This window comes from Stenotrophomonas rhizophila, from assembly GCF_000661955.1.
Taxonomy (GTDB): domain Bacteria; phylum Pseudomonadota; class Gammaproteobacteria; order Xanthomonadales; family Xanthomonadaceae; genus Stenotrophomonas; species Stenotrophomonas rhizophila.
This window is the reverse complement of sequence record NZ_CP007597.1, coordinates 4576601-4633597: the sequence shown is the minus strand read 5'-3', so window position 1 is coordinate 4633597 and position 56997 is coordinate 4576601. Positions and strand designations below refer to the sequence as shown.

The 56997-nt window shown below is 69.3% G+C and carries 48 protein-coding genes and 1 pseudogene (2 of these 49 only partly in view); 24 read left to right on the top strand and 25 right to left on the bottom strand.

Features of this window, described 5'->3' with window-relative positions:
- The 3 genes from DX03_RS20255 to egtB all read right to left on the bottom strand — a co-directional run.
- Positions 1-415, bottom strand: the 5' end (the start) of a protein-coding gene (locus DX03_RS20255; RefSeq protein ID WP_038691629.1) for a lytic murein transglycosylase. It extends 1763 nt beyond the left edge of the window; the window shows 415 of its 2178 coding nt (coding positions 1-415); its start codon is at positions 413-415; the stop codon falls past the left edge of the window.
- Positions 416-490: 75 nt separating this feature from the next.
- Positions 491-1465 (bottom strand): L-histidine N(alpha)-methyltransferase, encoded by a 975-nt coding sequence (gene egtD, locus DX03_RS20250; protein ID WP_038691627.1) that lies wholly within the window; start codon positions 1463-1465, stop codon positions 491-493.
- Positions 1462-2751, bottom strand: coding sequence for an ergothioneine biosynthesis protein EgtB (gene egtB, locus DX03_RS20245; RefSeq protein WP_038691626.1), 1290 nt, complete (start codon positions 2749-2751; stop codon positions 1462-1464). Before egtB ends, egtD begins: the two co-directional genes overlap by 4 nt.
- A gap of 169 nt (positions 2752-2920) precedes the next feature.
- On the opposite strand from egtB, the gene DX03_RS20240 reads away from it, so the two are divergent.
- Positions 2921-4228: a GGDEF domain-containing protein gene (locus tag DX03_RS20240; protein WP_051599026.1), complete on the top strand. Its 1308-nt coding sequence runs from the start codon at positions 2921-2923 to the stop codon at positions 4226-4228.
- On the opposite strand, the gene DX03_RS20235 is transcribed toward DX03_RS20240, so the two are convergent.
- On the bottom strand, positions 4207-4596 hold the full coding sequence (locus DX03_RS20235) for a YchJ family metal-binding protein (protein ID WP_038691624.1): 390 nt from the start codon (positions 4594-4596) through the stop codon (positions 4207-4209). The genes DX03_RS20240 and DX03_RS20235 overlap by 22 nt on opposite strands.
- Positions 4597-4827: 231 nt before the next feature.
- Here DX03_RS20235 and DX03_RS20230 point away from each other — a divergent pair, with 231 nt between their 5' ends.
- On the top strand, positions 4828-5604 hold the full coding sequence (locus DX03_RS20230) for a sulfite exporter TauE/SafE family protein (protein ID WP_038691622.1): 777 nt from the start codon (positions 4828-4830) through the stop codon (positions 5602-5604).
- A gap of 142 nt (positions 5605-5746) precedes the next feature.
- Here the strand turns inward: DX03_RS20230 and DX03_RS20225 are convergent, their stop codons facing one another.
- From DX03_RS20225 to folE, 4 genes are all read right to left on the bottom strand, one after another.
- Positions 5747-9106 carry an ATP-binding protein gene (locus DX03_RS20225; protein ID WP_038691620.1) on the bottom strand — a complete coding sequence of 1120 codons (3360 nt, stop codon included), beginning with the start codon at positions 9104-9106 and terminating at the stop codon, positions 5747-5749.
- A gap of 18 nt (positions 9107-9124) precedes the next feature.
- The gene (locus DX03_RS20220) at positions 9125-9826 is read right to left on the bottom strand and encodes a DUF4194 domain-containing protein (protein ID WP_038691618.1); all 702 of its coding nucleotides are present in this window, start codon (positions 9824-9826) and stop codon (positions 9125-9127) included.
- Positions 9813-11282, bottom strand: coding sequence for a DUF3375 domain-containing protein (locus DX03_RS20215; protein WP_038691616.1), 1470 nt, complete (start codon positions 11280-11282; stop codon positions 9813-9815). Before DX03_RS20215 ends, DX03_RS20220 begins: the two co-directional genes overlap by 14 nt.
- 94 nt (positions 11283-11376) lie before the next feature.
- Positions 11377-11979 (bottom strand): GTP cyclohydrolase I FolE, encoded by a 603-nt coding sequence (folE, locus tag DX03_RS20210; protein ID WP_038691614.1) that lies wholly within the window; start codon positions 11977-11979, stop codon positions 11377-11379.
- Positions 11980-12140: 161 nt separating this feature from the next.
- Here folE and DX03_RS20205 point away from each other — a divergent pair, with 161 nt between their 5' ends.
- The 6 genes from DX03_RS20205 to DX03_RS20180 all read left to right on the top strand — a co-directional run bounded on the left by DX03_RS20205 (position 12141) and on the right by DX03_RS20180 (position 17797).
- Positions 12141-12596 carry a MarR family winged helix-turn-helix transcriptional regulator gene (locus DX03_RS20205; RefSeq protein WP_038691612.1) on the top strand — a complete coding sequence of 152 codons (456 nt, stop codon included), beginning with the start codon at positions 12141-12143 and terminating at the stop codon, positions 12594-12596.
- A 99-nt stretch (positions 12597-12695) separates the two neighbouring features.
- Positions 12696-12905, top strand: coding sequence for a DUF1656 domain-containing protein (locus tag DX03_RS20200; RefSeq protein ID WP_017354740.1), 210 nt, complete (start codon positions 12696-12698; stop codon positions 12903-12905).
- Positions 12902-13810 (top strand): efflux RND transporter periplasmic adaptor subunit, encoded by a 909-nt coding sequence (locus DX03_RS20195; protein WP_038691609.1) that lies wholly within the window; start codon positions 12902-12904, stop codon positions 13808-13810. Before DX03_RS20200 ends, DX03_RS20195 begins: the two co-directional genes overlap by 4 nt.
- Complete coding sequence (locus tag DX03_RS20190) at positions 13807-15264, top strand: efflux transporter outer membrane subunit (RefSeq protein WP_038691607.1); 1458 nt, start codon at positions 13807-13809, stop codon at positions 15262-15264. The genes DX03_RS20195 and DX03_RS20190 overlap by 4 nt, the downstream gene beginning before the upstream one ends.
- 4 nt (positions 15265-15268) lie before the next feature.
- A complete protein-coding gene (locus DX03_RS20185; protein ID WP_038691606.1) occupies positions 15269-17317 on the top strand; it encodes an FUSC family protein in 2049 nt (682 codons plus the stop codon).
- Positions 17318-17401: 84 nt separating this feature from the next.
- The gene (locus DX03_RS20180) at positions 17402-17797 is read left to right on the top strand and encodes a hypothetical protein (RefSeq protein WP_038691604.1); all 396 of its coding nucleotides are present in this window, start codon (positions 17402-17404) and stop codon (positions 17795-17797) included.
- Positions 17798-17810: 13 nt separating this feature from the next.
- Here the strand turns inward: DX03_RS20180 and recD are convergent, their stop codons facing one another.
- The 3 genes from recD to recC are packed head-to-tail and all read right to left on the bottom strand — an operon-like array spanning position 17811 to position 26718.
- The gene (gene recD / locus DX03_RS20175; protein WP_038691602.1) at positions 17811-19724 is read right to left on the bottom strand and encodes an exodeoxyribonuclease V subunit alpha; all 1914 of its coding nucleotides are present in this window, start codon (positions 19722-19724) and stop codon (positions 17811-17813) included.
- A complete protein-coding gene (gene recB / locus DX03_RS20170) occupies positions 19721-23374 on the bottom strand; it encodes an exodeoxyribonuclease V subunit beta (protein ID WP_038691600.1) in 3654 nt (1217 codons plus the stop codon). Before recB ends, recD begins: the two co-directional genes overlap by 4 nt.
- The gene (recC, locus tag DX03_RS20165; protein ID WP_038691598.1) at positions 23371-26718 is read right to left on the bottom strand and encodes an exodeoxyribonuclease V subunit gamma; all 3348 of its coding nucleotides are present in this window, start codon (positions 26716-26718) and stop codon (positions 23371-23373) included. Before recC ends, recB begins: the two co-directional genes overlap by 4 nt.
- 213 nt (positions 26719-26931) lie before the next feature.
- Between recC and DX03_RS20160 the strand changes: the two genes are divergently transcribed.
- The 6 genes from DX03_RS20160 to DX03_RS20135 all read left to right on the top strand — a co-directional run bounded on the left by DX03_RS20160 (position 26932) and on the right by DX03_RS20135 (position 31027).
- Positions 26932-27720 carry an ABC transporter ATP-binding protein gene (locus DX03_RS20160; protein WP_038691596.1) on the top strand — a complete coding sequence of 263 codons (789 nt, stop codon included), beginning with the start codon at positions 26932-26934 and terminating at the stop codon, positions 27718-27720.
- Positions 27720-28469, top strand: coding sequence for an MlaE family lipid ABC transporter permease subunit (locus DX03_RS20155; RefSeq protein ID WP_038691595.1), 750 nt, complete (start codon positions 27720-27722; stop codon positions 28467-28469). Before DX03_RS20160 ends, DX03_RS20155 begins: the two co-directional genes overlap by 1 nt.
- A gap of 64 nt (positions 28470-28533) precedes the next feature.
- Positions 28534-29061 (top strand): outer membrane lipid asymmetry maintenance protein MlaD, encoded by a 528-nt coding sequence (gene mlaD, locus DX03_RS20150; protein ID WP_038691593.1) that lies wholly within the window; start codon positions 28534-28536, stop codon positions 29059-29061.
- Positions 29058-29720, top strand: a complete 663-nt coding sequence (locus tag DX03_RS20145) for an MlaC/ttg2D family ABC transporter substrate-binding protein (protein ID WP_038691592.1) — start codon at positions 29058-29060, stop codon at positions 29718-29720. Before mlaD ends, DX03_RS20145 begins: the two co-directional genes overlap by 4 nt.
- Positions 29710-30021 carry an STAS domain-containing protein gene (locus DX03_RS20140; protein WP_038691590.1) on the top strand — a complete coding sequence of 104 codons (312 nt, stop codon included), beginning with the start codon at positions 29710-29712 and terminating at the stop codon, positions 30019-30021. Before DX03_RS20145 ends, DX03_RS20140 begins: the two co-directional genes overlap by 11 nt.
- Position 30022: 1 nt before the next feature.
- Complete coding sequence (locus DX03_RS20135) at positions 30023-31027, top strand: MlaA family lipoprotein (protein WP_038691588.1); 1005 nt, start codon at positions 30023-30025, stop codon at positions 31025-31027.
- Between the two features lie 60 nt (positions 31028-31087).
- Here the strand turns inward: DX03_RS20135 and DX03_RS20130 are convergent, their stop codons facing one another.
- From DX03_RS20130 to DX03_RS20120, 3 genes are all read right to left on the bottom strand, one after another.
- A complete protein-coding gene (locus tag DX03_RS20130) occupies positions 31088-31648 on the bottom strand; it encodes a glutathione peroxidase (protein ID WP_038691586.1) in 561 nt (186 codons plus the stop codon).
- Between the two features lie 56 nt (positions 31649-31704).
- Positions 31705-32082: a hypothetical protein gene (locus DX03_RS20125; RefSeq protein WP_038691585.1), complete on the bottom strand. Its 378-nt coding sequence runs from the start codon at positions 32080-32082 to the stop codon at positions 31705-31707.
- Positions 32083-32156: 74 nt separating this feature from the next.
- Positions 32157-33740 carry a DNA recombination protein RmuC gene (locus DX03_RS20120; RefSeq protein ID WP_038691582.1) on the bottom strand — a complete coding sequence of 528 codons (1584 nt, stop codon included), beginning with the start codon at positions 33738-33740 and terminating at the stop codon, positions 32157-32159.
- Between the two features lie 50 nt (positions 33741-33790).
- On the opposite strand from DX03_RS20120, the gene DX03_RS20115 reads away from it, so the two are divergent.
- Entirely contained in the window at positions 33791-34417 is a 627-nt protein-coding gene (locus DX03_RS20115) for a glutathione S-transferase family protein (RefSeq protein ID WP_038691581.1), read from the top strand.
- Between the two features lie 6 nt (positions 34418-34423).
- Here the strand turns inward: DX03_RS20115 and nfsB are convergent, their stop codons facing one another.
- Complete coding sequence (gene nfsB / locus DX03_RS20110) at positions 34424-35077, bottom strand: oxygen-insensitive NAD(P)H nitroreductase (protein ID WP_038691579.1); 654 nt, start codon at positions 35075-35077, stop codon at positions 34424-34426.
- 48 nt (positions 35078-35125) lie between these two features.
- A complete protein-coding gene (locus DX03_RS20105) occupies positions 35126-36133 on the bottom strand; it encodes a zinc-binding alcohol dehydrogenase family protein (protein WP_038691577.1) in 1008 nt (335 codons plus the stop codon).
- Between the two features lie 90 nt (positions 36134-36223).
- On the opposite strand from DX03_RS20105, the pseudogene DX03_RS20100 reads away from it, so the two are divergent.
- From DX03_RS20100 to DX03_RS20090, 3 genes and pseudogenes are all read left to right on the top strand, one after another.
- Positions 36224-37194 (top strand): annotated as a pseudogene (locus DX03_RS20100) (LysR family transcriptional regulator).
- Between the two features lie 13 nt (positions 37195-37207).
- Complete coding sequence (gene leuE, locus DX03_RS20095; RefSeq protein WP_038691574.1) at positions 37208-37834, top strand: leucine efflux protein LeuE; 627 nt, start codon at positions 37208-37210, stop codon at positions 37832-37834.
- 189 nt (positions 37835-38023) lie between these two features.
- Positions 38024-38392: a hypothetical protein gene (locus tag DX03_RS20090; RefSeq protein WP_244880153.1), complete on the top strand. Its 369-nt coding sequence runs from the start codon at positions 38024-38026 to the stop codon at positions 38390-38392.
- A gap of 11 nt (positions 38393-38403) precedes the next feature.
- On the opposite strand, the gene DX03_RS20085 is transcribed toward DX03_RS20090, so the two are convergent.
- A complete protein-coding gene (locus DX03_RS20085; protein WP_038691570.1) occupies positions 38404-39306 on the bottom strand; it encodes a LysR family transcriptional regulator in 903 nt (300 codons plus the stop codon).
- A 120-nt stretch (positions 39307-39426) separates the two neighbouring features.
- Between DX03_RS20085 and DX03_RS20080 the strand changes: the two genes are divergently transcribed.
- From DX03_RS20080 to DX03_RS20065, 4 genes are all read left to right on the top strand, one after another.
- Entirely contained in the window at positions 39427-40422 is a 996-nt protein-coding gene (locus DX03_RS20080; RefSeq protein WP_038691568.1) for an aldo/keto reductase, read from the top strand.
- Between the two features lie 108 nt (positions 40423-40530).
- Positions 40531-41205 (top strand): suppressor of fused domain protein, encoded by a 675-nt coding sequence (locus DX03_RS20075; protein WP_038691565.1) that lies wholly within the window; start codon positions 40531-40533, stop codon positions 41203-41205.
- A 64-nt stretch (positions 41206-41269) separates the two neighbouring features.
- Positions 41270-41677, top strand: a complete 408-nt coding sequence (locus tag DX03_RS20070; RefSeq protein ID WP_038691563.1) for a hypothetical protein — start codon at positions 41270-41272, stop codon at positions 41675-41677.
- A 145-nt stretch (positions 41678-41822) separates the two neighbouring features.
- The gene (locus DX03_RS20065; RefSeq protein ID WP_038691561.1) at positions 41823-43238 is read left to right on the top strand and encodes an amino acid permease; all 1416 of its coding nucleotides are present in this window, start codon (positions 41823-41825) and stop codon (positions 43236-43238) included.
- Between the two features lie 296 nt (positions 43239-43534).
- Here DX03_RS20065 and DX03_RS20060 read toward each other — a convergent pair whose 3' ends face one another.
- Together DX03_RS20060 and DX03_RS20055 are read right to left on the bottom strand one after the other, a co-directional pair.
- Positions 43535-44785 (bottom strand): dipeptidase, encoded by a 1251-nt coding sequence (locus tag DX03_RS20060; protein WP_038691559.1) that lies wholly within the window; start codon positions 44783-44785, stop codon positions 43535-43537.
- Positions 44786-44944: 159 nt separating this feature from the next.
- A complete protein-coding gene (locus tag DX03_RS20055) occupies positions 44945-46114 on the bottom strand; it encodes a class I SAM-dependent rRNA methyltransferase (protein WP_038691557.1) in 1170 nt (389 codons plus the stop codon).
- A gap of 414 nt (positions 46115-46528) precedes the next feature.
- Here DX03_RS20055 and DX03_RS20050 point away from each other — a divergent pair, with 414 nt between their 5' ends.
- Both DX03_RS20050 and DX03_RS20045 read left to right on the top strand, forming a co-directional pair.
- Positions 46529-47485, top strand: a complete 957-nt coding sequence (locus DX03_RS20050; RefSeq protein WP_038691555.1) for a TerC family protein — start codon at positions 46529-46531, stop codon at positions 47483-47485.
- Positions 47486-47581: 96 nt separating this feature from the next.
- Positions 47582-48367, top strand: coding sequence for a rhomboid family intramembrane serine protease (locus DX03_RS20045; protein ID WP_038691553.1), 786 nt, complete (start codon positions 47582-47584; stop codon positions 48365-48367).
- Between the two features lie 7 nt (positions 48368-48374).
- Here DX03_RS20045 and DX03_RS20040 read toward each other — a convergent pair whose 3' ends face one another.
- The 6 genes from DX03_RS20040 to yidC all read right to left on the bottom strand — a co-directional run.
- Positions 48375-49334 (bottom strand): hypothetical protein, encoded by a 960-nt coding sequence (locus tag DX03_RS20040; protein WP_038691551.1) that lies wholly within the window; start codon positions 49332-49334, stop codon positions 48375-48377.
- Positions 49335-49415: 81 nt separating this feature from the next.
- Positions 49416-50471 carry a glycerophosphodiester phosphodiesterase gene (locus DX03_RS20035; protein ID WP_051599025.1) on the bottom strand — a complete coding sequence of 352 codons (1056 nt, stop codon included), beginning with the start codon at positions 50469-50471 and terminating at the stop codon, positions 49416-49418.
- 194 nt (positions 50472-50665) lie between these two features.
- The gene (locus DX03_RS20030) at positions 50666-51052 is read right to left on the bottom strand and encodes a virulence RhuM family protein (RefSeq protein ID WP_244880152.1); all 387 of its coding nucleotides are present in this window, start codon (positions 51050-51052) and stop codon (positions 50666-50668) included.
- 116 nt (positions 51053-51168) lie between these two features.
- The gene (mnmE, locus tag DX03_RS20025; protein WP_038691548.1) at positions 51169-52518 is read right to left on the bottom strand and encodes a tRNA uridine-5-carboxymethylaminomethyl(34) synthesis GTPase MnmE; all 1350 of its coding nucleotides are present in this window, start codon (positions 52516-52518) and stop codon (positions 51169-51171) included.
- A gap of 3 nt (positions 52519-52521) precedes the next feature.
- Positions 52522-55200 carry a polysaccharide deacetylase family protein gene (locus DX03_RS20020; protein WP_038691546.1) on the bottom strand — a complete coding sequence of 893 codons (2679 nt, stop codon included), beginning with the start codon at positions 55198-55200 and terminating at the stop codon, positions 52522-52524.
- A 106-nt stretch (positions 55201-55306) separates the two neighbouring features.
- On the bottom strand, positions 55307-56997 hold the 3' portion of the coding sequence (gene yidC / locus DX03_RS20015; protein WP_038691545.1) for a membrane protein insertase YidC. The gene runs 10 nt beyond the window's last position; the window shows 1691 of its 1701 coding nt (coding positions 11-1701); the start codon falls outside the window, past its right edge — the gene reads right to left on this strand; it ends in the stop codon at positions 55307-55309.

Genomic DNA, 56997 nt, shown 5'->3' with positions numbered 1-56997 from the left:
GCGACTGCAGCAGTGGGCGCTTGCCGAACACGCGGCCGTAATCGCTCTCCACGCCCCACACTGCCACGATGGTGGCCGGGTCGACGCCGTACTGGGTGGACACCCGGTTCAACAGGTCGCGGTGTTCGAGCAGACGCGCGCGTCCGTCGTCGACGCGCTGGCTGTCCACCAGCGCGGCCAGGTAGTCCCACAGCGGCGTGGTGAATTCCGGTTGCGCGTCGAGCAGCGGCAGCACGCTCAGGTCGGGGGTCAGGCCGGTAGTGAAGCGCGCAAAACCCGCCGCGCTGATGCCCTGCTTGGTCGCCTGCGGCTGCAGGGTGGCCAGGCAGCGGTCGAAATCGTCCTGCGGTGCGGCCGCGACCGAAGCACTGGCCAGGCACAGCGCGCCGAGCAGCCAGCGGAGGGAAGACCTCATTGGCGGGAATCCTTGCAGCCAAGTGAAGCAACATCATAGCGGCACGCTGCGGTGTGCCGGCGGGGAACGGTCGTTTCAGGCAGCCTGCAGCAGGCGCAGACCGAACGCCGGCGCGCTGGCGGTCCAGCCGGCACACACGCGCAACCCGGCCCGGGCGGCCAGTGCCGCGAACGAGGCCTCGGTGTACTTGTGGCTGTATTCCACGGTCATCGCTTCGCCTTCGGCGAAATCGAACGTGCGGCCGGCCACCTCAACCCGCTGCGCACGGGTACTGACCAGATCGGTTTCGATGCGCAGCCGTTCCACGCTGTAACGCGCGCGATGCTGGAAGCCGTCGAGATCGAAGGTGCTGCCGATCTCGCGGTTGAGCCGGGCGAGCAGGTTCATGGTGAAGGCGGCCGTGACACCGGCGGCGTCGTTGTAGGCCGCTTCGATCAACGCGGGGTCCTTGTGCAGGTCGATGCCGATCAGGGCCAGCCCCTGCGTGCCCATGGTCTGGCGCATCGCCTGCAGCAGCGCGACCGCGTCGGGTTCGGCGAAGTTGCCCAGCGTGGACCCCGGGAAGAACAGCAGCCGGCGTGCGGGTTCGCGCTGCGGCTCGGGCAGCTGCACCGGGCGGGTGAAGTCGGCGCAGACCGGCAGCATTTCGATGTCCGGCAGGGCCACGGCCAGCCGCGCGATGCTGGCCAGCAGGGCGGCGCGCGAGATTTCGATGGGCGTGTAGGCCACCGGGTCGGCGAGCGCGTGCAGCAGCAATTCGGTCTTGCGGCCGCTGCCGCTGCCCAGTTCGACCACGTGCAGGCGCGGGCCGACCACGCCGGCGATGTCGGCGGCGCAGTCCTGCAGCAGCTGCAGTTCGGTGCGCGTGGGGTAGTACTCGGGCTGGCGGGTGATCTGCTCGAACAGCGCCGAGCCGCGGGCGTCGTAGAAGTACTTGGAGGGCAGCTGCCGGGGCCGGGTGGACAGGCCCTGCAGGATGTCGGCGGTGATCCGGGCGCGATCGGGCTGCAGGTCGGTGAGCGCCTCGAGCGCGTCGGTGACGGTGCTCATGCCGGGTCCCGCGCCAGGCGCACGCCGGAGAACTGCCAGCGCGCCGAGGGCGCGAAGAAGTTGCGGTAGCTGGCGCGTACGTGCGCGTCGGGGGTGGCGCAGCTGCCGCCACGCAGGATCCATTGGCCGTTCATGAATTTACCGTTGTACTCGCCGAGGTTGCCGGCGAAGGGGCGAAAGCCCGGATAGGCACCGTAGGCGCTGCTGGTCCATTCCCAGACATCGCCGAACAGCTGCAGGAGGGCGTGGTCGCCTGCCGGGGCGCCGCGCGGGTGGAGGTGGTCGGCGTCGGCGAAGTGGCCGTGGGACGGGACGCCGGCGGCGGCCGCTTCCCATTCGAACTCGGTGGGCAGCCGCGCGCCCTGCCAGCGGGCGTAGGCGTCGGCTTCGAAATAGCTGAGGTGGCAGACCGGTGCATGCGGGTCCAGCGGGCGCCAGCCGCCCAGGGTGAACTCGCGCTCCAGCGCGTCATCCCAGTACAGCGGGTGCTGCCAGCCTTCGGCCTGGCACAGCGCCCAGCCCTCGCTCATCCACAGGCCCACCTCGGCATAGCCGCCGGCCGCGATGAACTGCCGGTACTCGGCATTGCTGACCGGGCGGTTGGCCAGGGCATGGGCCGGGACCAGAACGCGATGCACGGGCGATTCGTTGTCATAGGCGAACGCGGCATGGGCGGGCCAGGCGGGCGCACCGATCTCGACGATCTGCTCGGGGCTGTCCTGCCAACGCAGCGGCGTGGCGGTGGCCTGCGCGTGGGCGAGGTCGTCGCGGTACGCCGGCTGCAACGGGTTGCACCACAGCGCGTGCTTGATGTCGGTGAGCAGCAGCTCCTGGTGCTGCTGCTCGTGATGCAGGCCCAGCAGCAGCTGGTGGCAGGCCTGCGGCGCGAGCGCGTCGGCCTGCAGCAGGGCGATCACCTGCGCATCGACCCGGGCACGGTAGTGCAGCACCTGCTCCAGCGAGGGACGCGAGAGCAACCCGCGCTGCGGACGCGCGTGCGCCGGACCGATGCTCTGGTAGTAGCTGTTGAACAGATAATGCCACTCGGCATTGAACGGGACGTGGCCGGGCTGGCTGGCCAGCACGAAGCGTTCGAAAAACCAGGTGGTATGGGCCAGGTGCCATTTGCTGGGGCTGGCGTCGGGCATGCTCTGCACCATCGCATCCTCGGCGCTCAGCGGTGCCGCCAGCGCAACGCTGCGCGCGCGGATGCCGGCGTAACGCGCCGCAAGTGCAGCGGCAGGGGATGTGGCGGCGGGCGGTGGCGAGGCGACGGCGGTGTTCATCGCGGTCAGGATCGACCAGCGCTGGTGAGCGGGACGTCATGGGAAGGCTCACGTGGCGTGACACGCTCAAGTTGAATACGCAGCGGCCGCTACCGGGAAGACCATTGCCTGCGTGGCCCGGTTTGCACCTGCAGCCCTGGCGCGCCGGCCTGCTTTCGTGGAACCGTTCTTGCCCAGTCACCCGCTACGCCAGCCCGGCCATTACCTGTTCCTGTTGCCTGCCCTGCTGGTAGGCGTCGGGGTGTGGTCGGCCACGCCGGCCGACGAGGTGGGCAGTGCGATGCACCGCATCCTGCCGCTGGTGCTGACCTGCCTGGGCACCGGCCTGGGCCTGGTCTACAACCGCGTGCGTGCGGTGTGCCTGCTGCTGGCGATCGCGCTGGCCTTTGCCGTGCTGCACGGGCTGGTGGGCAGCTTCCTCAATACCGGCGCGGTCGGTGCGCTGACGCCGCTGGTGTTCCATGCGGTGTCGCTGTGGCTGCCGCTGCTGTTTGCGTTGCACGGGCTGTGGCCCGAGCGCGGCAGGATGCGCCAGGACCTGCTGCTGCGCGGCATCGTCAGTGGCGTGGCCGTGGGCGTCTTCGCGCTGCTGGCGGCGCAGGGCCCGCAGGGCATGCACGACCTGCTGTCGAACCATCACTGGCCCTGGTTGCCGACCGGCTGGAGCCGCCTGGCCCAGGTGCCGACGGTCGCCTTCGTGGTGGCCCTGCTTGGGTTGGCGGTGCAGGCGCTGCGTCAACCACGCCCGCTGCATACGGCGATGCTGGTGGCCCTGCTGGTGGTCTGGGCGATGCTGCCGCGGGTGTTCCTGTCGCCCGCCCTGCTACCGGCGTTGGCCAGCACGGCCTTGCTGCTGCTGGTGTCGGCGATGCTGCAGGAGTCCTTCCACATGGCCTATCGCGATGAACTCACCGGCCTGCCCGGGCGGCGGGCGCTGAACGAGTGCCTGCAGCGGGTGGGCGCCACCTACACGATCGCGATGGTGGACGTGGACCACTTCAAGCGCTTCAACGATACCCATGGCCACGACAACGGCGATGACGTGCTGAAGCTGGTGGCCGCGCGACTGGCCGGCGTGGGCGGTGGCGGGCGGGCGTTCCGCTACGGTGGCGAAGAGTTCGCGCTGGTGTTCCTGGACCGCCCTGCCCCGGCGTGCGTGGACGCGGTGGAAGCGGTCAGGGCCACTGTGGAAGGTACGCGCCTGCAGCTGCGCGACCGCGCCGCGCGGGTCCGCGACGATGCGGTCGGACGCTTGCAGCGCGGCCGCGGCGGCGCCGGCACGGTGGTGCAGGTGACGGTGAGCATCGGCATGGCCGACAGCCGGGTGGGCGACAGCCCGCAGGCGGTGCTGAAGGCGGCCGACCAGGCGCTGTACGCGGCCAAGGACGCGGGGCGCAACTGCGTACGCGCGCACGGGCAGCAACGGCCGGTGGCGGTGCGCAGCCGCGAGGCGGCTCAGGGCAGCGCGTCGAGGTAGAACCAGCGGCCGTCTTCGCGGACGAAGCGGCTGTGTTCCAACATTTTGACCGCACTGCCGCCGCCCACCTTGTAGCGGGCGGTGAACTTGACCTGGGCGTGGTCCGGGTCGGGGGTGGTGTGCGTGTGGATTGTGAGGCCCAGCCAGCGGGTGCGCTGGGCGTGCGCTTCGTCCAGCGACAGTTCTTCCGGGCGCGTGGACGGATGCCAGCTGGCCAGCAGGTAGTCCGGCAGCTGCTTTACGTAGGCGCTGTAGCGCGAACGCATCAGGGCTTCGGCATCGGGTGCGGCGGCGCCTGCGTGGTAGAGGCCGCAGCAGGCGGTGTAGGCCAGCGGGCGGCCGCAGGGACAGGGGTCGGGTGTGGTCATGGCGGTATTGTCGCGCGTTTGGGTGGGTGCGCCGTGGGGGTTGGGGCGGTGGATTCACCGTGGGTGCCGACCGTTGGTCGGTACGTGCGCGCGGCGGTGGACGGCAGCCGACCAACGGTCGGCTCTAGGTGGTGTCGGGGCGGTCGGTAAGGCAGCCGACCAACGGTCGGCTCTACCCGGTGTGGGGGGGCGGGCGTATGCTTGCGCGCCTTGTGTCGCGAAGTTGCTGCCGTGCTCGAGCTGGTTCCCCCTGAGCTGTTGTGGTTGGTGGCGATCGCCTTCATCGCCGGTCTGGTCGATGCCGCGGTCGGTGGCGGTGGGCTGGTGCAGTTGCCGGGTCTGTTCACGGTGCTGCCGCAGCACACGCCGGCGATGCTGTTTGGCACCAACAAGTTCAGTTCGATGTTCGGGACCGGTGCGGCCGCGTGGCGCTATGCGCGCAATGTGCGCTTCCCGTGGCGGCCGGTGCTGTTCGCGGCGGGCACGGCGTTCGTGTTTTCCTTCGCCGGGGCCACGGCGGTAAGCCTGTTGCCCAAGGACGCGGTGCGCCCGCTGGTGCTGGTGCTGCTGGTGGCGATGCTGGGCTACACGTTGTGGAAGAAGGACTTCGGCGCCCTGCACCGGCCGCGCGAGATCGGCCGCAAGGAGCTGGGCACGGCGCTGGCGATCGGGGCGGTGATCGGCTTCTACGACGGCTTCTTCGGCCCGGGCACCGGCAGTTTCCTGATCTTCCTGTTCGTCCGCTTCTTCGGGCTGGACTTCCTGCGCGCCTCGGCGGCGTCGAAGGTGGTGAACCTGGCCACCAACGTGGCGGCGATCTCGTTCTTCGTGCCGACCGGCAACATCCTGTGGCTGTTCGCCCTGCCGATGGCCGCAGCCAACATCATCGGCTCGGTGGTGGGCACGCGGCTGGCACTGCGTGGCGGCACGCCGTTCATCCGCAAGCTGTTCGTGGGCCTGGTGGTGGTGCTGATCGCGCGGATGGGGTGGGATACGTTCGGCGGGTGACGCGTGGCGTTGGGGGGTTCGCGTAGAGCGGGGCTCTGCCCCGCTGGTGTTGGTGCGGACGTGGTCCGGGAGCAGCCGACCAACGGTCGGCTCTACCAGGGGTGCGCGCAGCCGACCAACGGTCGGCTCTACCGGGGTGCGCTTAGGCGTCCTGCTGGCGGCTGCGTTCGGGCAGCTTCAGGCGCTTGGCCTCTTCGTCGTACTCGATCAGCAGTACGCCGGAGTCGTGGCGGCCGCTGATTTCGACGAAGCAGGCGCCGCCGATGAACGGCTCGAGCGTCATCACCGACTTCAACGGCGTGGCCACCACCATCTGGAAGCCGAAGTTCTCGAAGATGTTCATCGCCAGCGCGGTGAACTCGTTGTCGGCCTTGTCGAACGCTTCGTCCAGCACCACGGCGGCATAGCTGGGCAGCTGGCTTTCGGCGCCGCCCAGCTGGTAGCGCAGCGCCGCGGCCAGGCAGGTGGTGGCCAGCTTCTGCCGCTGGCCGCCGGACTTGCCGGCGCCACTGCGGTAGATCTCCACCTGCTGGCGGGTGGCCGCATCCAGCTCGACGCCGATGAACTCCACATGCAGGCGCACGTCGAGCACGTTCTCGCGCCAGCGCCGGTCCTCGCCTTCCTGCGAGCCCAGCCGCTTGACCAGCTCGCGCAACACGGCGAACTGCGCCTCGGCCACGTCGCGTTCTTCGGTCTGGTGGTGCGACAGCACTTCACGCAGCTGCTGGTGGAACTCCAGGACCTCCGGCAGACGCCGGTCGCTGAGCTCGATGGTGAGCAGGGTGCCGCGATTGAACGGTACCTGCTCCAGCGAGGCGTTGACCTCGTCCAGGCGCTGGCCGATCGACTTGCGGGCCTCGGCGCTGTGCCGCTGCAGGGCCAGCAGGTTGTTCTTGCTCTGGTTCTGCAGCAGGTCGAAGAAGCGCTCTTCGTGCTGCGGCAGGCCATCGCGTTCCAGGCGCTGCAGGCGGGCCAGGAAATCGTCGGCCGAGGCGACCGACGCGGTGAAGTCGCCGGATTCCTCCGGCCATGCCTGGGCGAAGCGCCGGAAACAGGCCACCAGCTGCGTCTCGACACGGTGGACGTCGTGCTGTGAGGCGGCGAGGCTTTCGTTGATGCCCTTGCTGATCTCGCGCATGTGCGCTTCCAGCGTTTCCAGGCTCAGCCCACCCAGCGCGTCCAGGCGGCGCTGCAGCCCGGCTTCCTGGGTCGCCCCGAGTGCCGGCAGTACCAGGGCGCGGCTGCGCTGGCGCTGGGCGTCGAGCTTGTCGCGTTCGCGGGCGTGCTGGGCAAGTTCGACGCGGGTGTCTTCGTAGGTGCGGCGGGCCTGCGCGATGTCCGCGCGGGCCTGGTCGATCTGCTGGGCCAGGCGGGCCAGGTCGGCGTTGCCTTCCTTCAGCTCGTGCAGCGAAGCGGCAATGTCGTCCAGGCGCTGGGTCGCGGTTGCGACATCCACTTCCTCCCACACGAAGTTGACCAGCTGGTTGCAGGCCAGGCGACGGTCGTTGTCGCGGTCGCGCTGGCTGCGCAGCCGGACAACGTCTTCGTCGCACGCGGCGATGCGTTGCGCCAGTTCCTGCGCTTCCTTGCGGAACAGCGCCAGCTTTTCGGTGTTGCTGAAGCCCAGCAGCCAACGGCGACGGTCGCTGATGGAATTGCGGTCGTCCTTCTCGAAGCGGTCGCCGGGGTGCTTGACCTGGCCTTCGCGGGAGATGCCGCGATCGACATCGCGCAGCTGCTTGGCCTCCACGCACTCGTAGTCGTAGCGCTTGCCCAGCTCGCGGCGCAGCCACGGTTCGAACACGCTGTCGCGGAACTCCAGCTTGTGCAGCAACGAACGCGCGGAGGGTTCGCGGGCGATGGCATCGTCATTGCGGCGCACGCGGTAGTAGGTCAACCGCATGCCAAGGTGGGTGCGATTCACCCACGCGTTGACCTCGTTGTAGTGCTTGTCTTCCACCAGCAGCGACTGCGCGAAACCAAACAGCACGCGCTCGATCGCGCCCTGCCACGCGCCCTGCTCCTGGCGGACCTGGATCAGTTCGCCCACGAACGGCAGCGCCGCTTCGGGCACGCCGGTTTCTTCGGCCAAGCGGCTGCGCAGTTTCTGCAGCGGCGCGGGAATGCTCGACGGGTTGCGCTCCATCGCCTCCAGTTCGGCGCGGACATCGCCGAAACGGCGCGTATCGTCCTGCTTGCCGGCCAGGCGTTCGGTGATGGCATCGTCCAGCGCGGCCGCGGCCTGCTGGCGATTGTCCAGCTCGCCCTGGGCGCGGGCGATCAGCTGGGCGAAGCCGTGCGCATCATCGGGCACCGTCTCCTGCAGCTTCTCTGCCGCCTGCCGGGCCTGGTCATGCTTGGCCTGGCGGCGGTCGCGCTCGGCCTGGGCACGGCCTTGCTCGCGTTCCAGTTCTTCGATGCGCTCGCCGCCCTGCTGGCGCCGCTGCAGCTCCAGCCCGGCCAGGTGTTCTTCGTGGTTGCCCAGCGTCTGGCGGCGCTGGGTTTCTTCGCCCAGCAGCCCGCGGTGGCGCACGTCGATGTCGTGCAGGCGCTTTTCCAGCAGCTGCTGCAGGCGCGATTCGCGGAAGCTGTCCAGCCCGAGCTTCAGGGTTTCCTCATCGGCGCGCTGCAGGTTCATCGCCTTCAGCTCGGCGTGCAGCGCACGCGCGGGCAGCAGGGTTTCCACCTGGCGGCGGGCGGTAACCACCGACTTATGGGCGCCATCGAGTTCGGCGAAGTCGCTGACCAGCCGTTCGGAGGCGTCGAACGTCTTGGGCGTGTCCAGCATGAAGTCGCGCAGGAAGACGTTGAGGTCGCCCAGGTTCTTGGCCGACTGCGTCTTGTGCAGCAGGCGCAGCGCCATTTCATTGTCGATGCCCAGCAGGTGCCGGAAGCGCTCGGCGTAGCCGACGAAGCTGTCGAAGTGATGCACGTCGCCCAGGCGCTGCTTGAGCTTGCGCAGGTCCAGGTCGAAGCCGCCCAGGTCCTTGGCGATGTCGAACGGCCGCTCGGCGATCAGGTAGTGCTTGCGCACGTCAGCGGCGGCCGCGCCGTTGCCGGCGATCCAGAACAGGCGCACCAGGCTGACCACGCGGCCATCGCCGGCCCGGTACTCCAGCACCAGCGCGGTCCAGGTGGCACCCTTGCGCAGGTACTGGGTGGCGATTTCACCGGTGCCCCGGTCCTGCTGGTCGGCCCACGCGCCGCGCACGTAGGACACCAGGTTGCGGTCGCGGCCACTGCGTTCGGCTTCGCGCGCGGCGGCGTTGAAGTCGACGATCGACGGCGGTACCAGCATGGCCGACATGGCATCGAGCAGGGTCGACTTGCCCGAGCCCGAGCGGCCCACGAACAGGAAGCCGCGCTCTGCGATCGGCACTTCGGTCAGGCCGTTGAAGGTGCCCCAGTTGTGCACCTGCAGGCGGCGCATACGGAACTGCTGCAGCCGCGGATCGGGCAGCCCGTCGTTGAACAGGGCGGGGGTGTGCTTGGAAATGGCCATGCGTTATCGGTGGTCCGTTCAGGCTTTTGCTGCGGGGGTGTCGCGCAACTGGCGGTACACGTTGGACAGCGCGGAGACGTCTTCGGCGGAGAACAGCAGCTTCAATGCCGGCGACACTTCGTGGCGGTCGTCCTGGCCGGCAAGGCGGGTCAGGATGTGGTTTTCCTTCATCTTCTGCACCGCCGCGGCCACGCGACGATTGAAGCCGGCGCGGTCGGTGGAGAGATTCTTTTCGTAGATGGCCAGGGCCTCGGCCATCTCGGTGTCGGCCACCACCGCGCGGTTGCCGCGCGCATCGGCCTCGGCCAGCTGCTGGCGCAGGTACAGCAGCAGCACCGAGTCGATGAAGGTCAACGGCGAGCTGCGCAGAAGCACCGGCGCGTCGATGTCTTCGGTGTCGGCCTGGCGGGTGAAGGCCACGCCGCTGTCGCGGTCCAGCACCAGTTCCAGGAACAGGTCGGCCAGCGCCGAGCGGATGGCCGCCTCGCTGCGGATCAGGGCCGGCCACAGCTTGGCGTGGCGCAGCTGGTCGATGCTGGGGCCGATCAGCAGCTGGCACAGCGCGCGGCGCCCATCCAGCGGCAGCCGCCCGGTGTCACCCAGGTAGAACACGTCATTGCTCCGCCGCGGCAGCGGCGTTACCACCACCGGTTCGGCGTCGTGATCGTCTGCGGCGCCATCGGTGGGCGCGACGTCATGGGAATCTTCATGCCAGTTCATGGCGTTTCTCCTGGGTGAACCAAACCAGCGGGATGCGGGCGCGTCGCCACTGTCCATCGCCGCCACGCCAATGGGCGGTTTCCTGTTCGCCGTCCACCACGGTGCCGTGGCGGGTGCCCAGCGACAGGTAGCCGATCACGCTGCCCAACCCCTGCGGCGCTTCGCGCTGCGACAGGGCCTGGGCGATGCTCAGTTTCGGTTGCGCGCCCAGCAGTTCGTGCAGGTCGCGGCGCAGGGTGCGGAAGTCGATTTCCGACGACGCCACCAGGTCGCCGACGCTTTCCAGGCTGATGCTGGCCGCGTCGTTGCGCTGCACGCTGCCGTCCACCTGCGCGCTGCGCGGGTCGTGCAGCTTCCACTGCGACCACGAGCGCAGGCGGCTGGTGGTGAGCTGCAGATCGCGGCCGATCGGGCGCTGGGCGGAGAATTCGTCGCGCAGCGCCAGCGCTTCGGACTGGGCCTGCTTGAGCAGCTGGTTGAGCCGGCGCTGTTCCAGGTAGCCACGGCTCTGCACGAACCCGCGCAGGCTGCGCGCGAAGTGCTGCAGCACGTCGTGGACCTGGCCGCCGCGGTCGAGCATGGTGCCGGTGAAGCCGCGCAGGAAGGCGCGCTCGTTGCGGTCCAGCTTGCGCGCGAAGCCACGTGCCAGCACGGCCTCCAGCGCGGCGTCGAGCTGGGCGCTCTGCTCGGCATCATTGAGCAGGCGCCAGAACGCCTGGAAGCTGCGCCCAGCATCGCTGTCGCCGATCACATCCACGCCCTCGAACAACCGGGAGAGCACGTCGCCGCGCTCGCTTTCGTCGTCGATGATGCGTTCGCGGAATTCACGGTTGAGGCGCTCGAAGTCGTCGCGCACGCGGCGGAAGTCTTCGGTGAGGTCGTCGGCCAGGCCGATGATCTGGCGCGCACGTTCCAGCGCACGCTTGCCATCCAGCGCCACCACCCGGCCCTCGCCCACCCGCGCGATCTCGGCATCGATGCGGTCGCGTTCGTCGCGCAGTGCCGACAGCCGCGCATCCGGGTTGGATTCGGTCTGCGCAGCCAGCTGCGAGAGCTGCTCGATCACCAGCGCCAGGCGGCTTTCGGTAGCGGCCACGCGACTCTGCTCCAGGCTGTCGGCGAACCGGATGGCCTGCAGCGCCTGGGTGGACAGCTCGTACTGCTCCTGGTCGGCGCCGTCGGGCAGGCGCCGCTCCAGCCAGCCCTGGGCCAGCCAGTGGGCGATGTAGGCCTGGGCGGTGCGCGGCAGCTCACGCGAGAGTTCCTCGCCGTTGAGCTGGTCCAGCGCGCGCTGCAGGCGTTCATGCAGGGCGGCAGCCGGCAGCGTGCGCTCGCCATCCATCAGCAGGCTCTGCAGCAGGCCGATGATTTCCGGAGCGTTGGCCGCGGCCAGCAGCTTCCACTGGGGCTGTTCGCGCAGGGTGCGGTAACGGGTGATGCGTTCGCGGTGCTTCATGCAGCCAGGACATCCGGAAGAACACCGCGCGGCCGGACGCCGCGCAGCAGGAAGGGAACCGGCCCGGCACGATGGTGCCGGGCGCGCGGCAGGTTCAGCGCTTGCCGCCCACTTCGATGAAGCGCAGGAACTCGGCGCGGGTGCGGGCGTCCTCGCGGAAGCTACCCAGCATCTTGGAGGTGACCATGCTGACGCCGCGCTTGTGGATGCCGCGGGTGGTCATGCACTCGTGCGCACCTTCCACCACCACGCCCACGCCCACCGGCTGCAGCACGTCCTGGATGCACTGGGCGATCTGCGCGGTCATCTTTTCCTGCACCTGGAAGCGGCGTGCGTAGGCTTCGACCACGCGGGCCAGCTTGCTGATGCCCACCACCTTGCCGGCCGGCAGGTAGCCCACGTGCACGCGGCCGATGATCGGGGCCATGTGGTGCTCGCAGTGGCTTTCGTACTCGATGTCGCGCAGCACGATCAGTTCGTCGTAGCCGGCCACTTCCTCGAAGGTGCGCTCCATGTAGGCGCGCGGGTCGTCGCGGTAGCCGCTGAACCAGTCGCCGTAGGCTTCGGCCACGCGCCGCGGGGTATCCAGCAGGCCTTCGCGGGTGGGGTCTTCACCGGCCCAGCGCAGCAGGGTGCGCACGGCCGATTCGGCATCGGCCTGGGTGACCGGGGTGGCGTCGTTGTCTTTCTTGCTCATTACATACAGCACCCGAAGGGGGGCGAGCATCGTACCCGACAGAGCCCTCGGGCGTCCCACGCCACCGGCCCGGTACGCGCCCCGGCGGGCCCGGCGTTGGGCCGCGGTTGGGCTGGGGGGTATTGATAGGATGGAAATTAGTAGTATCCTATCGATCTGCCATGAAACGTACCCTCGACGAACGTACCCAGCTGCAGATGCAGCTCAGCTCCGGCCTGCTTTACGCAGGGCGGCAGTGGCAGCGCCTGGCCGACCAGGCCTTGGGCAGCTACGGCATTTCCGCGGCGTGCACCATGCCGCTGCTGATGATCGGGCGCGCCGGCGGGGGTATCCGCCAGGTGACCCTGGCCCAGCAGCTGGGCATGGAAGGTCCGTCCCTGGTGCGCCTGCTGGACAAGCTCTCGGCCAGCGACCTGGTCCGCCGCGAGTGCGATGCCAGCGACCGCCGCGCCAACCTGCTGTGGCTCACCGACAAGGGCGAGGCCCTGGTGAGCCAGCTGGAGACCCAGCTGATCGGGCTGCGCCAGGACGTGTTCGGTGAGCTGTCCGTGGACGAACTGCGCACCGTGCTGAAGCTCTGGCAGCTGCTGGCCGATGCGGCCGACCGCGTGACGTAAGCGTTGCCCCGTTGTACCGCCCGGTGTCGTGCTGCGACGGCATGACGTACGACGACCAACGGTCGTCGCCTACCTTTCTCCAGTGAACCCTTTGCCTCGATGTACGGTGAATTCAGTCTCTATGGTGTGTTCGTCCCGACCCTGCTCGGGCTGATGCTGCTGGCCTACCTGCTCAAGAGCGGGCTGCGCCTGGTCCTGCAGCGCACCGGCGCCTACCGCCACATCTGGCACCCCGCCCTGTTCAACCTGGCCGTGTACGTGATCGTGCTCGGCGGGTTGTTTTCCCTGATGCGTTGGATGCAATCGTGAACAAGATCCTCAAGCAGACATTCCCGGTCGTGTTGACCGTCGTGGCGGTGCTCGCCGCCGTGCTGGTGCTGCGCCACCTGTGGGCGTACTACATGGACGAGCCGTGGACGCGCGATGCGCACGTCAGCGCCGACGTGGTGCAGGTGGCGCCGGACGTGTCCGGGCTGGTGGAGGCGGTGAAGGTGGCCGACAACCAGCCGGTCACGCGCGGGCAGGTGCTGTTCGTGGTGGACCGCGCCCGTTACCAGATCGCGCTCGAGCAGGCCCAGGCCGCACTGGGCGAACGCCGCGCCACGCTGGAGCAGCTGCGCCGCGAAATCGCCCGCGACCGCAGCCTGTCCGACCTGGTGGCCGCCGAGGACGCCGAAGTGCGCCGGGCCAAGCTGCAGGCCGCGCAGGCCTCGATGGCCACCGCGCAGGCTGCCGTGGACCTGGCCAAGCTCAACCTGGCCCGCACCGAAGTGCGCAGCCCCAGCGATGGCCACGTCAACGACCGCACCGTGCGCGTCGGCGACTACGTCACGGCCGGGCGCCCGGTCATCGCGGTGCTCGATACCGGCTCGTTCCGGGTCGATGGCTATTTCGAGGAAACCCGCCTGCGCGGCGTGCATGCCGGGCAGAAGGTGGACATCCGCCTGATGGGCGAGGCGCAGCCGCTGCAGGGCCACGTGCAGAGCATCGCCGCCGGCATCGAGGACCGCTACCGCAGCGAAGGCAGCAGCCTGCTGCCCAACGTGACCCCGGCCTTCGACTGGGTGCGGTTGGCCCAGCGCATCCCGGTGCGCATCCATATCGACCACCTCCCGGCCGGCGTGAACCTGATTGCCGGGCGCACCGCCACCGTCACCATCCAGCCCGATGCGGCCCAGCCGACGCCGGCACGACCGGCACAGGCGGCGTTGTGAGCCGCCCTGCCCTGCACCGCATCGCACTGGGGCTGGCGCTGACCACGCTGGCGGCGTGCACGACCGTGGGCCCGGACTACGCCGTGCCTGCAGGGTCGGCGTTCCAGCGGCCGGAGGCCAATGCCGCCTTCATCGACACCGGCAACCCGCAGGTGGCCGCCGGCGCCGAACTGCCCGCGCGCTGGTGGGAGCTGTACCAGGACGACACCCTCAACGCTCTGGTGCAGCAGGCGCTGCGCGACAACGTGGAACTGAAGGTGGCCGATGCCAACCTGCGCCGCGCCGCCGCGGTCTACGAACAGGCGCTGGACGCCGGTGGCTTCGAGTACGAGGCCGACGCCGGGGTGAGCCGCGCGCAGCTGTCGGCCGAGTCGTTCCTGCTTGAACACGAACTGCCGCCGATCAACCTGGCCGACGGCAAGTTCGCGGTGTCCTACCAGTTCGACCTGTTCGGCAAGCTCAAGCGCGCCTCCGAGGCCGCGCACGCCGACGAACAAAGCGTGGCCGCTGCGCTCGACCTGGCCCGCGTGTCGCTGGTGGCCCAGGTGGCCGGCAGCTACGTGGAGATCTGCCACGCCAACCATGAGCTGCACGTGGCCGAACACTCGCTGCAGCTGCAGCAGCGCAGCCGCGAGGTGACCCAGCGGTTGATCAACGCCGGCCGTGGCACCCCGCCGGAGCTGGCCCGCGCCAACGCCCAGGTGGCGATGCTGCAGGCCGCGCTGCCGCCGCTGCATGCGCACCGCCAGGCCGCCGAATACCAGCTGGCCGCCCTGCTCGGCCGCACGCCGGGGCACCTGCCCGACGGCGTGGCCGACTGCAGCCAGGCGCCGACCCTGGCCCAGCCGCTGCCGGTGGGCGATGGCCGTGCGCTGCTGGCACGCCGCCCGGACGTGCGCCAAGCCGAACGCCGGCTGGCCGCCGCCACCGCGCGCATCGGCGTGGCCACCGCCGAGCTGTACCCGGACATCCGCCTGGGGGCGTCGGTCGGCGCGGCCGGCCTGCTTGAGGATTTCGGCCAGCCGCTGACCCAGCAGTGGTCGATCGGCCCGCTGATCTCCTGGACGCTGCCGTCCTCGGGCACGCATGCGCGCATCCACGCCACCGAGGCCGGGGCCGACGCGGCGCTGGCCGAGTTCGACCACAGCGTGCTGCAGGCGCTGCGCGAAACCCAGACCGCGCTGAGCCGCTATGCGCAGGACCTGCAGCGGTTGCAGTCGCTGCAGCTGGCCCAGCAGCAGGCCGCGCTGGCGGCCAGCCAGAACCGCCGCCTGTACCAGGGCGGGCGCACCCCGTACCTGTCCAGCCTGGATGCCGACCGCACGCTGGTGTCGGCCGATGCCACCCTGGCCGACGCGCAGGCGCAGGTATCGCGCGACCAGATCCAGCTGTTCCTGGCGCTCGGCGGCGGCTGGAATGCCGACGCCGTGGCCCCGCGCACGGCCACGAGGTAACCCCATGTTGCTGCTGGACCGCCAGGCGTGGCTGTTTTCGGTCAAGACCTTCCTGGCCGCACTGGCCGCGCTGTACATCGGCCTGGCCGGCAACCTGTCGCGCCCGTACTGGGCGATGGCCACCGTGTACATCGTGACCCAGCCAATGCTGGGCCCCACCCGCGCCAAGGGCGTGTACCGCATCCTGGGCACGATCATCGCCGGGGCGGCCACGCTGTGGATGCTGCCGCACCTGGTGGAAACCCCGTTCCTGCTCAGCGCGGCGATGTCGCTGTGGTTGTCGGCCTGCCTGTTCATCGCCCTGCTCAACCGTGGCCCGCGCGGCTACGCGTTCCTGCTGGCCGGTTACACCACCGCGTTCATCGGCTTCCCGGCGGTGACCTCGCCGGACACCATCTTCGATACGGTGGTGGCACGCAGCGAGGAGATCATCCTGGGCACGGTGGTGGCGGTGCTGTTCGCCTCGCTGTTCTTCCCGACCTCGGTGCAGCCGATGCTGCGTGCGCGGATCGGCAACTGGATGGGCGATGCGGCGCAGTGGTGCCGGCAGATCCTGCTGCGTGGCCAGGCGCACGCCCCGCGCAACCGGCTGGCGGCCGACCTGGTGCAGTTCGAGGCACTGATCGAATTCCTGCGCCGCGACGACCCGCGCCATGCCGGTGCGGCGGTGTCGATGCAGCGGCTGCGCGAACGCATGCTGCTGATGCTGCCGGTGCTGTCGTCCATTGCTGACCGGCTGGGCGCCCTGCGCGCGGGCGGACGCGCGCTGCCGCCCGGGCTGGAACCGCTGGTGGCCGACATTGCCGCGTGGCTGGACACGCCCGGCCGCTCCACGGCTACTGAATACGCCGCACTGCGCGCGCGCATCCTGGCGCTTAAGCCGGCCGTGGATGGCGAGCTGGACCACCTGCTGCTGGTGACGCTGCTGCTGCGGCTGGAAGAGCTGGTGGACCTGTGGCAGGACTGCACCACCCTGCAGGCGGCGATCGAGGACGGCGACGCGCCGCGCGATACCGCCCACTACCGGATCCGCACCACGCGCAGCGCCGATGCCCGCCACGTGGATTACGGCATGGCGCTGTTCTCGGCGGCCAGCGCCGGGGTGGCGCTGATGACGTACTGCGCGCTGTGGATCACGCTCGGCTGGGAAGGCGGTGGCAACGGCGCGATGATGGCCGCGGTGGCCGCCGCGTTCTTCGCCGCGCAGGACGATCCGGCGCCGAGCATGCTGTCCTTCCTGCTGTGGGCCATCGTGGCCAGCGTGGTGGCCGGCGTGTACCTGTTCGGCGTGTTCCCCGCCGTGCACGACTTCGGCAGCCTGGCGCTGGTGCTGGCGGTGGTGTTCCTGCCGGTGGGACTGCTGCTGCACACGCCGAAGAACGCGTTGATCGGGCTGCCGCTGATGGTCAACCTGGTGGCGCTGCTGAACGTGCAGAACACCTACAACGCCAACATCCAGAGCTTCATCAATTCCTCGGTGGCGATGTTCATCGGAATCGGGTTTGCGGTGGTGATGACCCGGCTGTTCCGCTCGGTGGGCGCCGAATGGACCGCGCGCCGGCTGGTCCGCCAAGGCTGGACCACGCTGGCCGACGCCGCGCAGGGCCGTGGCCAGCAGGACCGCCAGCAGTTCGCCGCGCGCATGCTGGACCTGCTGGGCCTGCTGGCGCCGCGGCTGGCGGCCACCCCCGAAGGCAGCGACATCGCCTCGGTGGACATGCTCACCGAAGCGCGCATCGGGCTGAACATCCTGCAGCTGCGGCGCGCCCGGCATGGGCTGCCGCCGACCAGCGTGGCGGCGATCGAGGCGATCCTGGACGAGGTGGCCGCGCACTACCGCGCGCAGGTGGCCCAGCGCCGGCCGCTGCCGGCCCCGGCCGGGTTGCAGGCCAAGCTGGAGGCCTCGCTGCGGCGGGTGCAGACCGTGGACGCCGGCAAGGCCCGCGATGAGGCGCTGATGGGCGTGATGGGACTGCGTTTTGCGCTGTTCCCGGACGCGCCGGTGGTGGACAGCCCCGCTGCCGCACAGCCCGGCCTGCCCGCGCCGCGCTGAACCGGCCGGGTGCGGGCGCGCCAGCCCGCGCCGATCAACGCTATCCTGACCCCTGCATTTCTGCATTGAAAAAGGTGATCCTGGATGAGTTACGACATGATGGTGTTCGACCCGGCCGTGGCCCCGCGCGATGCGGCGGCCTTCCTGGAGTGGTACGACGCGCAGACCGAGTGGAGCGAGAAGCACGAGTACGATGACCCGGCCGTGTCGGTGCCGGCGCTGCAGGCCTGGTTCGCCGCCATCGTCGAGCACTTCCCGCCGATGAACGGCCCGCTGGCCGATGACGAAGATGACCGTCCCGAAGTGACCGACTACAGCGTCGGCCAGCACGTGATCTATGCCTCGTTCGCCGATTCGGTGGCCGAGAACGCGCATGGCCTGGTGCAGGTACTGGCCAATGCCCACCAGGTGGGCTTCTTCGACGCCAGCGGCGACGGCGCCATCGTGTTCCCCGACGGCACCGTGGTAGTTCCCGAGTAAGCCCGGCGCGGCGCTAGAACAGCTGGCCCTGGGCCGGCGTCGGCGCCTGCACCGCAGGTTCGGCCACGGCTGCATCACCGGATGCAGCCGTGTTGCCCGCCAGCCGCGTCGCCAGCCCGGACACGCGGCTGGCATGCCGCTTCAATGCGGCTTCCAGTACCGGCGCGCTGCCCAGCACATGCAGTGACTGGCGTGCGCGGGTCATGCCGGTATAGAGCAGCTCGCGCGACAGCACCCGGTTGTCGCGCCACGGCAGCTGCAGCCAGACCTCGTCGAATTCAGACCCCTGCGCCTTGTGCACGGTCATCGCGAATGCGCTTTCGTGCGCGGGCAACGCGCCCGGGTGGAAGCCGCGGGGTTGATCGGGCGTGTCGCCGGGGAACCAGGCGGTGACCGCACCGTGGCGGTCGGCCAGGCAGATGCCGATGTCGCCGTTGAACAGGCGGTGGCGGTAGCTGTTCTCGGTGACCAGCAGCAACCGTCCGTGGAAGTAGCCCGGGGCCATGCCCGCGCGTGGCACGCCGGCCAGCAGCGCTTCGATGCGTGCGTTGAGCCCGCGCGCGCCCTGCGGACCTTCGCGCACGGCGGTGAGCAGGCGGATGCGACCGGCGTTGGCCAATGCCTGGCCCGGGTCGACGGCATCGCCGAGCCCGCGCCAGTGCGACAGCAGGTGGTCGCGGTGCTGCTGGAACGGGTCGACCTGGTCTTCGTGGAAGTGCACGCCGGCCAGCTGGCCGCCCCGCAGCAGGGCCAGTGCGGTGGCAGGGTCGCCTTCGCGCACGGCATGCGCCAGCGGTGCCAGGTCCAACGCATCGGTCTGGCGATAGCCGCGCTGCAGCTGCACCCTTCGACCACCGAACCGCGTGGACGCCGCCAGCGGCTGCAGGGCGGCCGGGGCCAGCAGCGTGTGCAGCGCGGCGTGATCGTCGGCCTGGGTGCCCAGGCCATCGCCGCTGGCACGCAGGATCGCACTGAGCACATCGCCCGCTTCCACCGACGGCAACTGGTCCGGGTCGCCCAGCAACACCAGCCGGGTGCCGGCGGCGATCGCTTCCACCAGCTTGGTCATCAGCGGCAGGTCGATCATCGACGCTTCGTCCACCACCACCACGTCGAACGGCAACGGGTTGTCGCCGTGGTGACGGAAGCGCGGCGAATCGGGGATCACCCCGAGCAGCCGGTGCAGGGTGGTCCCGGTGCTGGGCATGGCGTCGCACAGCGCGGGGGCAATGCCGAGCAGGCGCAGCCGCTGCACGGCCAGGCGCAGGCTTTCGGCCATGCGTTCGGCGGCGCGGCCGGTAGGCGCGGCCAGCGCCACCCGCGGCAACGGCTGGTCGGCCTGCACGGCCTGGGCCGCCAGCAGCACCAACAGCCGCGCGATGGTGGTGGTCTTGCCGGTGCCCGGCCCGCCGGTGACCAGCACCAGCGGATGGCGCAGTGCCACGCCCGCCGCGCGCGCCTGGTGGTCGATGCCTTCGCGCGCCTGCGGGAACAGCTGCGCGAACAGCGTTGCCAGCGCCGCTGGATCGGCCTGCCCCGATGCATGCGTGGCGATGCGCTGCAGGCCCTCGGCCAGGCGGCGCTCGTACTCGCGGTAGCGGCGCAGGTAGAGCAGGCCGTTTTCCAGTACCAGCGGGACGTCGGTCGCCGGGGCGCTGTCGGTGTCGGGTACGTCCACCCACGGCGAGGCCTGCAGCTGATCCCGCCAGGTGTCGGCGTCAGGCCAGGGGGTGTCCATCTCGACCAACCGCTGCGGCTGGCGCAGGTCCAGCCCGGCATGCCCCTGCGACACGGCCAGCGAGGCCAGCGCGGCCGCGGCCAGCACCGTATCGGGCGTGTCCGGGCGCAACCGGCGCAGGCTCTGCGCCAGCGCGTGGTCGAGGGTGCGCAGCGCACCGCTGTTCTTCAGTGTCGTCAGCAGGCTCATGCTTCACCCCGCGCGCGGGCCGCCATGCGCGCCTGGGCGTGCTCGCCGCCGGCGAACAAGGCATCCAGTGCATCCACCAGGACCGGGTCGAAGCGGTGCGCATACACGCCGGGGCTGTCGGCGCGCGAGGCATCCAGGCCACGGCAGAACAGGTAGCGGATGCCGCCCATGTCGCGCGCGTAGTCGTACTGTGCGCCCAGGCGGAAGCGCAGCCAGCGGTGCAGTGCCACCGTGTAGATCAACGCCTGCAGGTCGTATTCGCTGTGTTGCATGGCGCCCTGCAGCCGCACCGGGTCGTAGCCGGGCAGCCGGTTGGATTTGTAGTCGAGCACGTACCAGCGATCGCCGCGCACGTAGGTGAGATCGATCTTGCCGGTCATCAGGCCCTCCAGCTTGCGCCGCGTGCCGAAGCCGCGCCGTTCGCGGACCAGCCCATGCGCGTGCAGCAGGTCGAGCAGCAGCGGCACGGCGGTGGGCTGCATGGCGAAGTGGAACTCGATCTCCGCCCGCCGGTCGGTAGCCGGCAGATCGTGCAGCGCGCCGCCTTCCGGCAGCGGCACGGTCAGGGTCTGGCCGACCAGGGCGGTCAGCACCGCCACGCCATCGTCGAGGTCTTCGTCGGCATAGCCTTCCTCGCCCAGCGAGGTGCGCAGCACGTCCGCCTCGTCATCCGGCGCCGGTTGCCCGGCCTGCCAGTGCGCCCAGCGCGCGAAGTCGGTGTTCTCCAGCGCGTCGTGCAGCACGTTGCCGAAGCGGCTGCCCATGAAGCGGGGGTCGACCTCGTCGTCGCGGAGCGGCACAGCCTGCGTGGTGTCCAGGGTGAGATCCTCGCCGCTGGGTTCGTCGGCGGCGGGCGCCGGCACTTCGGTGGCGGCCGCATCGGTGTCGTGGCCGGCATCGGCATGCGCCAGCTGGGTGAAGCTGTACACCCACCAGTCGTGCGGGATGCGCCGGGTCAGCGCGCGCACCGCTGGCAGGTCGCCGTCGCGTTCGCTGGCCAGCTGCGCCGGGCGCGGTTCCAGCGCGGCCTGGATCACGGCAATGTCCGGATGCGCGCGCAGCGCCTCCAGGTCGGACAGCATCGGGGCCAGCCGGGTTTTCGCGGCGCCGGCCAGATCGCCTGCGGCGATCCACAGCGCGTGCTCGGCGCGGGTCAGGCCGACGTACAACAGGCGCGCGTCTTCGGCCTCCTGTTCCTGCGCGCTGCGCGTGCTGGCCGCGCTCCAGGCCTCGTCCTTGTCCAGCTTCCAGTGCAGCTCGCGGCGGCCGTTGGCGTGCACGGTGCACTGGGTGTCGGTATTGGGCGCGCTGCCGCCGATGCCCACGAACGGCAGGAACACCAGCGGATACTCCAGGCCCTTGCTCTTGTGCAGGGTGATGATCTGCACCCGGCGTGCGTCCGACTCCAGCCGCAGCAGCTGCGCCTCGTCATTCTGGTCGGCGTGGGCCATCTGCACCTGCAACCAGTCCAGCAGGCCGTGCATGCCCAGCGTCTGCGCGGCGGCCTGCTGCAGCAGTTCGCCCAGCTGCAGGTAGTTGGTGAGGCGGCGTTCGCCGTCGATCAGGCCGAGCAGGCGCTCGGCGTGCTCGGCGCACAGGTCGGCGATCACCGCGAACGGACCACCGCGCTGCCAGCGTTCGCGCCACAGCAGCAGGCGAACCTGAAAGCTGCGCTGTGCGTCGCCCTCGCGTTCCAGCGCATCGATGGCGGCGGCATCTTCGCCCAGCAGCACGGTGGACAACGCCGCGCGCAGGCGGCCTTCGTCGGCCGGCTGCAGCAGGGCCAGCAACAGCACGCGCAGGTCCTGCGCCTCGGCCGTGGCATACAGGCTCTGCTTGCCGGCGGCGACAGCCGGAATGCCCACCGCGCTCAACGCCTGCTGGATGCGCGTGGCTTCCTTGTGCGAGCGCACCAGCACGGCGATGTCGCCGGGCTGCAACGGCTGCCCGCGCAGCAGCGCGCGGCCCTGGCGGGCCTCGCTGAGCAACTGGTGGATGGCCGCCACGCAGGCATCGCTGGCCTGTTGCCGCGAGGCATCGGCCTTGAGCGCGCCGCCCTCGGGGTTGTCCAGCAGGCGCAGGGTCAGGCCGGGCGCCGGCGTGCCGTCGCGCAGGAAGTCGGTATCCAGCCGGGTGCTGCCCGGGTGCACCGGCTCGAAGCGGATGTCTGCTTCCAGGAAGGCGGTGTCGCCGGCGTTGGCATACAGCGCCTGGATGGCCTGCAGCACGGCCGGTCGGGAGCGGAAGTTGCGGTCCAGCGGCGGCGCGGGATCGGCCTGGTGCTTGGCCTTGAGGTAAGTGTGGATGTCGCCGCCGCGGAACCCGTAAATGGCCTGCTTCGGGTCGCCGATCAGGAACAGGGCCGGGGCCAGGCCTGCCGCGCGGGTTTCCTCCGAATCGCCGAACACGCGCTGGAAGATGCTCCACTGGCGGTCATCGGTGTCCTGGAATTCGTCCACCAGCGCGATCGCGTACTGCGCGCGCAGCTGTTGCACCAGCACGGCGCGATGCGGCCCGTCGAGCGCGTCGGCAACGCCATCGATCAGGTCGTCATAGGTCTGTACGCGGCCGATCCGCTTGAGCTCGGCCAGGCGTGCACGGGCCTGGTCGCGCAGGGCGTGCAGGAAGGCGATGGCCTGGCCGCGCTGCCACTGCGCCAGCGCATCGGTGGCAGCCAGGTACAGCGCCAGCGCGTGCTGCAGCGGCGAGTGCGGCGCCTTGCCGGCGTGCGCCTTGTTGGTGCGCGCGCTGAGTTCTTCGGGGGTCAGCCGGCGCAACCGCTCCGGGTCGGCGTCCAGCGGCGCGCCTGGATCGTCCGCGCCCGCCCAGCGGTGCAGCTGCACGCTCAGCGGCTCCAGCCAGGCCAGCTTGTAGCTGGTGCCATTGAGCACCTTGCTATCGACCGCGGCACAGACCTCGCCCATGAAAGTATCGCCGTGCTGGCGGTAGGCCTCGGCGAACTGGCGCGCGGCCAGCGCATGCGCCGGGCGCGGATCCTCGTTCTCCACAGCGGGCACCGGCGGCAACAACGGCAACGGCTTGATCAGCGTGGCCAGGTCGCCGGCCAGCGCCTCCGGCGACGACCACAGGCGGGTCAGCGCATCGACGGTGGCCGCATCGTTGGCGTGGACCCGCCACAGGTCGGCGGCCAGTTCGTCGTGCAGCGCGCGTTCGCTGGGCAGCAGCGCGGGCGGGTCGAAGGTGTGGCCGCTTTCCAGCGCATGCTCGCGCAGCACCCGGGTGCAGAAGCCATGGATGGTGAAGATGGAGGCCAGGTCGATTTCATCGGCGGCGGTCTGCAGCCGGCGCGCCAGCGCGGCCGGGGTTTCCTCGCCCAACGCCAGCTGGCGCTGCAGGATCCAGCGGGTCAGCACCACCTCCGGGCTGTCATCCTCGCTCGGCGCGCGTTCCACCAGCTGCGCGGCCAGGGCCAGGCGTTCGCGGATGCGCTTGCGCAGTTCCTGGGTGGCCGCGTCGGTGAAGGTCACCGCCAGGATCTGGCCGATGCGCCAGCCTTTTTCCACCACCAGCCGGGTGAACAGGGTGGCCAGGGTGAAGGTCTTGCCGGTGCCGGCACTGGCCTCGATCAGGCGCACGCCGTCCAGCGGCAGCGCCAGGTAGGGGTCATGAAGCAGGTCGGGAGCGGTCATCGCGCGGCGCCTTGTTCGTCGAAGCCGGCAAACACCCGGCCTTCGCGCACCGCGGTGAACACCACGAAGCTGTTGTGCAGCAGCTGCCGGTAACTGTCGGCGCTGGCGAAGGGATCGTGGCCGCGCAGCGCAAGCTGGTAGCCGGCACCGCTGGATTCGGCCCAGCTGCGGTCACTGCCGTACCACCGGGCGCGGCCCTCGGCCTCGCGCTTGGCTGGCAGGGCGGTATACAGCGCCCAACCGGTGGACGGCGCATACAAGAGCGGCGCGCGCAGCCCCTCGTTGCGCAGCTGCAGCAGCCGCCGCAGCACCTGCTGCGCCTGTTCGGGCGGCAGCGGCGGCAGCACATGCGGGCCCAGGCCATCCTCGCCACTGTCGTGGAACTGCACCAGCGGCAGCGTGTCGCCGGCGGCGTTGGCCAGCAGCCAGTCCAGGCCGTTGCGGATCGCGGCGCGGCCGTTGAGCGGCCCCGGGCGCAGGCGCACGATGCCCTGCGCATGCACGTCGTTGATGCGCCCGTGCAGGCGCACGCCATCGATGACGACCTCATGCCGGCGGCTGTCGGCCACGCTGCCGGCCTGCCACTGCGCCAACGCCTGCGCGTAGGGCCGGGTCTGTCCCTGCAGCACCTCGAACTGGCGCTCGCCCAACGCACCGGACGGCAGCAGCGCACGTGCGCGCAGCCGCGGATACAGCGGCGCCTGGTCCTGGCCCAGGGTGGCGTCGATCACCGCCTGCTGCAGCCGCAGGGTGTCGGTGCCGCGCGCGGCCATCACCAGCGGCTCCACGTCGTCGGCGTCGGCCAGGTCTTCGGGCAGGCGCAGGCCCAGCCGTTGCGACAGGAACTGGCTGGCCGGATCGGTCAGGAAGCGGCGCAGCGCATCCAGGCTGAGTTCGGTCTCGCCCGGCAGCGTGTCGGCCGGCGGCAACGGCTGGTCGAACCACGCGCCCAGCGGGCGCCGCCGCCCGCCCAGCGATCCCGCGGCCGGATGCCACTGCTGGCGATAGCTGAAGCGGCGCGGCTCGTCGCCGCCGCCGAACGCGGCCGGCGCGAACGGCTGCAGCGCGTGGCGCACGGTGAGCTGGCGGGCAGCGGTGGCCGGCACCTGGTGGTACTCGGCCGCCGCATCGATCAGCTCACTGACCAGCACCGAGGGTTCGCGCACGCTTCCATCGCGCGGATCGGCGCCCAGGTAGCTCAGGTAGAACACGTCCTGCGCCGAGGCAAACAGCTGAAGGAACAGAAAGCGGTCGTCCTCGCGCAGCGAGCGGTCGCCGTAGCGGCGCTTGTCCGTGCCCAGTTCGGCGGTGAGCTGGTTCAGCCCGGCAGCCGGATCGCGGCGCGGGAAATCGCCGTCGTTGAGGCCCAGCACGCAGATCACCCGGAACGGCAGCAGGCGCATTGGCACCATGCGGCCGAAACTGATCCCGCCGGTGAGCAGCGGCGCGCGGGTGTCCGCTTCGGCCAGCACGCCGGCGAAGTGCGCGCGCACCACTTCCGGGGCCACCTCGCCCTGGAACTCGGCCTGGTGGGCGTCGCGGGCGAATTCGTTGATCAGCTTGCGCAGGCGCTCCAGCGCACGCTGGCTGCTGGCCGCCTGCGGGGGAATCGGCAGCAGCGCATCCAGCAACGCCAGCAGGCGCTGGCGCCAGTGCGCCGGCGGCATCGCCTCGCCCAGCACGCGCTGGTAGCGGGCCAGCACCCGCAGCAGGCCCAGCAGGCGATCCAGCGCGTCGAGCGCGCTGCCTTCCAGTTCCGGCCAGGGCGCCACCCCGGCGATATCGCCGTCGCTGCCACTGGCATGACCGAGCAGCAGCCGGTCCAGCGCGAACTGCCAGGTGAAGGCATCGTCGCGCGGGGCCTGGTGCTGGTGGCGGTGCTGGGCATCCAGGCCCCAGCGCGCGCCGGCGGCCTGCAGCCAGTCGTGCAGGCGATCAAAGGCGGCCGCATCCAGACCGGCGGCCTCGGCCAGCGGCGCGCTGGCCAGCAGGTCCAGTACTTCGTTCAAGCCGAAGCGCGACACCGGCAGGCCCAGCAGGTGCACGAACACGTCGGCCAGCGGTTCGCCGGCCAGCGGACTGGTGTCGGCCAGCGCGTAGGGAATATGGTCCTCGCCGCCGCTGCGCCCGCCGAACACCGCTTCCAGGTAAGGCACGTAGGGATCGATGTCCGGGGCCAGCACCGCGATGTCGCGGGCCTGCAGCGGCGGGTCGAAGCGCGGGTCCTGCAACAGCGCGCGCAGCTGGTCGTGCAGCACCTGCAACTCGCGCAGGCGGGTGTGGCAGGCGTGCACCTGCAGGCTGGGGTCGTCGTGGCGCAGGCCCTCGCGGCGCGCGCCGGCCGGCTGGCCGCGGCGATGGAACAGGTCGCGCTGCAGCCGGTGCAGCAGGCTGTCGGACAGTCCGCCGGCGTCCATGTCCGGGCGCGCATCGTCTTCGGGATCGTCATAGGCGGCGATCTCGCCCGACGGATGCACCACTTCATAACTGCCCAGCACTGCCATGAAGTCGCGGCCGGCCGCGCCCCAGGCCTGCAGCAGGCGGTTCTCGCCGGCCGCGTCGCCGAACGGGTCCGGCGCGCCGCTGCGCAGCTTCTCGCCGAGCGTCTGCAGGTCGCCCCAGTAGGCCTGGGTGGGCGTGGGCAGGTAGAAGTGCATCGTGCCGACCCGGGCCTGGGTGGCCATCACCCGCAGCACGTCGGGGGAGATGTTGAGCGTGGCAAAGGCGAACACCCGCGCCGGCAGGCCCTGCGGCAATGGCCGGCCCGGGCCTTCGAAGCGCGACAGGTAGGCATCGATGCGGCGCGCGCGGTACTGGTGGCCACTGGCGATGTGCCGCCACAGGATGGCCTGCGGGTCCTGCGCGTCGGCCCCGGCCTCCCAGCGCAGCAGCCAGTCGCGACGCCAGGCCTGGTACTTCTCGTACACCGCCGCCAGCTCGCCGGCCAACGCCCACGGCTTGAGCGGATCGGCCACCGACAGGTAGGCCTGCAGCGCCTGCATGGGTGCCTGCGCCAGCACTGCGGGGTCGGTCAGCGCGGCATACAGTTTCCAGCGCAGCGCCGCCGCGGTGAGGTCGTCATGCTCACCCGGCACGTTGGCGTTGAGCGCGCGGGCGACGAACTCGCCCGGGGTGAGGAATTCCAGGTTGGCGGCAATGCCATACTCGACCGCCAGGGTGGACTGCAGCCAGCGCCGCATCGCGACCTGCGGGATCAGCACCACCTCCGGCACCAGCACGGACTGGCCCGGTACCGGCTCACGCACGGCCGTGGCCAGCAGCGCAGCCAGCACGTCGAGTGAGTTGGAGTGGTACAGGCGGAAGTCGGACGCAGCATCAGTCATCGCGCCAGTGTGCCGCAGCGGCCGCGCGATCACGAGGGTGGCCGGGCTCGGATCCGCATGAAAAACCCGGCATGCCGCGTACCGGCACGGTGTGTTGCGAGCGGCGTCGCAGGCCGGGCGCCAGGGTCGTGCCACAATACTGCACGGTCCAGTTCGGTTATGTTCAGCCGTTCACCACGATCTTACAACGTTGGAATTTTGTTAATGGCGTCCATGACGGCTTCCGAAGTCCCGCTGGTGCAGTTGTCCAACGTGCGTATCGATCGCGGCGGTCGCAGCATCCTGCGCGACGTTTCGCTGCAGGTGCCGCGCGGCAGCATCACCGCCGTGCTGGGCCCGTCGGGCAGCGGCAAGTCCACCCTGCTGGCGGCGCTGACCGGCGAACTGCGCCCGGTGGCCGGCACGATCACCCTGTTCGGCCAGCCGATCCCCGAGCGCAGCAGTGCGCTGCGCGAGATGCGCCGCAGCGTGGGCGTGCTGCTGCAGGGCAATGGCCTGCTCACCGACCTGACCGTGGCCGAGAACGTCGCCCTGCCGCTGCGCACCCACACCCGCCTGCCGGCCCCGGTGCTGCGCCGCCTGGTGGACATGAAGCTGCACGCGGTGGGCCTGCTGGCCGCCGCCGATGCCTGGCCGCGCGAGCTGTCCGGCGGCATGGCCCGGCGCGTGGCGCTGGCCCGCGCGCTGGCCCTGGACCCGCCGCTGATGATCTACGACGAGCCGCTGACCGGGCTGGACCCGATCGCCTCGGGGGTGATCATGAGCCTGATCCAGCGCCTCAACCACAGCCTGGGCCTGACCAGCATCATCGTCAGCCACCATGTGCACGAGACCCTGCCGATCTGCGACCAGGTGATCGCGATCGCCAATGGCGGCGTGGTGTTCCAGGGCAGCCCGGCCGACCTGGACGCCAGCCAGGACCCGCTGCTGCGCCAGTTCCTGCACGGCCAGCCCGATGGCCCGATTCCGTTCGATGCCGCGCCGCGCGCGAGGGTTGCCTGATGCCGTTTGTTGACGCCACCCGCTCGCTGGGCCGCGCCGGCCTGTTCTCGCTGACGGTGCTGCGCGGTTCACTGCCCACTGCCGATTTCCTGGCCGAGCTCACCCGCGAGATCTACAAGGTGGGCGCCCGCTCGCTGCCGATCATCGCCGTGGGCGGTGCCTTCGTCGGCCTGGTGCTGACCCTGCAGGGCTACCGCACGCTGACCACCTTCGGCGCCGCCGATGCGCTGTCCACGCTGCTGGGGCTGTCGCTGTACCGCGAACTGGCGCCGGTGCTGACCGCGCTGCTGTTCATCGGCCGCGCCGGCAGCTCGATCGCCGCCGAACTGGGCCTGATGCGCGCCACCGACCAGATCAAGGCGCTGGAGCTGATGGCCATCGACCCGATCGCCAAGGTGGTGGCCCCGCGCTTCTGGGCGGCGGTGCTCACCGTGCCCCTGCTCACCGGCATCTTCTGCTCGCTGGCCATCAGCGCCAGCTACTTCGAAGCGGTCCACGTGCTGGGCCTGGACAACGGGGTGTTCTGGTCGGCGCTGAGCAACAGCGTGGACTTCTGGGACGACTTCGGCGTGGCAATGCTGAAGTCGGCGATTTTCGGCGGTACCTCCGCGCTGGTGGCGTCCTACGTGGGCTTCCACGCCGAACCCACCATCGAAGGCACCTCGGTGGCGACCACCCGCGCGGTGGTCAACGCCTCGCTGCTGGTACTGATGTTCAACTTCGTGCTGTCGGCAATGATGTTCCGCTGAACACCGATCCATGAAACCCGCCCGGGCACGCTTGGGCACCTGACAAACGAACAGTGAGACAACCATGGCCATCCGCGGTCCCAGACTCGAATTTTCCGTCGGCGCATTCCTGCTGCTGGCGCTGGCCTCGCTGCTGGTGCTGGCCGTCGCCTCCACTAACCAACGCTGGGGCTTTGGCAGCGACGGCTACGAACTGAAGGCGCGTTTCACCCAGATCGGGCAGCTGCGCAAGCAGGCCCCGGTCAAGATTGGCGGCGTGACCGTCGGCCAGGTCGGCGCCATCGAACTGGACCCGCTCAAGTTCGACTCCATCGTCACCCTGAAGCTGGACCCGAAGTTCAAGGATCTGCCGGCCGACACCTCGGCGGGCATATTCACCAGCGGTTTGCTTGGCGAGAGCTATATCGGACTTCAGCCGGGCGGTGATCCGGACGTGCTCAAGTCCGGCGATGAGATCGCCTTCACCCAGCCGGCGGTAGACCTGCTGCAGTTGGTTGGCAAATATATGTTCAGTGGCCCGGCCAACGCCGGTGGCACTGAGTCCCAGGACGCCCACGGCGCTGAAGCGCCTGCAACGGAACCGCAGAAATGACCCGTAAACTGATTCCGGCCCTGCTTGCCTCGGCCCTGCTCGCCAGCCTTCCGTCGCTGGGCTTCGCCCAGGCGGCCCCGGCTCCGGCCGCTGCCGCGCAGAACGACGCCGGCAAGGCCGTGCTCGACGCCAGCACGCGCATCCTGAGCACGCTGCAGCAGCGTCGCAGCGAGTTCCGCGCCAACCCGACGGTGCTGCGCAGCTTCATCAACAGCGAGCTCAACAAGACCTTCGACCGTGACTACGCCGCCCGCCTGGTGCTGGGCGTGCACGGCCGTGGTGCCTCCGATGCCGACGTCAAGCTGTTCGCCGATGCCATGGCCGACAACCTGATGCAGCGCTACGGCGCGGCCCTGCTCGAAATCCAGGGCAAGCCGACCTTCCGCCTGAAGGGCCAGTCGCCGCTGCCGGGCAACCGCGGCGTGCGCGTGTCCACCGAACTGATGCGCGCCGGCAACGAGCCGACCCCGGTCGACTACCTGATGCGCAACGTCAACGGCCAGTGGAAGATCTTCGACGTGATGATCGAAGGCATCTCCTACGTGCAGACCTTCAAGACCCAGTTCGATGCGCCGCTGCGCCAGAAGTCGATCCAGCAGGTGGCCACCGAACTGCGCAACGGCACCATGCAGGCCGGTCAGGCGCCCCGTGGCAAGTAACACGGCCAGCGTGCAGCGCAACGGCACGGCGCTGGTCTTCAGCGGCGTGCTCGACCGCGCAGCGGCGACTGCCCTGTGGCCTTCGCTGTCATCGCCGGAGGGCGTGCGCCAGCTCGACCTGACGGCGGTGACGCGGGTGGACAGCGCCGGCCTGGCGCTGCTGGCCGAACTGGCGGCGCGTGCGCGCGCGGCCGGCGGCACCGCGGAGATCATCGGCAGCCCCACCGGTTACAACGAACTCAGTGCCGCCTACCGGCTCGCACCGACCCTGGATTTCCATGCCCTTTCTGCGGCGAGCTGACATGAACGTCATACGCACCCTCCCCCTTCTCGTGTTGGCGCTGGCGCTGACCGCCTGTGCCGGCAAGCCCGCACGCGACAGTGCACCGGCCGGTGTTGCCGTGGACAGCAGCCCTGCTGCAGCCCCGACCGACACCGCGGTTGCCGCAACCGACAGCGCCAGCACCGACGTCGCGGCCCCCGTGGCCGAGGTCGCGGCGCCCACCGATGCCGGCACGCCGCCAGCCAGCGGTGACGCTGCGCCGACCAATGCCGAAGACGACTTCGCCGCGTTGTACGGCGGCCCGGCGCCGACGGCGGACGGGGTGGAACCGGAGCGGGCCATCTACGACCCGTGGGAACCGTTCAACCGCCGCGTGCACAGCTTCAACAACGTGGTCGACCGCGCCATCGCACGGCCGCTGGCCACCGCCTACACCCACGTGGTGCCGCGCTTCGCGCGGACCGGCGTCAGCAACTTCTTCAACAACCTGCGCGCCCCGGTGACCATCACCAACCAGCTGCTGCAGGGCCGTCCGGACGATGCCTGGGACAGCCTGGGCCGGTTCCTGATGAACTCCACGCTGGGCATAGGTGGGCTGTTCGACCCGGCCAGCAAGGCGCTGGTGCCCAGCCGCAAGGAAGATTTCGGCCAGACCCTGGGTGCCTGGGGCTGGCGCCGTTCGCGCTACGTGGAACTGCCGTTCTTCGGCCCGCGTACCGTGCGCGACGTGTTCGGCCTGGCCGGCGACATGCCGCTCTCGCCGATCCGCACCATCGAGGAAGACAAGGTGCGCATCGGCCTGCAGGGCCTGCAGCTGGTGGACATGCGTTCGCAGCTGCTGGCCATCGACGACATGCGTGCCAACGCCGTGGACGAATACACCCTGGTGCGCGATGCGTGGCTGCAGCGCCGCAACTACCAGATCGAGAACGACCTGCGCGGCAAGCATGCCCGTGGCAAGGACGCCGACGACACCGCCCCGATCCCGGTCGATGCGATGCCGATGCCCAACTGGGGCAACTGACCGGACAAAAAAAACCCCGCCAAGGCGGGGTTTTTTCTTGGGCCTGCGCCCCACCGTGACTCAGACGGCCAGTGCGGCGTCGATCGCGGCCACCAGGCGGGCGTCGTCGACGGCCACGTCCGGTGCGAAGCGCGCGATGACCTGGCCATCGCGACCGATCAGGAACTTCTCGAAGTTCCACAGCACGCCCGGCGCCGGGTTGACCACCAGATCGGGGTACTTGGTGACCAGGCCTTCCAGCTTCTCGCGCATCGGGCCTTCACCGGTGGCGGCCGGCTGTGCCTCGGTCAGCGCGCGGTACAGCGGGTGCACGTCATCGCCGGCCACGCTGATCTTGGCGAACAGCGGGAAGGCCACGTTGTATTCCAGCTGGCAGAACTGCTGGATCTCCGACTCGCTGCCCGGCTCCTGGCCCAGGAAGTTGTTGGCCGGGAAACCCAGCACTTCCAGGCCGGCCTCGTGCTTGGCCGCATACAGCTGCTGCAGGCCTTCGTACTGCGTGGTCAGCCCACACTTGGAGGCCACATTGACCACCAGCAGCACCTTGCCGCGGTAGTCGGCCAGCGACGACGGCTGGCCTTCGATGGTGGTGACGGGGATGTCGTAGACAGTCTGGCTCACTACAGTTCCTTGGGTTGGGACAGGGACGCCACGGGCGGGCCCATGGCGGGAAAGCATCAATCAACGCAGATCGTGCCCAATGCCACGCCACCGTCGATGCGCTGGCGGCAGCCGAAGTTCTGGCTGATGTCGACCTGACAGAGGCCTTGGGCCTTGGCACCCGGGGCCACCTCGCCCTGCGCCAGGCACTGGCCGGTGCAGTCGGCCTTGGCGCTGCAGGCCTTGCCGGCATCGGCGTAGGGCACCACGCACTGCACGCGTTGCAGCCGGCCCAGCGGCGTGAGCGCGCCACCGGCCTGCCGGCACGCGGCCGCGTCCAGGGTTGCCGGAGTGGCGGCAGTGGCGCCGTCGGCAGGTACGGGGGCACCCGGCGGGGTGGTACTGGCGCAACCGGCCACGGCCAGCAGCAGGGACAACAACACGGTCAGGCGCATGCGGATATTCCTTGAACGATCGACAGGTGCACAGCATGCGCGATCACGTGCATGCAGTGCATGTACGCCAGGTGTCAGTCCTGCGCGCCGCTGCTCTCGTCCATGCCGCTGTCGTCGTCTTCGCCGGTGGTGTCTTCCAGCAGGTCCTGGCTTTGCTCGGCGGTGAGCGACTCCACGCCGCGCAGGCGGCGCTCGATGGTGCGGGTCTTGCGGCTGGCCTCGCCCAGGCTGCGGCCGACCGTGCTGATCTGCTTCTCGGCCTTTTCCAGGATGCCGGCGAACTTGCCGAACTCGCTCTTGACCGCGCCCAGCAGACTCCACACCTCGCTGGAACGCTGCTCGATGGCCAGCGTGCGGAAGCCCATCTGCAGGCTGTTGAGCAACGCGGTGACGGTGGTCGGCCCGGCCACCACCACGCGATGTTCGCGCTGCAGCAGGTCGACCAGGCCGGGGCGGCGGATCACTTCGGCGTACAGGCCCTCGGTGGGCAGGAACATCACTGCGAAATCGGTGGTGTGCGGCGGCACGATGTACTTGTCGCAGATCGACTTGGCCTGGATGCGGATGGCGCGCTCCAGCTGCGCACCCTGCACGCGCACGCCGTCAGCGTCGCCCTGTTCCTGCGCATCGAGCAGGCGCTCGTAATCCTCGCGCGGGAACTTGGAATCGATCGGCAGCCACACCGGCGTGTCCTCGTGGCCACGGCCCGGCAGACGCACGGCGATGTCGACCATTTCCCCACTGTCCGGGCGCACCTTCACCCCGCGTGCGTACTGCTCCTGGGTCAGGGTCTGCTCCAGGATGTTGTCCAGCTGCACTTCGCCCCAGCTGCCGCGGTTCTTGACGTTGGTCAGCACGCGCTTGAGGTCGCCCACGCCGGTGGCCAGCTGCTGCATTTCGCCGAGCCCGCGCTGGACCTGCTCCAGGCGGTCGGAGACCAGCTGGAACGAGGCGCCCAGGCGCGCTTCCAGCGTGGTCTGCAGCTTCTCGTCCACGGTGACGCGCATCTGGTCGAGCTTTTCGGCGTTGTCGGTCTGCAGGCTCTTGAGCTGCTGCTCCAGCGTGGCGCGCATCTCGCCGATGCGGGCCTCGTTGCGCTGGGTCATCTCCTGCAGGCGCAGGCCCAGCGATTCGGCCAGGCGCTGCTGCGACTGCGCGGTTTCCTCGCGACCCTTGCGGGCGTCCTCGCCCAGGGCCTGGCGCAGCGCGACCATGTGGCTGTCGGTGCGCGTGGTCAGTTCCACCAGCTGCTGGCCGAAGGCCTCGATGCGGGCCTGTTGCTGCTGGCCGAACACGTCCAGCTGCGCGCGCATGTCGTGCAGGCGCTGGGCCAGCAGTTCGCCGGTGCGCTGCTGGGCCAGCGCGCTCTCTTCGCGCGCCTTGCGCGCATCTTCGCCCAGCGCATCGCGCAGCAGATCCAGGCGCTGGTCGGTGCGGGTGGACAGGTCGGTCAGCGCGCGCGCGAAGGATTCCAGCCGTGCGTCCTGCTGCCGGCCCAGCCCTTCGAGTTGCTCACGCAGTTCGCCGCGGCCCACCCGCGCTTCGTCGCGCAGGGCCTGTTCAAGCCCGCCGTGCTGGGAACGCCGCAGCAGGACCAGCAGCTGCAGGACGAGGACGACGCAGACAAGGCCGCCAAGGATCAGGAATTCGGTTTGCATGCACGCAAGTGTAGGCTGAGCCGGTCTCATTGGCTGCGTCGGGCGGGTACATGCTGGAGTTGTATGGGAAGTCGACCTCGATCAACGTACGCAAGGTGCTGTGGCTATGCGCCGAGCTGGAGCTCGATTACCGGCACATCGGCGCCGACGCCGGGGCGGCCGACGCGGACCTGGATGCCTGCGTGCGCCGGTTCAATCCCAACGCGCAGGTCCCGGTGCTGCGGGATGGCGACTTCGTGCTGTGGGAGTCCAACAGCATCTGCCGCTACCTGGCGGCACGCGAGAACCGGCATGACCTCCTGCCGCAGGCGCCGCAGGGTCGGGCGCAGGTGGAGCAATGGATGGACTGGCAGGCCACCGATCTCAATACCGCATGGCGCTATGCCTTCATGTCGGGTGTACGCCGGCATCCCGAATACACCGATGCCGCAGCAGCGGCAACCAGCCTGGCGCACTGGAATCGCCTGATGGGCGTGCTGGACCGGCAGCTGGCGCAGACCGGCGCGCATGTGGTCGGCAACCACTTCAGCCTGGCCGACATCGTGCTGGGACTGTCGACCCAGCGCTGGCGCATGACCCCGGGCGAAAAGCCGCTATTTCCGGCGGTGCAGGCGTGGTTCGCACGGCTGGGTCCACGTGCGGGCTTTGCCCTGCACGTGGACAACGGCGTGCCCTGACGCCGTTCAGAGCTGGGTGAACACCTGCTCGCGGGGCAGCCGCGACTTGGGCAGGCCGGCATTGAAGTTGGCCGCGCTGCCGTAGCCCAGCGCCACCAGCACCACGCTGGTGAAGCCGCGCGCACGCAGGCCCAGTTCGGCGTCCAGCACCTCGGCGTCGAAGCCTTCCATGGGGGTGGCGTCGATGCCGTGCACGCCCGCCGCGAGCAGCAGGGTGCCCACGGCCAGGTAGGTCTGCTTCTGCATCCAGTGCTGCACGTCGCCCAGGGTGTGGCGGTGCAGGTCCACGTAGTGGTGCAGCGCGCCGCGCTGGCCTTCGCGCGCCTCGGGGCTGGGATAGCGGCCGTCGGCGGTTTCCTGGTCGATCACCTGGGCCAGGTACGCGTCATCGATACCGGTGCGGGTGGCAAACACGATCACGTGCGAGGCGTCGGTGATCTTGGCGGTGTTGTAGGGCTGGTGGGGCTGCGTGGCGCGGGCGATGCGCGCCCGTGCCTCGGGAGTGCCGGCCACCAGGAAGTGCCACGGCTGCGAATTCACCGACGAGGGGGCGTTGTGCAGCACCTCCAGCAGGTCCTCCAGCACCGCGGGCGGCAGCGTGCGGGTGGGGTCGTAGGCCTTGGTGGTGTGGCGGCGCAGGGCCACCGGAGCGAGGGTCATGGGAACAAAGTCCATTGCGGGTTCAGTTGGGGGGATTCAGTAAGGGGTTCAGAAGCCTTCGAGGACCAGCTTGCCGCGCGCGCGGTGGCTCTCGATCAGGGCGTGGGCCTGGCGCAGGTTGGCGGCGTTGATGCGGCCGTAGTGCTCGCCCAGGGTGGTGCGCAGCACGCCGGCGTCGACCAGCGCGGCGACCCGTTCCAGCAGGTCGTGCTGGCGCTGCAGGTCCGGCGTGTTGAAACTGGAACGGGTGAACATCGACTCCCAGTGCAGCGACAGGCTCTTGCGCTTGAGCGCCATCACGTCGAGCTGGCCGGGGTCGTCGATCAGCGCCAGCTGGCCCTGCGGGGCGAGCGCGGCCACGATCTGGTCGTAGTGCTGGTCGGTGTGGGTCAGGCTGGCCACGTGGCTGACCTCGGCGATGCCCAGCCGCTGCAGGCCGTCGGTGAGCGGCTGCGAATGGTCGATCACATGGTGCGCGCCCAGGCCATACACCCAGTCCTGGGTGTCCGGGCGCGAGGCGGTGCCGATCACCGTCAGCCGGGTCAGCTGGCGGGCCAGCTGGACCAGGATCGAGCCCACGCCGCCGGCCGCGCCCACCACCAGCAGGGTCTGGCCCTCGCCACCGCCCTCGGCGATGCGCAGACGGTCGAACAGCAGTTCCCAGGCGGTGATCGCGGTGAGCGGCAGGGCGGCCGCAGCGGCGTCATCCAGGCTGGCGGGCTTGTGGCCGACGATGCGTTCGTCCACCAGCTGGTACTCGGCATTGCTGCCCGGGCGACCGATGGCGCCGGCATAGAAGACCGCGTCACCCGGCTGGAACAGGGTGACCTCATCGCCCACGGCATCGACGATACCCACCGCATCCCAGCCCAGCACCCGCGGCTCGGTCACGGCCACGCCGTTGCGCACCTTGGTGTCCACCGGGTTGACCGAGATCGCACGGACCGCCACGCGCAGGTCGCGCGGGCCCGGCTGCGGGATCGGCAGGGTGACGTCCTGCAGCGCGCGCGGGTCGCTGATCGGCAGGCCATGTTCGGTATAGGCAACAGCTTTCATCGGGGCAGATCCGTTCGGGAAGACGCACAGCCTGCGCTTCACGCCGCGCGCCGGAAAGGCGCAGAATCGGGCAGCACTTTCACTGTGGGAATGAAAATGGTCCGCGTCGACGATCTCGGCCTGTTCGTGCGTACCGCCGCGCTGGGCAGCTTTTCCAACGCCGCACGCGAAGCCGACCTGCTGCCCGGGCAGGTGGCCGCGGCGGTGGCCCGGCTGGAGCGCGAGCTGGACCTGCGCCTGTTCGTGCGCTCCACCCGCAGCCTGCGCCTGACCGCCGAAGGCGCGCTGTACCTGCCCTACGCACAGGAAGTGCTGGCCGCCCTGAGCGAGGGCCAGGCGCGGGTGCGTGGCGAGGATGCCGAACTGCGCGGGGTGCTGCAGGTGGCCGCGCCGTCGGACCTGGGCCGCCACGTGCTGCTGCCGTGGCTGAGCGAGTTCCGCCGCGCGCACCCGAAGCTGCAGCTGCGCCTGCACCTGTCCGACCAGGTGGCCGACGTGTTCCGCGATCCGGTCGACATCGCCTTCCGCCTGGGCCGGTTCGACAACGCCAGCTACGTGGCGCTGCCGCTGCTGCCGGGCAACCGCCGCGTGCTGGCAGCGGCGCCGGACTACCTGGCCCAGCATGGCACGCCCGACAGCCTGGAGGCGCTCAAGGACCACCACTGCCTGCTGTACCAGCTGGCCGGGCGCGCTTACGACCGCTGGAACTTCGAGGTGGACGGGCGCCGGGTGGTGGTGCCGGTGCGCGGCAACATGGTCTGCGACGATGCCGACGTGGTGCGGCGCTGGGCCGTGGCCGGCGAAGGCATCGTGTTCAAGTCGTGGTTGGATCTGTGCGCCGACGTGCGTGCCGGGCGCCTGCAGGTGCTGCTGGGCGGCGCCGGCGACAGCCTGCCGCTGAACCTGGTGTGCCCGCACCGCAAGCAGTTCTCCCCGGCCATCCGCCAGCTGCACGCGATGTTCGAACAGCGCCTGCAACCGCTGCTGAAGGATCTGCCGCGCACGGCCGGCTGACGCTATCGGGATGGGGGGTGGTGCCGGACAATGGTGCTCCCCCGTAGTCGAGTCGCCGCCATGCCGTGGATGGGCATCCAGGACCTGTGGACCTTCGTTGCCGCCGTGCTGGTGTTCCTGGCCCTGCCCGGCCCGGGCACGTTCACCCTGCTTACCGCCACCGGCCGCGGCGGCGTACGCGGCGGCTACACGGCGCTGTTCGGGCTGCTGCTGGGCGACCAGATCCTGATGTGGCTGGCGGTGGCGGGCGTGGCCGCGCTGCTCAAGGCCAACCCGCTGGTGTTCCACGCGGTGCAGTACCTGGGCGCGGCGTATCTGGTGTGGGTCGGCATCAGCCTGCTGCGCCGGCCGCGCGGCGGGGGCGAAGAAGGCGGCATCCGCCTGCAGCCCGGCCACTACTTCCGCCAGGCGGTGCTGATCAACCTGCTCAACCCGAAGGCGATCATCTTCTACATGGCCTTCCTGCCGTTGTTCATCGACCCGGCCCGCCACCAGGGCGTGGTCACGTTCGCGACCATGGCGGTGATCATCTTCGTCATGGGGCTGGCATATTGCTCGGTGCTGATCGGGGTGGGCAACCTGTTGCGACGTAGGATTCTTCAGCATCCTCGTGTAGGACTTCTACTGAAGCGCGTAGCGGGTGTTTTCCTGATCGGTTTTGGCGTGCGGCTCGGCGTCAGCGGCTGACGCCCCGCCCTGCGGGCCGATGCGCCGATCCGACGGCTCCGGTGCCGCGCGGCGAATAGCCAACGTCATCGGAACGCGTGCTTTCGATAAACAACTTGAGATTCCCCGCGACGCCCGTGCGGTGTCCAATCGGCCCCATCGCCCAACGATCGCCGTCCACCGCGACCGCGCGCCCCACGCGAGGAACCGATGCCGCCCGTGTATTTCGTCCACCACCTTGCCGGTCACCGCGAGCGCCTGCTCGGCATGGCCACCGGCCGTGTCGACCTGGCCCACCCGGCGGTCAGCCGCATCCTCACCGGCCTGCAGCCGCTGGATCGCATCGACCTGCGCGCGTGCCGGTTTGACTGCCAGGCCAGCCTGGACCTGGCGTTGCGTCGGCGCATCCGCGAGGCCGAAGAGGCCGCGCAGGGCTGGCGGGTATTCGACGCGCACGGCGTGTTGCGCTGCAAGCGCTTCCCCTGCGACGACCGGGTGGTGTTTCCCCACGGGCTGCCGGGCGATGCGCTGTGGCTGCGCACGCTGGTGGACGATCAACCCGACCTTCTCGCCGGCTGACGCGCGCCGCTTCAGCGCGCGTCCAACGCCTCCCGCAGGTGGTCGATGAACACCCGCAGCTTCGGCGCCATCTGCTCGCGCGCCGGGTAGTACAGGTGGAATCCCGCGAACGGCTGCTGCCAGTCCTGCAGCACGCAGCGCAGGCGCCCGGCGGCCACGTCGGCGGCCACCACGGCCTCGAAGGCCTGGCCCATGCCCAATCCGGCACGCACCGCCGCGTGGATCAGGGCGGTGTCGTTGAACACCAGCGGCCCGCTCACCGCCACGTCGAAATCGCGGCCGTCGCGACTGAACTCCCAGGGCATCAGCCGGCCGGTGCTGAGCCGGTGCACGATGCAGGCGTGGTCGACCAGCGCGGCCGGCGTCTGCGGTTCGCCGTGGCGCGCGAAGTAGGCCGGCGTGGCCACCACCACCTGCCGCTCCAGTGGGCCGATCGGCACGGCGATCATGTCGCGCGCCAGCGATTCGCCCAGCCGGATGCCGGCGTCGAAGCCACCGGCGACCAGATCGGCCAGCCCCGGCTCCACGAACAGCTCCACCTCCACCTGGGGATAGCGCGCCAGGAAGCTGGGCAGATGGGGCAGCACCAGCAGCTCGGCGGCCACGCGCGGCACGTTGATGCGCAGTTTGCCGGCCGGTACCGCACGCACGCTGTCCAGGTCCACGAACGCGGCCTCGATCTGGGCCAGGCCTTCGCTCACGCGCGCCAGGAAGCGCGCGCCGTGTTCGGTCAGGCCCACCCGGCGCGTGGTCCGGTGCAGCAGGCGCACGCCCAGGCTGGCCTCCAGCGCGCGCACGGTCTGCGACAGCGCCGATGGCGAGACGCCCAGGTCATCGGCGGCGCGGGTAAAGCTGGCGCGCTCGGCCACCCGGGCGAAGGCAACCACGGCAGACAGTGGGGGCTGGGAGGACATTGTGAAGCCTGCCTTCAAGGTCGATGTGGCGAACACCAGTTTATCCACATGGTGCAGCGGAGGATCCTGTGGGCACCGGCGCTCGACCGCGCCGCCCCTTCCCCGCTTCCGGAGCCTTCCATGCAGACCCGTACCCTTGGCCACCACGGCCCCACCGTTTCCGCGCTCGGCCTGGGCTGCATGGGCATGAGCGCCTTCTACGGCGGTCGCGGCAGCGATGCCGAGGCCACCGCCGTCATCCATCGCGCGCTGGCGCTGGGCGTCACCCTGCTCGATACCGCCGACATGTACGGCCCGCATACCAATGAAGTGCTGGTCGGCAAGGCCATCGCCGATCGCCGCGACCAGGTGTTCCTGGCCACCAAGTTCGGGATCAAGCAGGAGCCCAGCGACAGCGCCGCACGCAGCGTGGACGGCCGCCCGGAGTACGTGATCGCCGCCTGCGACGCCAGCCTGCAGCGGCTCGGCGTGGACCACATCGACCTGTACTACCAGCACCGCGTGGATACCCGCGTGCCGATCGAAGACACGGTGGGCGCGATGGCGCGTCTGGTCGAACAGGGCAAGGTCCGTTTCCTGGGCCTGTCCGAAGCGTCGGCGGCCACCATCCGGCGCGCGCACGCGGTGCACCCGATCACCGCCGTGCAGACCGAGTTCTCGCTGTGGTCGCGCGACCCGCAGTCCAACGGCGTGCTCGACACCGTGCGCGAACTGGGCATCGGCTTCGTGCCCTACTCGCCGCTGGGCCGCGGCTTCCTGACCGGCGCCATCCGCCGCCCGGACGACTTCGACGCCGATGACTACCGCCGCCAGTCGCCGCGCTTCCAGGGCGACAACTTCGCCCGCAACCTGGCCCTGGTCGATGCGGTCACCGCGATGGCCCAGGCCAAAGGCATCACGCCAGGGCAACTGGCACTGGCCTGGGTGCTGGCACAGGGCGACGACCTGGTGCCGATCCCCGGCACCAAGCGGCTCGCCTTCCTGGAAGAGAACCTGGGCGCGCTGCAGGTGCAGCTGAGCCCGGACGAGCTGGCCCGCATCGACGCGATCTTCCCGGCCGATGCCGCGGCGGGGCAACGCTACGCCGATGCGGCGATGGCGACGCTGGACCGGTGAACGGGCGTCACGACGAAAGGGCGGTCACACACCCGGTAGGTACCGACCGTTGGTCGGTACGAACAGGCGATGGGCCACAATGGGGGGCCATCGCCTGTGAGTAAACGGATGTCCCACCCCGATGACCTGCTGGCCCGTGCCTGGGCAGAGCGCGAAGAATCCCTGTATCCCCGCCTGCTGGGCGCCCTGGGCCCCGGCCTGTACCCGCTCGACGCGGCGGTATTTTCCACCGTGTTCGGCCAGGACAGCGTGGACCCGCGCTGGCTCACCATCGGCGTGTTCGAGTGCCCGCCCACGCCGGACCGGCCCGGTTGGGCCTATGTGAGCTCCGGGCTGTCCAACCCCTGGGATGAGACCGAGGCCGACCCGGACAGCGTGTCCGGCCTGGGCATGGAATTCCTGCTGCAGACCACCGAACGCGCGCCGTGGGCACTGGCCCTGGTGCAGCGGTTCTGCGCCTACCAGCTGCTGCTGGCCGCCGGCCGCATGGGCACCCATGCGCCGCTGGACCTGTGGGACCGCATGCGCATCGGCGCCCCGATCGACAACGCCGACAGCCAGCTGCAGGCGTTGGTGTTCGTTGCGGCCGAGCACCTGGGCGACATCCAGAGCCTGGTCAGCGGCCAGTTCCGCTTCCTGCAGATGCTGCCCCTGACCCTGGACGAACATGCCTTCGGCCAGCAGCACGACTTCGAGACCGTGGTTGAACAGCTCCAGGCCCATCACGCCGCACCGGTGGTGGACACGCGCCGCGGCAGCATTCCGCTGCAGCCGCCGGCCTGATCCAATGGCGGCCCCGCCTGCGGGGCCGCCGCCTGTCCCCTGCACCCGACACCAAGGAACGCCGATGCGCTGGTCTGCCCTGCTTCCCCTGCTGGTGCTGTTCGCGCCGGCTGCGGCCCACGCCGATGAGATCCGCTGCCTGACCGGCGGCAGCCAGGGGCAGATCCACCTGTCCTGGAAACTGCCGGCCGAGGGACAACGCACCAGCTTCGTGCGGTATGCCGGCAAGACCGCCTGGCTGCGCCTGACCCTGCTGAGCCAGGACAGCACCGAGATGGCCGAGGGCCGCCCGTGGCAGTTCGATTCGGTGTGGGAGGAGCACCTGGACGGCAAGGTGATCGGCCACTACGCGATCTCCACCCAGGGCGCGCGCATCTACGGGTTCGACTACACCAACGCCCGCACCGGACGGCAGACGACCTTCAGCGAGGACATCGGCGCGTTGACCGACACCGGCTGCCGCTGGGACTGACGCCGGTGCATTTGTGCTGTTTTCGTCACTCACCGGCACTCAGGATTTACTTACGCCCTCCTGTGACGCCCGGCAGTAGTAATGCTGCACCGCATTGGGTAAAACTCGCAGACTAGTCAGTAGCCGTCATTTACCGCGAGGTCCCATGTCATCGTTGCTCCGGCGCAAGTCCCTAGACCAAGTCACCGTCCATGAAGCCGGCAGGCGACTGGTCCCGACCCTGAGCTGGCCGCACCTGATCGCACTGGGCATCGGCGCCATCGTCGGCACCGGCATCTACACCCTGATCGGCGTGGGCGCCAACCTGGCCGGCCCGGCCGTGCTGATCTCCTTTGCCATTGCCGGTGCGGTCTGCGCCTGCGCGGCGCTGTCCTACGCCGAACTGGCCACGATGATGCCGGCCGCCGGCAGCGCTTACACCTACAGCTACGCCGCGCTGGGCGAGATGATCGCCTGGGTGGTGGGCTGGAGCCTGATCCTGGAGTACTCCCTGGTGGTGAGTACGGTGGCGGTCGGGTGGTCCGGCTATGCGGTGGGCTTCCTGCATGGCTGGGGCATCGACCTGCCGCTGGCGCTCACCGCCGGCCCGCACGTGGCCGGCGGCTTCATCAACCTGCCCGCGGTGCTGATCACCTTCGTGGTGGCCGGCATGCTGATGGCCGGCACCAAGGAAAGCGCCACGCTCAACGCCATCCTGGTGGTGGTCAAGATCATCGCGCTGACCCTGTTCGTGGCCATCGCGCTGCCGCATTTCGATACCGCGCACATGGACCCGTTCATGCCGTTCGGCTTCGCCAAGTCGGTGGGTGTCGGCGGTGTCGAGCAGGGCGTGATGGCGGCGGCGGCGATCATCTTCTTCGCCTTCTACGGCTTCGATGCGATCTCCACCGCGGCCGAGGAAACCAAGAAGCCCGACCGTGACCTGGCCATCGGCATCATCGGGTCGATGGTGGGCTGCACCATCATCTACGTGCTGGTGGCGCTGGCCGCGGTGGGCGCGATGAGCTACACCATCTTCGGCCAGAGCGCCGAGCCGCTGGCGCTGATCCTGCGCGAGCTTGGCAGCCCGGGCGCGGCCAAGTGGATTGGTGCGGCGGCGGTGATCGCCCTGCCGACCGTGCTGCTGGCCTTCCTGTACGGGCAGAGCCGCATCTTCTTCGTCATGTCGCGCGATGGCCTGCTGCCGCGAGGGCTGTCCAAGGTCAGCGCGCGCACCGGCACGCCCATCGCCACCACGTTGTTCACCGCGGTGCTGGTCGCCGCGCTGGCCGGCGTGGCCCGCCTGGATGAAATCGCCGCCCTGGCCAATGCCGGCACGCTGGCCGCGTTCACCGCGGTGGGCCTGTGCCTGGTGGTGCTGCGCGTGCGCGAACCGGGCCGCGTGCGCAAGTTCCGCACCCCGCTGGCCTTCATCGTCGGCCCGCTGGCGGTGATCGGCTGCGTGTACCTGTTCTTCAGCCTGCCCAGCAAGACCCAGCTGTATTTCCTGGCGTGGAACGTGGTCGGCCTGATCGCCTACTTCGCCTATGGGCGGCGTAACGCGGTGATCAACAAGGCCTGATTCGAGGGCGTGCCGACCAACGATCGGCACCTACCGGGTGTGGCACACGGCGGCGGTGGGAGGCCGGGCAGAGCCCGGCTCTACGCGCTGCCGGCCACCCCGTTGTGGAAACACGGCGGCGGTGGGAAGCCGGGCAAAGCCCGGCTCTACGTGCTGCCGGCCATCCCGCCGTGGAAACACGGCGGCGGTGGGAAGCCGGGCAGAGCCCGGCTCTACGTGCTGCCGGCCACGCTCCCGTAGAGCCGGGCTCTGCCCGGCTGCTGTTGGCCATGACTGCGCGGCGCCCTCGCGCCTCGTCACTTCTTCGGCGTCGCCACCTTGTCCGCATGCGCCTGCGCCTGGGCCATCACCCGCAGCAGGTTGCCGCCCCAGATGCCGGCGATCTGCTTCTCGCTGTAGCCCTTGCGCAGCAGCCACGCGGTGATCTTCGGCAACTGGCTCACATCGGGCAGGTCCGCCAGGCCGCCACCACCGTCCCAGTCCAGACCGATCCCGGCATGCTCGGGGCCGACCACCTTGAGGATGTGCTCGAAGTGGGCGAAGAAGTCATCCAGCGTGGCCTTGCGCAGCGGGTAGCGCTGATCGAGCGCGTCCAGCCCCTGCTTCAGTGCCACGCCCTGGGCGATCGTCATCCCGTCGTAGTCGCCGCCGAGCTGCTTCATCAACGCGTCCTCGGCCTGCGCGCGCTGCTCGGTCTTGCCGGTGTCGATCAGGTAGCCACCATAGGCGTTGACCTGGATCACCCCGCCGGCCTTGGCCAGCTGCTTCAGGCGTGCATCGTCGAGGTTGCGCGGATGGTTGTAGATCGCCTTGGCCGAACTGTGCGACAGCACGAACGGCACCGGCATGCGCTCGAGCAGGTCGTCGAACACCGCGTCGGAGGCATGTGACTGGTCGATCACGATGCCCAGCCGCACCGCTTCGTCCACCAGCGCCTTGCCGGCCGGGCTGAGGCCCTTCCATTCGGCGCCCTTCTTGTCGGTGGCCGAATCGGCGAACTCGTTGTTGGCGAAATGCACCGTGCTCAGCAGGCGCAGGCCCGCCAGGTGGTAGAAGCTCAGCAGTGAGGGATCGTCCACCAGCGGGCTGGCGTTCTCCATGCTGATGTAGACCACGCGCTTGCCGGCGGCCTTGATCCGCGCCGCATCGGCGGCGGTGAGCGCCAGCTGGAAGGTGTCCGGATGCGCGGCGAGCATCGCGCGGATGTCCATCAGCCGCAGCAGCCCCGCGTCGCGATCGTGCACGTGCGCGGCTTCGCTACGGTCGCCCTGGTCGGTGTAGATCGCCCAGAAGCCGCCATCCAGCGCCCCTTCCACCATGCGCGGGTAATCCACCTGCGACAGCGCGTTGTGGTCGTGCCGCTGCTGGATGTCGAAGCCGGCGCGGTGGAAGTTGGCCGGTGTATCCAGGTGGCTGTCCAACGTGAGCAGCGTCTTCTGCAGGGCCGAGGCCCGGGCCAGTTCCTGCGGGGTGAACTCGATGGCATGGGCGGCCAGCGGCGTGCACAACGCCAGCGACACCAGCAATGACAGACTGCGCAACGTCATGACGCCTCACCTTGGATGGGAAGCGTCAGACCATAGCGCTGTGAGGACAACAAACGGTAGTGCCGGCCGCTGGCCGGCTCCTCCTGGTCTGCGATTGTCTCGGGGAGCCGGCCAGCGGCCGGCACTACCCGTTGCCGAACGTAGCCGGGATCCTGCGAATCAGTCCAGCACGCGGCAGAACACCGCCTTGAGATAGCGCGATTCCTGCACGTGCGCCATGAACGGATGGTCCGGACCGGCGCCGGCCACCTTCAGGATCTGGATGGTGCGGCCGGAATAGAACGCCGCACGGCGCAGCATGTCCAGGAACTGGTCCTCGGCCACCAGGCCGGTGCACGAGAACGTGGCGAACAGACCACCGGGCTTGACCACGCCCAGCGCCAGCTTGTTCATGTCCAGGTACTTCTTCAGCGCGGTGATGACCTGGTCGCGGTCGCGGGTCATCTTGGCCGGGTCCAGGATCACCACGTCGAACTGCTCACCGCGGTTGGCCGCATCGCGCAGCCACGGGAACACGTCGGACTGGATGAACTTCGGGCGCACGTTGTTGAGGCGCGAGTTGGCCTTGGCAATGGCGATCACGTCTTCATCGATGTCGATGCCGACCACTTCCGACGCACCGCGCGCAGCGGCGTACACCGCAAAGCCGCCGGTGTTGCAGCACAGGTCGAGCACGCTCTTGCCGTCCACCTGCTCGCTGAGCCACTGGCGGTTCTCGCGCTGGTCGGCGAAGAAGCCGGTCTTGTGCGCTCCGGCCGGGTCGGCGCGGAACTTCACGCCGTACTCGGTGATCACCGAGGCTTCGGTGGTGGTGTTGCCATGGAAGTCGAAGCTTTCCTGCTTCTGCACGTGTTCGTCGGCGAAGCTGTGGAAACGGCAGCCCGGGAACTGCTCACGCAGCGCTTCGTAGATCCACTCGCGGTGGCGGAACATGCCGGCGGCGAAGAACTCCACCACCACCAGGTCGTTGTAGCGGTCCACCACCAGGCCGGACAGACCGTCGCCTTCGCTGTGCACCACGCGCCAGGCGTCGGACACCGCGTCCAGCTTCAGCACGTCGCGGCGCAGCGAGACGGCCTGGGCGATCTTGCGCGAGAACCAGCCCGCGTCGACCGGAACGGCCTGGTCGGTTTCCAGGATGCGCACGGCGATGCGCGAATGGCCGTTGTAGAAGCCCCGGCCGATCCACTCCCCGTCCACGCCGATAACGTCGACGATGGCACCGGGTTTGGGACGGACGGCCGGCTTTTCGACCAGTTTCTGGAAGATCCACGGGTGGCTGGAGCGCCAGGCGTTCTTGAGGCGGACAACGGGGGCAGGGGTATTCATGGGCGTATTGTAAACGGGAAGCCTGCAGCCCTCGGCGTTGGGAGCGACACCGCCGGCGCTCTGGGAGTGACGGCCGCAGGTCGTCAGCGCGGTAACCCCGGCCGCTACGTGATTGACGGCCAGCGGCCGTCACTACCGGTTGGGGCGTTTGGTTCAGCAGCACCGGGGCATGGAAAGGATTTGACGCCGGCCCGGCCACCCCGCAGAATCGGCCCCAGAAGGGGAGTAGCTCCCAGACGTTGTCGCCGTCAATTCGAGCCCGCAGGCTCCGGTGCAACGGCAGTCCCACCCATCGGGACTGCGAGCGAGACCTTCGCCGTATGGCGAAGCTCTGTTCCCCGGATCCCCCCGATCCTCCGTTGCAGATCCTCGCCGTCCGGCTTGAGGCAATCATTTTTCCAACGGATAAACCCAATGCAGACGATCGGTAATGTGTGGTTGTGGGGCGGCTTCGGCGCGGTGGTGATCATCGCGCTGCTGGTCGACCTCGTATTGATGCGACATGGCGGGCCGCACAAGGTCACCTTCAAGGAGGCCCTGTGGTGGTCGATCGGCTGGGTCGCCCTGGCCCTGGCCTTCAACGGCGGCCTTTGGTACTACCTGAACGAGACCGCCGGCCAGGTGGTGGCCAACAAGGTCGGCTTGGAGTTCCTGACCGGTTATCTGGTCGAGAAAGCCCTGGCCGTGGACAACATCTTCGTGTTCCTGATGATCATGGGCTACTTCGCGGTGCCCGAGGAACAGCGCCAGAAGGTGCTCATCATCGGCATTCTGGGCGCGATCGTGCTGCGTACGATCATGATCTTCGCCGGCAGCGTGCTGCTCACCAAGTTCCACTGGCTGCTCTACGTGTTCGGTGCGTTCCTGCTGTTCACCGGCTGGAAGATGTGGTTCTCGGCCGGTAGCGAGCCGGATCTTGAGACCAACCCTGCCCTGCGCTGGATGCGCAAGCACCTGCGCCTGCTGCCCGACTACGCCGGCAACGCCATGAGCGTCATGCGCGATGGCAAGCGCTGGTACACCCCGCTGTTCGTGGTGCTGATCCTGATTGCGGTCACCGACGTGATCTTCGCGGTGGACTCCATCCCGGCCATCTTCGCCATCACCACCGACCCGTTCATCGTGCTCACCTCCAACGTGTTCGCGGTGCTGGGCCTGCGCGCGATGTTCTTCCTGCTGGCCGGCATGGCCGATCGCTTCCACCTGCTGCCGTATGGCCTGGCCCTGGTGCTGGCCTTCATCGGCATCAAGATGATGCTGATCGACATCTTCAAGATCCCCACCCCGATCTCGCTGGGCGTGGTGGCCGTGATCATCGCCGCCACCGTGGTGCTGAGCCTGAAGAACCCGCCGAAGACCGGCGACGCGTAACCGACGTGCCACCGGCGGGATTGTCCCGCCGGTGGCACTACTCTCTCCCGTCGCGTTGCCCTTGTGTTCAGCCCGGGCGACGCAATCCCTAAGGGTATGAACGCCAACCTGCCCCTGCCCGCCGGCGAACCGCCGACCTCTCCCCGCAACGACCGCGGTCGCGTGCTGCGGGCGTTCAACCTGAGCCTGGCCTTCGTGCTGGTGCTGGTGGCCATCTATACCGCGCAGGGTCATTTCGACTGGCGCCCGTGGGCGGTGGCCCCGCTGGACAAGGCCGGCCTGCTTGGCATCCTCGGTGCGCCGCTGCTGCACGGTTCGGTACAGCACCTGGGGGCCAATGCCTTCGCCTTGCTGATCCTCGGGACGCTCGCCGGCAGCGTCTATCCCAAAGCCACCCTGCGCGCGCTGCCCCTGCTGTGGGTCGGCTCCGGGCTGGGCGCCTGGCTGCTGGGCGACCTGGGCAGCCGCCATCTCGGTGCCAGCGGCATCACCCACGGCCTGATGTTCCTGATCTTCGTGCTCGGGCTGCTGCGCCGCGACCGACCGGCCATTGCCGCCGGCCTGATCGCCTTCCTGTTCTACGGCAGCATGCTCATCACCATCCTGCCGCACGAGCCGGGGGTGTCCTGGCAGTCGCATATGGGCGGTGCGTTCGCCGGCATCATCAGCGCGCTGCTGTTCCGCCTGTCCGACCCGATGGCCCCGCGCAAGCGTTACAGCTGGGAAGAGGAAGACGACGAGGACGACCTGCAGCTGCAGCGTGACAACGACCTTGAACCGCCCTCCCCGCACCGCGTGCCGGTGCTGTGGCAGCCGCGCGAAGGACAGGACTTTGTGGTCCTCCCGTTCCGTCCGCGCGATCCGGGTGCGCCGCGCGAATAACGGCGGCTCACTTCGGGGGCTTGATCACGCCGGTGGCACTGATGCGCAGGCATTGCCAGGCGATGTAGCCCACCACCAGCACTTCCACCACGCCGAACAGCGTGTGGACCGAGAACGCCATGGGGCGCTCGTCCCACAGGTAGCTGTGCGATCCGGTGCGGAATCCGCTGACACGCAGGCGTCCGGTGAACAGCGCCGTTCCCACGGCCAGTGCCTGGGACAGCTCCAGTACCGCCAGGAACAGCCCAAACAGCGCGACCACCGCACGGGCAAGGAGGCCGATCCTGTCGTTGGGGTCGGACGCATTCGGCGCATTGGGGGTGGACGCTTTCCGCACCACGCGGGGTGGCGGGGCATGCACCGCGTTGAATGCCTCTGCGCGCCGTCGCCAGGCCGGTAGTGGGGCCACCGGGCGGGCGTCTGCACCGGCAGCATCCCGTTCAACGCGGGTGACTGCCACCTGCAGGTAGCCGGCAACTTCGCCAAGCCACCGCTCTGTCGACGGTCGGCCCGGCAGAAGCGCGAAGTTGCCGGGGCTGAGGCAGTGTTCGCGTCCGTCGGGCAGGATCATCCAGAGCGTACCGATGGCTGGCCGGGCATCCTTGCGGACGCGCAACTCCAACGCGGTGGGTCGGCCAAGTGCGAACTGCTCGACCTGCTCACGCAGGCCCAGCAGCATCCGCCGGCGGCGTTCAACCACGTCGTTGCGCCGGGACAGGGTGAGGATCTCCCGCGGCGCTAACGACCAAAGCGCCAGCAGGCTCATCGCGGGCGGCAACAGCATCGCCAACCCTGCCAGCAGCGTATTCACCAGTGAGCCGGCCTTCATTCCCGCCATCAGCGCCGCCGCGGGGATGCCGAAGCCGATGGCCAGGAACATCAGCACCATGCCACCGAGCACATGGTTGTGTGAGCGAATGCGTAGATCGCCGTCCGGCGTGTGTTCGTAGCGATGCCCGATCAGCATGCGACCTCCTTGTCTGCCGGGCACGGTAACGCGCGCAGCGCGCGGCCGGCAAGCACGGCTGGGGCATGGCCCGGTCGGTACCTACGGGTTTGCCACCGCCGTGCCATCGCCATCCACCGCGCGCCGGCCCAGCGCCGGATCATCGGTGAAGAAGGCATCGATACCGGTGGCCAGATAGGCGCGCATCTCAGCCACGGAGCCATCGGCGTTGCGCGCGTTCGGTTCGCCCTTGCGGAACTCGGCGGCCTGGAACGGGTTCTCCGGGCGGAACGTGTACGGAACCACCATCAGCCCTGCCGCGTGTGCATCGCGCACCAGCGACGTAGGCGTGCCGAGCGTGCCGGCGGCGTCCAGCGGAATGATCAGACGCAGGCTCGGGCCGATGCCGTCGGCATAGGCGGCCACCTGCTCCAGCCCGGCCGGGGTGATGATGTCGGCATAGCGCTGGCTGCCCTTGGCGGCCAGCACGTCGCCGGGCTGCTGCTTCGGGTCGCCGATCAACTGCAGCAGGCGGATGTTGGAATCGGGTGCCAGCTTGCTGCGCAGGTAACGCAGGTTGCCCACCTCGAACGACTGGATCGTCACCGGTGCCACGCGGGTATAGGCGTTGCCCTGCAGCGTGGCCAGCACCTTGTCTTCCATCGGCAGGCCGATGCCCTTGAAGTAGGTGCCGTGCTTGATCTCCGGCACCAGCCCGATGCCGCGGTTGGCGCGGCCGGCCTGCTGGACCAGGAAGGCGATGATCTCGTCCAGGGTGGCGATGCGGAACTGGCCGTCGAAGGCGGTGCTGCGCAGCTGCGGCAGGCGCTCGCGGGCGTACAGCGTCTTCAGCTCGGCCAGGGTGAAGTCTTCGGTGAACCAACCCTCCACGCGTTCGCCGTCGATGCTCTTGACCGTCTTGCGGCTGGCGAACTCCGGGTGCGCGGCGACGTCGGTGGTGCCGCCGATCTCGTTCTCGTGGCGGGACACCAGCACGCCGTCCTTGGTCATCACCAGGTCCGGTTCGATGTAGTCGGCGCCGTCGGCGATGGCCTGGGCATAGGCGGCCAGGGTGTGCTCGGGCAGCAGCGCACTGGCGCCGCGATGGCCGTACACCGCCGCCTTGCGCGGCGCGGGAGGGGAAGATTCAGCGCTCATGGCCACCGATGGTGCCACGGTCAGCGACAACAGCAAGGCACAACCCCACGACAACTTCGACACTGCAAACCCCTGTTTGATGCGGCCCGCGCCAACGCGGCCGGGCGTGGATGGACCGGCGCATTGTGGTGGTGCGGTGTGACAGGGGGAAGAAACGGCACGCGGAAGGGCCGATGGACGTGGCAGAACCGGCTTCAGGAATCCTCGCCGGGCTGCCCTGATGCGCTACCAACCGCTTCCACCGCCTTTATCACCTTGTCGAAATCACTTTCGAACAATCGCGGGCTGATGGCATCGAGGTTGTAGTGGTCCACGCCTCGGGACACCGTGCGGCTGCCTTCCTGCTGAACTATCCGGAATTTCCGGAGGGTTGCCGCTGGGGTCAGCTCTTCGCTGTCAAAGATATTCTTCAGATGTTCATTGACCGTCCGAACGTCCACGCCGAACAACGCGGCCATCCGCTTCTGCGACAGCCAGATCGAATCGTCCTCGTAACGGGCCTCGATGCTCTGATCGCCCGTCTGGCTGGTGAAGATCAGGAACTCGACAGTACTGTTGCGGATCAATGTTGTCGTGCCCATCACCGGATCCTCAAAGGGGCTGTCACGCGACTGGGGCGTACTCCGGGGAGTCTGGTCGGTCTAACGCCGGCAAGGTGTGTCTGATGACGCACTTTCGGCGCTGACGATCATAGCCCCTACTTCCCGATGCAGAAGCTGGAGAAGATCCGCCCCAGCAGATCATCGGCGCTCATCCGCCCGGTGATCTCGCCCAGTGCCTCATGCGCCAGGCGCAGTTCCTCGGCGGCCAGCTCCAGGTGTTCGTGGACCAGCTCGGCTTCGGCGCGCTCGGCGTGGCCGATGGCCAGCACGATGGCCTCCACATGGCGGGCGCGGGCGGAGAACTCGCCGTCCACGCTGTCGCCGGCGCTGCCGCTGGCCAGTTCGCGCAGGCGGGCGTGCAGGCGGTCCAGGCCCTGGCCGGTGGCGGCGGAGACGTGGACGACGTTCGCCTCGCTGTCGCCGGGAAGGTGCTCCAGCAGGTCGCTCTTGTTGTGGATCCACAGCTGCTGCGGCACGCCGGCCAGGGCGTCGGCCACCGCGGCATGCCCGGCCTGCGGGTCGCGGGCGTCGAGCACGATGATGGCCAGGTCGGTGCGCTGCATCTCCACGTGTGCGCGGCGCATGCCTTCGCGCTCGATCGCGTCGCCGCCGTCGCGCAGGCCGGCGGTGTCGACCAGGGTCAGTTCGAGGCCATCGATGCGGATGGTTTCACGCAGGGTGTCGCGGGTGGTGCCGGCGATGTCGGTGACGATGGCGCGCTCGCTGCCGGCCAATGCGTTGAGCAGCGAGCTCTTGCCGGCGTTCGGCGGGCCCACCAGCACCGCATGCAGGCCATCGCGCAGCTTGCGGCCGCGCTCGGCATCGTCGCGCAGCTGCCCCAGCGCGCGCAGCGCCTGGCCCAATCCGGCCCGCACCTGTTCGCCGCCCAGCGTGTCCAGCGGCTCGTCGGCGAAGTCGATCGCCGCTTCAACATGGATGCGGAGCAGAACAAGCTGTTCTGCCACCTCGTCCACGCGGCGCGAGAACACCCCGTCCAGCGACCGCCGCGCAGCGCGCGCTGCGCGGGTATCGCTGGCCGCGATCAGGTCGGCGATGGCTTCGGCCTGGGCCAGGTCGAGCTTGCCGTTGAGGAAGGCGCGCTCGCTGAATTCACCCGGCCGGGCCTGCCGCGCGCCCAGCGCGATGCAGCGCGCGACCAGCTGCTGCAACACCACCGGGCTGCCATGGCCCTGCAGTTCCACCACGTCTTCGCCGGTGAAGCTGTGGGGGGCCGGGAACCACAGCGCGATGCCATCGTCGATCACCTCGCCCTGCGCATCGCGGAAACGGGCGTAATGCGCCTGTCGCGGCTGCATCGTGCGCACGCCGATGGCATCGGCGATGCCGCGCGCACGCGGGCCGCTCAGGCGCAGCATGCCGACGCCGCCGGCACCGGGCGCGGTGGCGATGGCAACGACGGTGTCGATGTTGGACGGGGTGGTCATCGCTCAGAGCTTCTCCAGCTGGGCGCGGGCCTGGGCCGCGGCGCTGCCCTGCGGTTGCAGGGCCAGGTAGGTGCTGTAGGCCTGCTTGGCCTTGGCCTTGTCGCCGGCATGGAAGTAGGCGTCGCCCAGGTTGAAGTGGGCCACCGCCCGCGAGGGATCGATCTTCAAGGTGTTCTCCAGCCAGCGTGCCGCTTCGGCATAACGCTGCTGCCGGTAGTACACGAAGCCCAGGTTGTTGGCGGCCTGGGCGAAGTCCGGACGCAGCTTCAGCGCTTCGGTGAACTGGGCCACTGCCTCGTCGTAGCGCTTCTCGCGGTACAACTGCAGGCCGCGGTCGTTGGCCTGCTGCGCGCGCTGGCGGTCGGACGTCGGCGCAGCCGCCGGCACCACCAGCGTGCTCTTGCCGCCCTGCAGGTCGGCCACGGTCACCGGCGCTTCGTCCTTGCCCTTGGCGTCCTGCGCCGCGTCGACCTTGTTGTTCAACGCGATGGCGTCGGCCGACAACTGGCGGGTATCGGCGGTGAGGTATTCCTGGCTGTCGGGCACCTGGAACACGAACTCGCCGCCCTGCGACCCCGGCAGGCTGCCAAAGGCGGGCGTCTGCTGCGACACCGCCGACACGGCCGGGGCCACGTACGCGGCCAGCTCGGTGCCGGTGATCAGTCCGTCGCCGTTGAGGTCGCCCTTGCCGGCCAGGGCCTGCAGCAACACCCAGGTGAACACCGAATGGCCGTTCGGGCCGGCATCGGCCACCTGCTGGTCGGCGCCACCGGCGGTGAGCATCTGGCGCGCGCTGCGGCGTGCGTTCTCGCGCAGGAACGCCGACGACGAGGGCCCGCCGCGGGTCAGGCCGAGGCCGCTGTAGCAGGCGTCCATCACGAACATCACGTGCTTGGCCTGCATGCTCTCGGCGATGTTCTGGATGTCGGTCATCGCGATGGCATCGGTGGCGAACTCATCCGGGTTGGAATCCACCGGGATGATGTAGCCCAGGTCACGGCCCGAGGCCAGGCGGCGGGTGGCGCCATGGCCGGCGAAGAACACGAACACCCGGTCATCGCGCCCGGTGCGGTCATCGGCCAGGCGATCATGGAAGGCGGCCAGGATATTGTTGCGGGTGGCCTGCTGGTTCTTCAGCACGATCACCTGCGACGACGGGAAGCCGAACTGCCCGGTCAGGGTGTCGGCGATGGCCTGTGCATCGTGGCTGGCGTACTCCAGCTTCGGCCACTTGGCGTAGTCATCGATGCCGATCACGATCGCCCAGGACTTCTGGTAGCCGGTGGTGACGGTGGCCGTGCTGCTGGCGCCCTTGCGCGGGCGGGCCACGCTGAAGTCGCGGCCATTCCAGCCGGCGAACTGGTAGCCATCGGCAATCAGCCGGTCCAGGATCTGCGGCAGCGCCTTGACCGCGCGGTCATGGATGTCGTGGAACAGGATGATGCCGCGCTGTTCCTTCTGCACCTGGTCGACCACGCGCTGCACGATCGACTCGGGCACCGGGTCGGCCCAGTCCATCGAGTCGATGTTCCACATGATCGACTTCAGCCCGGCCTCGTTGAGCAGCTGCAGGCCTTCAGCGTTGCGCGCGCCGTACGGGAAGCGGAACAGCGGCGCGCGCTTGTCATCCACGTCCTTGAGCAGTGTGTCGGTGGACAGCACCTGCTCGCGCAGCGCATCGCCGGTGGTGCGCGACAGCTGCGCGTGGGTCAGGCTGTGGTTGCCCACTGCGTAGCCCTGTTCCATCAGGTTGCGGCTGATGCCGGCCAGCGGGCCCAGCGTGACCTTGCCATCGGCCTGCACTTGACCGAGGTTGCGGCCCACTTCGAAGAACACACCGGGCACGTCGTAGCGCTGCAGGATGGCCACCACTTCGTCGGTGTAGGCCTTGTGCGGGCCATCGTCGAAGGTGAGCACCACGGTCTTGGGCGGCAGGTCGCGGCCGAAGATCTCGCGGTCGCTGTCCTTCATCGACATCGGGTACGGCTCGATCACGCCGTAGTCGCGCAGGATGTCGGCGCGGCGGTACTGCGCGTGCAGGTGGGTGATGTAGTCGTCCCACTTCTCGCGCTTGAGCGCGATTGCCCGGGTGCGGTCGAAGCGGCTGAAGATGCGGGTGATTTCCTGGTTGTAGGTGCGCTCGATCTCATCCAGCGCCTCCAGGTCTTCCCCGATCCGCTGGTGCAGCTTCACCGCAGGCAGCGAGGAATCCTTGCCCACGCGCTCGTGCAGGTCGCGCAGTACTTCGCGGAAGGCCAGGCGGTCGGCATCGAACAGGTCCGGCGCCGATTCGATGTAGTCCAGCACCGTGCCCAGGGAGGCGAAGCGTTGCGGGCTCGGGCTGCGCAGCAGCGTGTCGAACTGGGCGGCGATGGCGGCGCGCTGCGCCAGGCCGTCGTGGAACAGCTGCTGGCCGATGCGGCTGGAGGTGGCGCGATCGGCCGGCGACTGCTGCGCCTCGTCGGCCAGCAGCACGATGATGCGGCGGTGGCCGTCGAGCTGCTTCTGCAAGGCCGCCAACAGCGGCGCGGCCGCCGGATCCGCGGCGGCGGCGGCCGCCTGCGCGCGGGGCGTGGCCGGCGTCTGGAAGTCGGTCGCGTCCTGCCGGCCACAACCGGCCATCGCCAAGGTCAGCAGCAGCACGGGCACGGGCAGACGGAACAGCGACGACGCAGGGGGCATGGGGGGACTCGGGGAAACGCGGCAACGGTGGCGGGGATTGTATCGCCGCCAAAGAAAAACCCGCCGGATGGCGGGTTTTTCAGGGGCAACCAACCAGGGGTCGGTTTTATTTCTTTTTGATCGGCGCGGTGGTGGCCGGCACCGGGTCGCTGCCGTGGCGCTTGGTCATCCACCACTGCTGCAGCAGGCCCAGGCCACCGTTGACCACCCAGTACAGCACCAGGCCGGACGGCATGAAGGCCATCATGACGCCGAACACCAGCGGCATCATCTGCATCATCTTGGCCTGCATCGGGTCCATGCCCGGCGCCGGGGTCAGCTTCTGCGTGGCCCACATCACCGCCACGTTGATCACCGGCAGGATGAAGTACGGGTCGCGTGCGGTCAGATCCTGGATCCAGCCCAGCCACGGCGCCTGGCGCAGTTCCACCGATTCCACCAGCACCCAGTACAGGGCGAAGAAGATCGGCATCTGGATCAGGATCGGCAGGCAGCCGCCCATCGGGTTGATCTTTTCCTTCTTGTACAGCTCCATCATCGCGGTCTGGAACTTCTGGCGGTCATCGCCATAGCGTTCCTTGAGCTGCGCGATGCGCGGCTGGAAGCGACGCATCTTGGCGCCACTCTTGTACTGCACCGCCGACAGCGGATACAGCACCAGCTTCAGCAGCACCACCAGGCCGACGATGGCCCAGCCCCAGTTGTTGACCACCTTGTGGACCTGGTTCAACACCCAGAACAGGCCCTGGCCGATGATGGCCATAAGCGAGAAGCGGCTGTAGTCGACCACGCGGTCCAGGCCCTTCACGTCTTCCTTGGCGAGCAGGTTGACCAGCTTCGGGCCCACCCACAGACGTGCCTCGGTGCTGGCCTGCTGGCCGGCGGCCACGGTGAAGGCCGGGCCGGTGGCCTGGATCTGGTCGCGACCGTCATGCTGGGACAGCACGTAGTTGGCGGCCTGGTCCGGCTGCGGGATCCACGCGGTGAAGAAGTGGTGCTGCAGCATCGCCAGCCAGCCGCCGGTGATGGTGCGGTTGAGGTTGCCGTCGTCCAGGTAATCCTTGAACGCGCGACGCTCATAGCCGTCCTGCGGGCTGAACCAGGTCGCGCCGTTGAAGCTGAACGAGTCCGGGTTGGTCATGCTGCGCGACAGGATGGTCGGGGTGCGGTCCAGGGTGCGGTACACGTAGCCGTTCCACGGCGCGGTGCTGCCGTTGACCACTTCGTCCTTCACCTTGATCGCGTACTCGTTGCGGCCCAGGGTGTAGGTACGGCGAATGGTCACGCCGTTGGGACCGTTCCACACGAACGGGATCTGCAGTTCCTTCTGGTCTTTGCCCAGCACGAAGTCGCGGCTGTCGCCGACCAGCTTGAAGCCATTGGCTTCGGGCACCGGCATGCTCTTGTCCTGACTGGTCCAGCCGCTCACCGCGCGATACGGGTGCGTGCTCTCTTCGGTCAGCAGGCGCACCGGCGGGCTGCCGTCGGCCTTGGTCTGCGGGAACTGCAGCAGCTCGGCGTCCAGCACCGTGCCACCGTCCAGCACCAGGCGCAGGACGTCGGTGGTGACGGTCACGCGGGCGGCGCCGGCCTGGGCCTGGGCGGCCGGCTGGTTGGCCGGTGCGCTGCCCGGGGCCTGTGGCACCGTCGCGCCCGGGACCGACCCGGCGGCACCCGGCACGGTCGCCTGGGTCTGGGCAGCCACCGTCGGGGTGGCCGGCGCGGCCTTGTCGCGGCCCCACTCCATCCACAGCAACACGGCCACCATCAGCCAGGCAAAAATCAGGAAAACGCGGG

Excerpts from the sequence above, each read along its gene's own strand:
- DX03_RS20235 (WP_038691624.1), bottom strand. The coding sequence starts at position 4,596 with ATGACCACACCCGACCCCTGTCCCTGCGGCCGCCCGCTGGCCTACACC.
- DX03_RS20035 (WP_051599025.1), bottom strand. The coding sequence starts at position 50,471 with ATGAGCGCTGAATCTTCCCCTCCCGCGCCGCGCAAGGCGGCGGTGTAC.
- DX03_RS20160 (WP_038691596.1), top strand. The coding sequence starts at position 26,932 with ATGACGGCTTCCGAAGTCCCGCTGGTGCAGTTGTCCAACGTGCGTATC.
- DX03_RS20060 (WP_038691559.1), bottom strand. The coding sequence starts at position 44,785 with ATGACGTTGCGCAGTCTGTCATTGCTGGTGTCGCTGGCGTTGTGCACG.
- DX03_RS20085 (WP_038691570.1), bottom strand. The coding sequence starts at position 39,306 with ATGTCCTCCCAGCCCCCACTGTCTGCCGTGGTTGCCTTCGCCCGGGTG.
- DX03_RS20125 (WP_038691585.1), bottom strand. The coding sequence starts at position 32,082 with ATGCGCCTGACCGTGTTGTTGTCCCTGCTGCTGGCCGTGGCCGGTTGC.
- DX03_RS20225 (WP_038691620.1), bottom strand. The coding sequence starts at position 9,106 with ATGGCCATTTCCAAGCACACCCCCGCCCTGTTCAACGACGGGCTGCCC.
- DX03_RS20205 (WP_038691612.1), top strand. The coding sequence starts at position 12,141 with ATGAAACGTACCCTCGACGAACGTACCCAGCTGCAGATGCAGCTCAGC.
- mlaD (WP_038691593.1), top strand. The coding sequence starts at position 28,534 with ATGGCCATCCGCGGTCCCAGACTCGAATTTTCCGTCGGCGCATTCCTG.
- DX03_RS20135 (WP_038691588.1), top strand. The coding sequence starts at position 30,023 with ATGAACGTCATACGCACCCTCCCCCTTCTCGTGTTGGCGCTGGCGCTG.
- recC (WP_038691598.1), bottom strand. The coding sequence starts at position 26,718 with ATGACTGATGCTGCGTCCGACTTCCGCCTGTACCACTCCAACTCACTC.
- DX03_RS20155 (WP_038691595.1), top strand. The coding sequence starts at position 27,720 with ATGCCGTTTGTTGACGCCACCCGCTCGCTGGGCCGCGCCGGCCTGTTC.
- folE (WP_038691614.1), bottom strand. The coding sequence starts at position 11,979 with ATGAGCAAGAAAGACAACGACGCCACCCCGGTCACCCAGGCCGATGCC.
- DX03_RS20065 (WP_038691561.1), top strand. The coding sequence starts at position 41,823 with ATGTCATCGTTGCTCCGGCGCAAGTCCCTAGACCAAGTCACCGTCCAT.
- DX03_RS20180 (WP_038691604.1), top strand. The coding sequence starts at position 17,402 with ATGAGTTACGACATGATGGTGTTCGACCCGGCCGTGGCCCCGCGCGAT.
- recD (WP_038691602.1), bottom strand. The coding sequence starts at position 19,724 with ATGAGCCTGCTGACGACACTGAAGAACAGCGGTGCGCTGCGCACCCTC.
- nfsB (WP_038691579.1), bottom strand. The coding sequence starts at position 35,077 with ATGACCCTCGCTCCGGTGGCCCTGCGCCGCCACACCACCAAGGCCTAC.
- DX03_RS20050 (WP_038691555.1), top strand. The coding sequence starts at position 46,529 with ATGCAGACGATCGGTAATGTGTGGTTGTGGGGCGGCTTCGGCGCGGTG.
- DX03_RS20080 (WP_038691568.1), top strand. The coding sequence starts at position 39,427 with ATGCAGACCCGTACCCTTGGCCACCACGGCCCCACCGTTTCCGCGCTC.
- DX03_RS20120 (WP_038691582.1), bottom strand. The coding sequence starts at position 33,740 with ATGCAAACCGAATTCCTGATCCTTGGCGGCCTTGTCTGCGTCGTCCTC.
- DX03_RS20115 (WP_038691581.1), top strand. The coding sequence starts at position 33,791 with ATGCTGGAGTTGTATGGGAAGTCGACCTCGATCAACGTACGCAAGGTG.
- DX03_RS20055 (WP_038691557.1), bottom strand. The coding sequence starts at position 46,114 with ATGAATACCCCTGCCCCCGTTGTCCGCCTCAAGAACGCCTGGCGCTCC.
- DX03_RS20200 (WP_017354740.1), top strand. The coding sequence starts at position 12,696 with ATGTACGGTGAATTCAGTCTCTATGGTGTGTTCGTCCCGACCCTGCTC.
- recB (WP_038691600.1), bottom strand. The coding sequence starts at position 23,374 with ATGACCGCTCCCGACCTGCTTCATGACCCCTACCTGGCGCTGCCGCTG.
- DX03_RS20040 (WP_038691551.1), bottom strand. The coding sequence starts at position 49,334 with ATGCTGATCGGGCATCGCTACGAACACACGCCGGACGGCGATCTACGC.
- egtD (WP_038691627.1), bottom strand. The coding sequence starts at position 1,465 with ATGAGCACCGTCACCGACGCGCTCGAGGCGCTCACCGACCTGCAGCCC.
- DX03_RS20020 (WP_038691546.1), bottom strand. The coding sequence starts at position 55,200 with ATGCCCCCTGCGTCGTCGCTGTTCCGTCTGCCCGTGCCCGTGCTGCTG.
- DX03_RS20105 (WP_038691577.1), bottom strand. The coding sequence starts at position 36,133 with ATGAAAGCTGTTGCCTATACCGAACATGGCCTGCCGATCAGCGACCCG.
- DX03_RS20215 (WP_038691616.1), bottom strand. The coding sequence starts at position 11,282 with ATGAAGCACCGCGAACGCATCACCCGTTACCGCACCCTGCGCGAACAG.
- DX03_RS20045 (WP_038691553.1), top strand. The coding sequence starts at position 47,582 with ATGAACGCCAACCTGCCCCTGCCCGCCGGCGAACCGCCGACCTCTCCC.
- DX03_RS20070 (WP_038691563.1), top strand. The coding sequence starts at position 41,270 with ATGCGCTGGTCTGCCCTGCTTCCCCTGCTGGTGCTGTTCGCGCCGGCT.
- egtB (WP_038691626.1), bottom strand. The coding sequence starts at position 2,751 with ATGAACACCGCCGTCGCCTCGCCACCGCCCGCCGCCACATCCCCTGCC.
- DX03_RS20030 (WP_244880152.1), bottom strand. The coding sequence starts at position 51,052 with ATGGGCACGACAACATTGATCCGCAACAGTACTGTCGAGTTCCTGATC.
- DX03_RS20075 (WP_038691565.1), top strand. The coding sequence starts at position 40,531 with ATGTCCCACCCCGATGACCTGCTGGCCCGTGCCTGGGCAGAGCGCGAA.
- DX03_RS20145 (WP_038691592.1), top strand. The coding sequence starts at position 29,058 with ATGACCCGTAAACTGATTCCGGCCCTGCTTGCCTCGGCCCTGCTCGCC.
- mnmE (WP_038691548.1), bottom strand. The coding sequence starts at position 52,518 with ATGACCACCCCGTCCAACATCGACACCGTCGTTGCCATCGCCACCGCG.
- DX03_RS20185 (WP_038691606.1), top strand. The coding sequence starts at position 15,269 with ATGTTGCTGCTGGACCGCCAGGCGTGGCTGTTTTCGGTCAAGACCTTC.
- DX03_RS20090 (WP_244880153.1), top strand. The coding sequence starts at position 38,024 with ATGCCGCCCGTGTATTTCGTCCACCACCTTGCCGGTCACCGCGAGCGC.
- DX03_RS20220 (WP_038691618.1), bottom strand. The coding sequence starts at position 9,826 with ATGAACTGGCATGAAGATTCCCATGACGTCGCGCCCACCGATGGCGCC.
- leuE (WP_038691574.1), top strand. The coding sequence starts at position 37,208 with ATGCCGTGGATGGGCATCCAGGACCTGTGGACCTTCGTTGCCGCCGTG.